At 69.5% G+C, this 55,404-nt stretch carries 62 protein-coding genes and 1 other RNA gene (2 of these 63 only partly in view); 52 read left to right on the forward strand and 11 right to left on the reverse strand.

Features of this window, described 5'->3' with window-relative positions:
* The 5 genes in view from AKH00_RS00590 to AKH00_RS00610 are tightly spaced (at most 32 nt apart) and all read right to left on the reverse strand, a layout consistent with a single transcriptional unit that may run on beyond the window.
* Positions 1-1,107: the 5' portion of a glycosyl hydrolase family 8 gene (locus AKH00_RS00590; protein WP_050720798.1), read on the reverse strand. It extends 51 nt beyond the left edge of the window; the window shows 1,107 of its 1,158 coding nt (coding positions 1-1,107); the start codon lies at positions 1,105-1,107; its stop codon lies beyond the left edge, outside the window.
* Positions 1,107-1,970: a DUF4397 domain-containing protein gene (locus AKH00_RS00595; protein WP_050720799.1), complete on the reverse strand. Its 864-nt coding sequence runs from the start codon at positions 1,968-1,970 to the stop codon at positions 1,107-1,109. Before AKH00_RS00595 ends, AKH00_RS00590 begins: the two co-directional genes overlap by 1 nt.
* 32 nt (positions 1,971-2,002) lie before the next feature.
* On the reverse strand, positions 2,003-4,006 hold the full coding sequence (locus tag AKH00_RS00600; RefSeq protein ID WP_050720800.1) for an ArnT family glycosyltransferase: 2,004 nt from the start codon (positions 4,004-4,006) through the stop codon (positions 2,003-2,005).
* Complete coding sequence (locus AKH00_RS00605) at positions 4,003-5,466, reverse strand: glycosyltransferase (protein ID WP_235556640.1); 1,464 nt, start codon at positions 5,464-5,466, stop codon at positions 4,003-4,005. The genes AKH00_RS00600 and AKH00_RS00605 overlap by 4 nt, the downstream gene beginning before the upstream one ends.
* On the reverse strand, positions 5,463-5,939 hold the full coding sequence (locus AKH00_RS00610; protein ID WP_082297330.1) for a GtrA family protein: 477 nt from the start codon (positions 5,937-5,939) through the stop codon (positions 5,463-5,465). Before AKH00_RS00610 ends, AKH00_RS00605 begins: the two co-directional genes overlap by 4 nt.
* A gap of 192 nt (positions 5,940-6,131) precedes the next feature.
* Between AKH00_RS00610 and AKH00_RS00615 the strand changes: the two genes are divergently transcribed.
* The 37 genes from AKH00_RS00615 (at position 6,132) to AKH00_RS00795 (ending at position 36,496) form a co-directional block, all read left to right on the forward strand.
* Entirely contained in the window at positions 6,132-7,253 is a 1,122-nt protein-coding gene (locus tag AKH00_RS00615; protein WP_050720801.1) for a VanZ family protein, read from the forward strand.
* 122 nt (positions 7,254-7,375) lie between these two features.
* Positions 7,376-8,233 carry a sigma-70 family RNA polymerase sigma factor gene (locus AKH00_RS00620; protein WP_268768097.1) on the forward strand — a complete coding sequence of 286 codons (858 nt, stop codon included), beginning with the start codon at positions 7,376-7,378 and terminating at the stop codon, positions 8,231-8,233.
* A 115-nt stretch (positions 8,234-8,348) separates the two neighbouring features.
* On the forward strand, positions 8,349-9,173 hold the full coding sequence (locus AKH00_RS00625) for a flagellin N-terminal helical domain-containing protein (protein WP_050720803.1): 825 nt from the start codon (positions 8,349-8,351) through the stop codon (positions 9,171-9,173).
* A 115-nt stretch (positions 9,174-9,288) separates the two neighbouring features.
* Positions 9,289-10,650, forward strand: coding sequence for a flagellar filament capping protein FliD (gene fliD, locus AKH00_RS00630; protein ID WP_050720804.1), 1,362 nt, complete (start codon positions 9,289-9,291; stop codon positions 10,648-10,650).
* A gap of 32 nt (positions 10,651-10,682) precedes the next feature.
* On the forward strand, positions 10,683-11,099 hold the full coding sequence (fliS, locus tag AKH00_RS00635; protein ID WP_050720805.1) for a flagellar export chaperone FliS: 417 nt from the start codon (positions 10,683-10,685) through the stop codon (positions 11,097-11,099).
* A gap of 6 nt (positions 11,100-11,105) precedes the next feature.
* Complete coding sequence (locus AKH00_RS00640; protein ID WP_050720806.1) at positions 11,106-11,381, forward strand: hypothetical protein; 276 nt, start codon at positions 11,106-11,108, stop codon at positions 11,379-11,381.
* Between the two features lie 105 nt (positions 11,382-11,486).
* On the forward strand, positions 11,487-11,834 hold the full coding sequence (locus AKH00_RS00645; RefSeq protein WP_050720807.1) for a flagellar basal body rod protein FlgB: 348 nt from the start codon (positions 11,487-11,489) through the stop codon (positions 11,832-11,834).
* Positions 11,831-12,223, forward strand: coding sequence for a flagellar basal body rod protein FlgC (gene flgC / locus AKH00_RS00650; RefSeq protein ID WP_050720808.1), 393 nt, complete (start codon positions 11,831-11,833; stop codon positions 12,221-12,223). The genes AKH00_RS00645 and flgC overlap by 4 nt, the downstream gene beginning before the upstream one ends.
* On the forward strand, positions 12,223-12,543 hold the full coding sequence (fliE, locus tag AKH00_RS00655; protein WP_050720809.1) for a flagellar hook-basal body complex protein FliE: 321 nt from the start codon (positions 12,223-12,225) through the stop codon (positions 12,541-12,543). Before flgC ends, fliE begins: the two co-directional genes overlap by 1 nt.
* A 2-nt stretch (positions 12,544-12,545) precedes the next feature.
* Positions 12,546-14,189: a flagellar basal-body MS-ring/collar protein FliF gene (gene fliF / locus AKH00_RS00660; RefSeq protein ID WP_050720810.1), complete on the forward strand. Its 1,644-nt coding sequence runs from the start codon at positions 12,546-12,548 to the stop codon at positions 14,187-14,189.
* A complete protein-coding gene (gene fliG, locus AKH00_RS00665) occupies positions 14,186-15,265 on the forward strand; it encodes a flagellar motor switch protein FliG (protein WP_235556641.1) in 1,080 nt (359 codons plus the stop codon). The genes fliF and fliG overlap by 4 nt, the downstream gene beginning before the upstream one ends.
* 112 nt (positions 15,266-15,377) lie before the next feature.
* On the forward strand, positions 15,378-16,064 hold the full coding sequence (locus AKH00_RS00670; RefSeq protein WP_161804368.1) for a FliH/SctL family protein: 687 nt from the start codon (positions 15,378-15,380) through the stop codon (positions 16,062-16,064).
* On the forward strand, positions 16,061-17,386 hold the full coding sequence (locus tag AKH00_RS00675) for a FliI/YscN family ATPase (protein WP_050720812.1): 1,326 nt from the start codon (positions 16,061-16,063) through the stop codon (positions 17,384-17,386). Before AKH00_RS00670 ends, AKH00_RS00675 begins: the two co-directional genes overlap by 4 nt.
* Complete coding sequence (locus AKH00_RS00680) at positions 17,383-17,808, forward strand: hypothetical protein (RefSeq protein WP_050720813.1); 426 nt, start codon at positions 17,383-17,385, stop codon at positions 17,806-17,808. Before AKH00_RS00675 ends, AKH00_RS00680 begins: the two co-directional genes overlap by 4 nt.
* Positions 17,805-19,199: a flagellar hook-length control protein FliK gene (locus tag AKH00_RS00685; protein ID WP_050720814.1), complete on the forward strand. Its 1,395-nt coding sequence runs from the start codon at positions 17,805-17,807 to the stop codon at positions 19,197-19,199. Before AKH00_RS00680 ends, AKH00_RS00685 begins: the two co-directional genes overlap by 4 nt.
* A gap of 12 nt (positions 19,200-19,211) precedes the next feature.
* Entirely contained in the window at positions 19,212-19,667 is a 456-nt protein-coding gene (locus AKH00_RS00690; RefSeq protein ID WP_050720815.1) for a flagellar hook capping FlgD N-terminal domain-containing protein, read from the forward strand.
* A gap of 30 nt (positions 19,668-19,697) precedes the next feature.
* The gene (locus AKH00_RS00695; RefSeq protein WP_050720816.1) at positions 19,698-20,864 is read left to right on the forward strand and encodes a flagellar hook protein FlgE; all 1,167 of its coding nucleotides are present in this window, start codon (positions 19,698-19,700) and stop codon (positions 20,862-20,864) included.
* A gap of 106 nt (positions 20,865-20,970) precedes the next feature.
* Positions 20,971-21,201 carry a flagellar FlbD family protein gene (locus tag AKH00_RS00700; RefSeq protein ID WP_050720817.1) on the forward strand — a complete coding sequence of 77 codons (231 nt, stop codon included), beginning with the start codon at positions 20,971-20,973 and terminating at the stop codon, positions 21,199-21,201.
* Between the two features lie 2 nt (positions 21,202-21,203).
* Positions 21,204-21,995 (forward strand): motility protein A, encoded by a 792-nt coding sequence (locus AKH00_RS00705; RefSeq protein WP_050720818.1) that lies wholly within the window; start codon positions 21,204-21,206, stop codon positions 21,993-21,995.
* On the forward strand, positions 21,992-22,825 hold the full coding sequence (locus tag AKH00_RS00710) for an OmpA/MotB family protein (RefSeq protein ID WP_050720819.1): 834 nt from the start codon (positions 21,992-21,994) through the stop codon (positions 22,823-22,825). Before AKH00_RS00705 ends, AKH00_RS00710 begins: the two co-directional genes overlap by 4 nt.
* 7 nt (positions 22,826-22,832) lie before the next feature.
* A complete protein-coding gene (locus tag AKH00_RS00715; protein WP_050720820.1) occupies positions 22,833-23,765 on the forward strand; it encodes a flagellar motor switch protein FliM in 933 nt (310 codons plus the stop codon).
* Positions 23,765-24,418 (forward strand): FliM/FliN family flagellar motor switch protein, encoded by a 654-nt coding sequence (locus AKH00_RS00720; protein ID WP_050720821.1) that lies wholly within the window; start codon positions 23,765-23,767, stop codon positions 24,416-24,418. The genes AKH00_RS00715 and AKH00_RS00720 overlap by 1 nt, the downstream gene beginning before the upstream one ends.
* A gap of 3 nt (positions 24,419-24,421) precedes the next feature.
* A complete protein-coding gene (locus AKH00_RS00725; protein WP_050720822.1) occupies positions 24,422-24,880 on the forward strand; it encodes a flagellar biosynthetic protein FliO in 459 nt (152 codons plus the stop codon).
* Positions 24,881-25,089: 209 nt separating this feature from the next.
* Positions 25,090-25,836, forward strand: coding sequence for a flagellar type III secretion system pore protein FliP (gene fliP / locus AKH00_RS00730; RefSeq protein WP_082297457.1), 747 nt, complete (start codon positions 25,090-25,092; stop codon positions 25,834-25,836).
* Positions 25,833-26,108, forward strand: coding sequence for a flagellar biosynthesis protein FliQ (gene fliQ, locus AKH00_RS00735; protein ID WP_050720824.1), 276 nt, complete (start codon positions 25,833-25,835; stop codon positions 26,106-26,108). The genes fliP and fliQ overlap by 4 nt, the downstream gene beginning before the upstream one ends.
* Positions 26,108-26,869 carry a flagellar biosynthetic protein FliR gene (locus tag AKH00_RS00740; protein WP_050720825.1) on the forward strand — a complete coding sequence of 254 codons (762 nt, stop codon included), beginning with the start codon at positions 26,108-26,110 and terminating at the stop codon, positions 26,867-26,869. The genes fliQ and AKH00_RS00740 overlap by 1 nt, the downstream gene beginning before the upstream one ends.
* Positions 26,866-27,969, forward strand: coding sequence for an EscU/YscU/HrcU family type III secretion system export apparatus switch protein (locus AKH00_RS00745; RefSeq protein ID WP_050720826.1), 1,104 nt, complete (start codon positions 26,866-26,868; stop codon positions 27,967-27,969). Before AKH00_RS00740 ends, AKH00_RS00745 begins: the two co-directional genes overlap by 4 nt.
* Positions 27,970-28,010: 41 nt before the next feature.
* Positions 28,011-30,074, forward strand: coding sequence for a flagellar biosynthesis protein FlhA (locus AKH00_RS00750; RefSeq protein ID WP_050720827.1), 2,064 nt, complete (start codon positions 28,011-28,013; stop codon positions 30,072-30,074).
* Positions 30,075-30,232: 158 nt separating this feature from the next.
* Positions 30,233-31,117 carry a DUF4258 domain-containing protein gene (locus tag AKH00_RS17755; protein WP_152926079.1) on the forward strand — a complete coding sequence of 295 codons (885 nt, stop codon included), beginning with the start codon at positions 30,233-30,235 and terminating at the stop codon, positions 31,115-31,117.
* Positions 31,114-31,338, forward strand: coding sequence for a DUF2283 domain-containing protein (locus tag AKH00_RS00760; protein ID WP_050720829.1), 225 nt, complete (start codon positions 31,114-31,116; stop codon positions 31,336-31,338). Before AKH00_RS17755 ends, AKH00_RS00760 begins: the two co-directional genes overlap by 4 nt.
* 86 nt (positions 31,339-31,424) lie before the next feature.
* Positions 31,425-31,673, forward strand: coding sequence for a carbon storage regulator CsrA (gene csrA, locus AKH00_RS00765; RefSeq protein ID WP_050720830.1), 249 nt, complete (start codon positions 31,425-31,427; stop codon positions 31,671-31,673).
* Positions 31,674-31,794: 121 nt separating this feature from the next.
* Positions 31,795-32,277, forward strand: coding sequence for a flagellar export chaperone FlgN (gene flgN, locus AKH00_RS00770; RefSeq protein ID WP_050720831.1), 483 nt, complete (start codon positions 31,795-31,797; stop codon positions 32,275-32,277).
* 5 nt (positions 32,278-32,282) lie between these two features.
* A complete protein-coding gene (flgK, locus tag AKH00_RS00775; protein ID WP_050720832.1) occupies positions 32,283-33,689 on the forward strand; it encodes a flagellar hook-associated protein FlgK in 1,407 nt (468 codons plus the stop codon).
* A 14-nt stretch (positions 33,690-33,703) separates the two neighbouring features.
* Positions 33,704-34,591, forward strand: a complete 888-nt coding sequence (locus tag AKH00_RS00780) for a flagellin N-terminal helical domain-containing protein (protein WP_235556643.1) — start codon at positions 33,704-33,706, stop codon at positions 34,589-34,591.
* Positions 34,588-34,983, forward strand: a complete 396-nt coding sequence (locus AKH00_RS00785; protein WP_050720833.1) for a flagellar assembly protein FliW — start codon at positions 34,588-34,590, stop codon at positions 34,981-34,983. The genes AKH00_RS00780 and AKH00_RS00785 overlap by 4 nt, the downstream gene beginning before the upstream one ends.
* Positions 34,984-35,202: 219 nt before the next feature.
* On the forward strand, positions 35,203-35,517 hold the full coding sequence (locus tag AKH00_RS00790) for an HU family DNA-binding protein (protein ID WP_161804369.1): 315 nt from the start codon (positions 35,203-35,205) through the stop codon (positions 35,515-35,517).
* 178 nt (positions 35,518-35,695) lie between these two features.
* Positions 35,696-36,496, forward strand: a complete 801-nt coding sequence (locus AKH00_RS00795) for a sigma-70 family RNA polymerase sigma factor (protein ID WP_235556644.1) — start codon at positions 35,696-35,698, stop codon at positions 36,494-36,496.
* Between the two features lie 25 nt (positions 36,497-36,521).
* On the opposite strand, the gene AKH00_RS00800 is transcribed toward AKH00_RS00795, so the two are convergent.
* Complete coding sequence (locus tag AKH00_RS00800; RefSeq protein ID WP_050720836.1) at positions 36,522-37,610, reverse strand: AAA family ATPase; 1,089 nt, start codon at positions 37,608-37,610, stop codon at positions 36,522-36,524.
* 171 nt (positions 37,611-37,781) lie between these two features.
* Between AKH00_RS00800 and AKH00_RS00805 the strand changes: the two genes are divergently transcribed.
* Positions 37,782-38,669: a TIGR01777 family oxidoreductase gene (locus AKH00_RS00805; protein ID WP_050720837.1), complete on the forward strand. Its 888-nt coding sequence runs from the start codon at positions 37,782-37,784 to the stop codon at positions 38,667-38,669.
* Positions 38,670-38,706: 37 nt separating this feature from the next.
* Here the strand turns inward: AKH00_RS00805 and AKH00_RS00810 are convergent, their stop codons facing one another.
* On the reverse strand, positions 38,707-39,471 hold the full coding sequence (locus tag AKH00_RS00810; RefSeq protein ID WP_050720838.1) for an SDR family oxidoreductase: 765 nt from the start codon (positions 39,469-39,471) through the stop codon (positions 38,707-38,709).
* Positions 39,472-39,571: 100 nt separating this feature from the next.
* On the opposite strand from AKH00_RS00810, the gene AKH00_RS00815 reads away from it, so the two are divergent.
* Positions 39,572-40,408, forward strand: a complete 837-nt coding sequence (locus AKH00_RS00815; protein ID WP_050720839.1) for a helix-turn-helix transcriptional regulator — start codon at positions 39,572-39,574, stop codon at positions 40,406-40,408.
* A gap of 19 nt (positions 40,409-40,427) precedes the next feature.
* On the opposite strand, the gene AKH00_RS00820 is transcribed toward AKH00_RS00815, so the two are convergent.
* A complete protein-coding gene (locus tag AKH00_RS00820; protein WP_050721967.1) occupies positions 40,428-41,267 on the reverse strand; it encodes an aldo/keto reductase in 840 nt (279 codons plus the stop codon).
* Positions 41,268-41,307: 40 nt separating this feature from the next.
* Between AKH00_RS00820 and AKH00_RS00825 the strand changes: the two genes are divergently transcribed.
* The 7 genes from AKH00_RS00825 to AKH00_RS00850 all read left to right on the forward strand — a co-directional run bounded on the left by AKH00_RS00825 (position 41,308) and on the right by AKH00_RS00850 (position 46,040).
* Complete coding sequence (locus AKH00_RS00825) at positions 41,308-41,712, forward strand: YchJ family protein (RefSeq protein WP_050721968.1); 405 nt, start codon at positions 41,308-41,310, stop codon at positions 41,710-41,712.
* A 39-nt stretch (positions 41,713-41,751) separates the two neighbouring features.
* Positions 41,752-42,483 (forward strand): zinc ribbon domain-containing protein, encoded by a 732-nt coding sequence (locus tag AKH00_RS18220; RefSeq protein WP_050720840.1) that lies wholly within the window; start codon positions 41,752-41,754, stop codon positions 42,481-42,483.
* Positions 42,484-42,547: 64 nt separating this feature from the next.
* Positions 42,548-44,206, forward strand: coding sequence for a bifunctional 3'-5' exonuclease/DNA polymerase (locus AKH00_RS00835; protein WP_235556645.1), 1,659 nt, complete (start codon positions 42,548-42,550; stop codon positions 44,204-44,206).
* A gap of 24 nt (positions 44,207-44,230) precedes the next feature.
* Positions 44,231-44,587, forward strand: an RNA gene (gene rnpB / locus AKH00_RS07275) — RNase P RNA component class A.
* 346 nt (positions 44,588-44,933) lie between these two features.
* A complete protein-coding gene (locus AKH00_RS00840) occupies positions 44,934-45,125 on the forward strand; it encodes a hypothetical protein (RefSeq protein WP_235556646.1) in 192 nt (63 codons plus the stop codon).
* Positions 45,122-45,568, forward strand: coding sequence for a BLUF domain-containing protein (locus AKH00_RS00845; RefSeq protein ID WP_050720843.1), 447 nt, complete (start codon positions 45,122-45,124; stop codon positions 45,566-45,568). The genes AKH00_RS00840 and AKH00_RS00845 overlap by 4 nt, the downstream gene beginning before the upstream one ends.
* Positions 45,569-45,641: 73 nt before the next feature.
* Entirely contained in the window at positions 45,642-46,040 is a 399-nt protein-coding gene (locus AKH00_RS00850; protein WP_050720844.1) for a hypothetical protein, read from the forward strand.
* A 113-nt stretch (positions 46,041-46,153) separates the two neighbouring features.
* On the opposite strand, the gene ppgK is transcribed toward AKH00_RS00850, so the two are convergent.
* The gene (gene ppgK / locus AKH00_RS00855; RefSeq protein WP_050720845.1) at positions 46,154-46,900 is read right to left on the reverse strand and encodes a polyphosphate--glucose phosphotransferase; all 747 of its coding nucleotides are present in this window, start codon (positions 46,898-46,900) and stop codon (positions 46,154-46,156) included.
* Positions 46,901-46,970: 70 nt separating this feature from the next.
* Between ppgK and AKH00_RS00860 the strand changes: the two genes are divergently transcribed.
* The 4 genes from AKH00_RS00860 (at position 46,971) to AKH00_RS00875 (ending at position 52,508) form a co-directional block, all read left to right on the forward strand.
* Complete coding sequence (locus tag AKH00_RS00860) at positions 46,971-47,186, forward strand: hypothetical protein (protein ID WP_050720846.1); 216 nt, start codon at positions 46,971-46,973, stop codon at positions 47,184-47,186.
* Between the two features lie 2 nt (positions 47,187-47,188).
* The gene (glnA, locus tag AKH00_RS00865) at positions 47,189-48,526 is read left to right on the forward strand and encodes a type I glutamate--ammonia ligase (RefSeq protein ID WP_050720847.1); all 1,338 of its coding nucleotides are present in this window, start codon (positions 47,189-47,191) and stop codon (positions 48,524-48,526) included.
* Between the two features lie 9 nt (positions 48,527-48,535).
* Positions 48,536-51,511: a bifunctional [glutamine synthetase] adenylyltransferase/[glutamine synthetase]-adenylyl-L-tyrosine phosphorylase gene (locus AKH00_RS00870; protein ID WP_050720848.1), complete on the forward strand. Its 2,976-nt coding sequence runs from the start codon at positions 48,536-48,538 to the stop codon at positions 51,509-51,511.
* Between the two features lie 67 nt (positions 51,512-51,578).
* A complete protein-coding gene (locus AKH00_RS00875; protein ID WP_050720849.1) occupies positions 51,579-52,508 on the forward strand; it encodes a diacylglycerol/lipid kinase family protein in 930 nt (309 codons plus the stop codon).
* Here the strand turns inward: AKH00_RS00875 and AKH00_RS00880 are convergent.
* The gene (locus tag AKH00_RS00880; protein ID WP_050720850.1) at positions 52,495-53,640 is read right to left on the reverse strand and encodes an AI-2E family transporter; all 1,146 of its coding nucleotides are present in this window, start codon (positions 53,638-53,640) and stop codon (positions 52,495-52,497) included. The genes AKH00_RS00875 and AKH00_RS00880 overlap by 14 nt on opposite strands.
* Positions 53,641-53,784: 144 nt before the next feature.
* Here AKH00_RS00880 and AKH00_RS00885 point away from each other — a divergent pair, with 144 nt between their 5' ends.
* Both AKH00_RS00885 and glsA read left to right on the forward strand, forming a co-directional pair.
* Complete coding sequence (locus tag AKH00_RS00885; protein WP_050720851.1) at positions 53,785-54,303, forward strand: GNAT family N-acetyltransferase; 519 nt, start codon at positions 53,785-53,787, stop codon at positions 54,301-54,303.
* A 13-nt stretch (positions 54,304-54,316) separates the two neighbouring features.
* Positions 54,317-55,252, forward strand: a complete 936-nt coding sequence (gene glsA / locus AKH00_RS00890) for a glutaminase A (protein ID WP_050720852.1) — start codon at positions 54,317-54,319, stop codon at positions 55,250-55,252.
* Between the two features lie 111 nt (positions 55,253-55,363).
* Here the strand turns inward: glsA and glnA (AKH00_RS00895) are convergent, their stop codons facing one another.
* On the reverse strand, positions 55,364-55,404 hold the 3' portion of the coding sequence (glnA, locus tag AKH00_RS00895; RefSeq protein WP_050720853.1) for a type I glutamate--ammonia ligase. The gene runs 1,384 nt beyond the window's last position; the window shows 41 of its 1,425 coding nt (coding positions 1,385-1,425); its start codon lies off the right edge, out of view; the stop codon is at positions 55,364-55,366.

Genomic DNA, 55,404 nt, shown 5'->3' on the forward strand with positions numbered 1-55,404 from the left:
CGTGGCGAGCACGAGCCAGGCCGAGCCGTAGTACGTCGGATAGTCGACCGTGAGCCGGGCTGCTCGTTCGAGATCGACCGTCGCGGCGAGGCCGTCGCCTGCCGCGTGAGCCGCCGCCGCCCGAGCGGTGTAGCCGAAGGCGGATTGTTCCTGCACGAGCGGGCCACCACCGAGGTCGAGACGGGCCGGGAGCTCGTCCTCGCGCTCGAGCGTCTGCAGCGGCATCGCCGCCAGCGCGACGTCCGTCGGCGTGCAGGACTCCGCGTAGCGCAGCATCAGACGCGGCGCGTCGAACGCGTACTGCACCGGATCGCCCCCTCCGAGCGGACCGGGCATCGGCTCGATGAGCCCGTCGACGTGGATCTGCGCCCAGTCCGGCGGGAGGTCGGTCGCCTCGAGGATGTCGGCGGTGACGGCGCCGCTGCCCTGCTGGAGCTCGGCCCAGCGTGGGTCGCCCGTCGCGGCGCCGAGCACCTCGTAGGCGACGGGGGATGCGTAGCTGGGGTTGTATGCGTACGGTTCGCGGTCCGCCGCCCACAGGCCGGGCAGCAGGATGCGCCCCTGCGCGGTGACGGTCGTCATGCGATCCGCGATCACGGTCGCGAGCTCGACGCCGTCGGCTCGCAGGTCGTCGCGGCCGAACCGGTCGCCCGCGAGGACGAGGGCCCTGGCCGCGTCGAGATCGGCGTCGGACGCCGGTTCGTCGTCGACGACCGCGCCGTCGTCCCACCGCCAGGCCATCAGGCCGTCCGGGCGCACGAGCTCCTCCTGGGTCCAGGTCCAGATCTCGTCGAAGCTCTGCTCGTCGTCGGCGATGAGCGCCGCGAACAGGCCGTACGCCTGTCCTTCGCTCACGGTGTCCCCGCCCTGGTCGTGCCGGACGACCCGTCCGTCCTCGACCCAGTCGTCGAGGAAGTCGGATGCCAATGCGGCGGCGTCGAGGTCGGGAGCATCGGCCCCTCCGACCGGGAGCGGCGTGGATGACGGCTGCGCACCCGACTCGGGCGGGCCGTGGTCGGACGACGTCAGGCCCACGGCGAGCACCGCGGCGCCGGCTGTGACGACCGCGGCGCCCGCAGCGATCCCGATGAGTGCGGCGCGACGCATCAGAGGATCCCTCCCAGGCGCTTCGCCGGCCCCGTAGGCGCGGCGTCATCCGCATCGCCGCCCGCGGAGGCGGAGGCGAGGAAGCCTCCGCCGGTGTCGACGCCGCCGTCGGGAACGTCTCCCACGGATGCGCTGTCGAGGATCGGCAGGATCGTCAGTCCGCCGCTCGAGGTGTCGAGCACGAACAGCGTCGTGACGCTGCCGGCCGCGACCGAGACGTCGGCCGTGTCGGATACGCCCTCGCCGGTCAGATCGAGGGACCAGTCTCCTGCGGGGATCTCGGCGTAGCCCGTGGCGGACCCGGCCTTCGCGTCGCGGGCGATCGCATCGCCCTGCGCGGTCGTGACGTCCACCTCCGGGGTGAGCGTCGACGCCTGGATCAGACGGATGCGGGCGGAACCGGCCGCGGGCTCCGTAAGGTCGTCGTCGAAGGCGCGCACCTGCAGGTCCTTCGTCGGGCCGTACGCGGCGACGGTTGTCGCCGTACCGGAGTCGACCGTGACGGTCTCTGAGATCACCGGCGCGCTGGAGTCGGACGCTCCGGCGGGCACCATGCTGACGGTGTAGGTGCCGGCGGGGAGCTCCTGGTACGTGGAGACGTCACCGTAGCTGACGCCGTCCAGCTCGAACAGGGTGGAGCCGCCGCTCACGGCTGCGACACGCACGTCCACGGACTTGGTGTCGGGGGAGAGGTGGCCGAGGCGCAGCCAGCCGGCGTCGGCGCCCACGGCGGCGGGTGCCGGGTTCGCGGCGGGGGCCGAGTCCGCAGCCGACGCGGACAGCGGGGCCGCGACGGAGACGAGCAACGCGACGGCGCCGGTCGAGAGTGTCGCCTTCAGGTGCGGGAATCGTGAGGTGTTCATGATGTGCTCCTTTCAGTGGGGTTCATGCGGGTTCAGGGCAGGGTGGCCCTCAGGGAGATCGGGAAGCGGAGGACGAGATCGTCGCCGTCGACCGCCACGTCGGATGGCGCGTAGGCGCCGGTGAGCGCATCGACGAACGACTGCGCTGCGGCGCTCGGTGCACCGTCCACGACGGTCGGCGCGCCGTCGATCTCCGACAGGGCGAGCTGGCGGAACGTCTGACCGTCCTCGCCGTCGACGATCGGGAAGCCGGAGACGGTCACGGATCCCGAACCGGCCAGAGTGGCGAGAACGGCGATGATGCGGGCATCGACCTGCCCCGCGATCAAGCGGTCCCGGTCGGCGTCCGAGAGCTCCACCTCGGGATTCGACGCGAGCTCGGTGCCGAGCGCCGCACGGTTCTCCGCCGCATCCTCGGCCGTGATCTCCGCCTGCTCGGCACCGTCGATGGTGACACGACGCACGTCGACCGCCTGCGTCCCCGACCCGAAGGTCGCGACGACGACCGAGTTGTCGATCGCCTCCTGCACCTGCGGGAACGCGCCGGGGAACGTGCGCATGGAGTCGGTCGTGACGACGTAGTCGGCGTCGCGCCAGCCGTTCGGCGACTGCGCCTGCACGGCGGGATCGGTGTCGAGCTTGTAATACCAGATCACGTTGTCGCGGTCCCAGCCCGCCTTCACGAGGTCGACCCACATGGCGTCATCGACGATCACACGCTGGTCGGTGCCGGCATTCTCGATGAGCCACTCCTGCGCGTCGCGCAGCGGCTGGTCGAGATCGGCGAGCACGAAGCCGCGCAGCTGCGTGGTCCACAGCGGGACCGCGACGACCGCGCCGATCGCGGTCACGCCGACCGCCGCGAAGGCGAGTCCGCGGCGCGATGAGCCCTTCCGGCGGATCCGGGCGATCGCGGCATCCGCGACGCCTGCGACGAGGACGGCCCCGAAGGGGATCAGCATGATCACGTACGGCACCGGAAGATAGCCGCCCGGACGGAACATGAACGCGGTCAGGGTCAGCAGCAGCACCGCGTGGGGGCGGAACCGCGGCATGAACACCGCGGCAATCGCGGCGAGCAGGCTCAGCACGATGAACACCGGGTCGAGCTGCCACCACATCCCGAGGGTCCGGTTGATGAGCGAGTCCGGATCGAAGATCGAGCCGCTGCCCTCTCTGGAGCCGAGTTGGAAAGTGATGCCGTCCATGAGGCTCACCCGGCCGGCGCCGCTGAACAGCTCGCCCTTGACGGCGGCGAGGAGCAGGTAGCTGCCTCCGATCAGTACGAGGATGCTGGATGCGACCGAGAGCGTGTAGCGACGCGTCTCCCGGCGGGCGGAGCGCAGCATCACCCAGATGAGGAAGGGCAGCGCGAGCAGGAAGGTCTCCTTCGTCAGCACGGCGATGCCGAACGCGAGGGCAGAGCCCGCGAATGCGGCGAGCTGGCCGCGGCGGTTCATCGCGAGAACGAACGCGAGCAGCAGCCACGGCATCGCGACGTTGTCGAGGTACACGGTGCGGTGGAACTGCACCGCGAGCGGCGAGATCGCGAAGATCAGCGCGGCGATCGCAGACGCCGGGCGGGTCATCCCGAGCCGCCGCGTCAGCATCCACACGAGGACGACCGAGATCAACGAGGCGACGAGCACGGCCTCGCGCCCGGCCAGGACAGCGATGTCCCAGCGCTCGAAGGCGCCGGTCAGCTGCGTGTATCCGGCGATCTGCAGCCAGCCCAGCGGGGGATGGTCGTACCAGTACGTGTAGTGCGCGAGCTCGCCGAGGTGGGTCACGGCCCAGGCCTGCGCGGTGTAGGTCCCCTCGTCGTCGATCCGCTGCGGAGCGCCGCCGACGTTGAGGAAGTTCACGATCGCGCTCACCGCGAGCACGGGGATGAGCCACACCAGCGCATGGCTGCGGTCACGAAGCCAGCTGCCGGCGCGGCGGGCGCGGTCGCTCAGGGACGGACCGGAAGGCGTCGGCGCGTTCGTGGAACCCCCGGACTCGACCGGGAGCGGGCGATCCAGCATCGTGGTCATGCCGCCACCTCCTCGAGGACGCGTGCCGCAGCCGTCGGCGCGGCCTCCTCGCGATGGGCGCCGGTGTGCTCGGTCTTCTCCCATCCGCGCTCACCGCGGAGCTCGCGGAACACCGCACGGATCGCCGCCCCGGCGAGGAGCACCTGGAAGGGGATCGTGCCGAGCACGAGCCGCACGTAGTCGATCACGCGCACCTTCTGCCCGTACAGCCGCCCGAACTCTCCGATCCCGGCGATCTCCACCGCGACGGTCACGAGCGTCGGGGCGAGCGGGATGAACGTCAGGAGCGCGACCGCCGTTGGCACCTTGACCACGAGGATCAGGAAGATCGACAGGGGGATCAGCAGACCCGTCGCCGCCTGCAGGAACGGCATCGCGAGCATGTATCGGGCGAAGAGCCTCTGGCCGCGGGTGGGCAGCGAGCGCCACTCGCCCTTGCGCAGCACCTGCAGGAATCCCTGGTTCCAGCGGGTGCGCTGCTTGTAGAAGGACTTCAGCGTGCCGGGGGTCTCCTCCTTGGTGACGAACTCCGGGCTGTAGGCGACGACGACCTTCTCGCCCTGGCTCGACAGCCGCACACCGAGCTCGCAGTCCTCGGCGAGGCATTCGGCGTCCCAGCCGTCGTTGCGCACCAGCGCGTCGCGCTTCACGAACACCGTGTTGCCGCCGAGCGGGATGAACTTGGCGCCGGCGTGGAAGTGCAGGCGGGAGCGGAACCAGAAGTAGTACTCGAGGACGTTGCGCAGAGACCACCAGGTCGTGCGGAAGTTCATGAGCTGCACTCCGCCCTGCACGACCGTCGCACCGGATTCGGTGAACCGTGAGTCGATGTGGCGGAGGAGTTCGGGGTGCACCTCGTCCTCGGCATCGAAGACGCCGACGATGTCGCCTGCGGCGAGGGGGAGCGCGCGGTTGAGCGCCTTGGGCTTGTTCTTGGGCACGCTGTCGTCGACGACGACCTCGATTCGGTCGGGGTGCCGAGCGGCGGCAGCACGGACCACGGCGGTCGTGCCCGGGTCGTCGTCTCCGACGATCGCGATGATCTGCACGTAGGGATGCGTCTGCGCTGCGAGGGCGTCGAGAGTCTGGCCCATCACCTCCTCCTCGTGCCGGCCGGGGACGAGGAGCGTGAAGGTGTGTCGAGGAGCCTGCGGCTCGACCGAGAACGCCGTGCTGTCGTAGGTGCTCTTCGAGCGCCAGGCGTAGAGCATCCACCACAGGGTCGTGATGGCGATCAGTGTGAGCGCGAGCGCGACGGCGACCAGCCCGGCGTATCCGACGATCGACGCCCAGTCGACGCCTGCGGCGTTCTGCGCCTGGTCGACGAGGTCCGGGTCGAGCACCTCGCGGTTCGGGACGCCGGGCGCGGGTGCCGGTGCCTGGTCGGGGGCGGGAGTGAGAAGGGGGCCGGGAGCCGGGTCGGTCTCGAAGGGGCGGCCGGCGAGAAGGGAGAGGATCACGATGTTGCCTCCTGCGGAGTCCGGAAGACGAGGAACCGGTAGGTGAAGTACCGGAAGAGGGTGCCGAGCACGAGCCCGACGAGGTTGCCCGCGATGTTGTCGGCGAGCGCGGAGGTGAAGCCGAGCACGTAGTGGGACACGAAGAGGCATGCGGAGGCGATGAGCAGTCCGCCGCCGTTCGCCAGGAGGAACAGGAGCAGCTCCTTCGCGACCGTGGGACGACGCGTCGAACGGAACGTCACGTATCGATGCCCGAGCCAGGCGACGCCGGTCGCCGCGACGACCGACACGACCTTCGCCCAGATGACCTGATCGGGCATCACGGTGGCGCGGAGCAGGTTGTATCCGCCGACGTCGACGACGAAGGCGATCAGTCCCACGCCGCCGAAGGTGGCGAGCTGGGGCACGGCCGCCCGCATCGCCGAGGCGATGCGGGACAGCGAAGCGAATGGCGCGGAGGGGGAGAGCGTCATGCAGGGGGTTCGGATGCGTGCCCGCGTTCGGATTGGGTTAATTCGATAGTCGGCGAAATTCGTCCGGGGCATTGACTCCGGCCAGGCGAGCGTCTATTGTGACCGCGAGGAAAAGCGGTCCGACCTGGTCTTTCTCGCTATTTCGAACCCCGTCGAAAACTCGTTTCCGCTCGTCTCTCATAGGATTATGGGGTGGCGGGGTGGACGTGGCAGGCGTGGTTCGGGCTGATTGGCGGCGCGCTGCTGTTCTCGGCGGTCCTGGTCCCCATGCTGCTGGTGCAGACGCGTCGCTACGGTGCGCTGTCGTTCCGCCGTCTGCTGGGTGCGGCGGCGGTCAGCGTGTACGCGGTCGCGCTCGTGGCCTATACGCTGCTGCCGATACCCGAGCTGCGCGCCAATTGCGGCGCCGGCGGCGGCGGACTCGAGCTCGTGCCGGGTCACTCGATCGGCGACATCCTGCGAGAGACCGAGGGACTGTCACTGCTGCGCACTCTCACGAGCCGCGCGACGCTGCAGGTCGTGCTCAACGTCGCGCTCTTCGTGCCGTTCGGGATCATCGCGCGCCGGTATTGGAATCGCGGCCCCGTCCTGTCGATCCTGCTCGGCGCGCTGCTGTCGCTTCTGATCGAGGCGACGCAGCTCACGGGGGTCTGGGGCCTCTTCGAATGCGCCTACCGCGTCGCCGACGTCGACGACCTGATCGCGAACACTGCGGGCGCCGCGATCGGCGTGCTGATCGCCCCGGTCGTCCTGGCATGGATGCCGAGTGCGAAGAAGCTGCGGGCGGAGCGCGGCACGCCGCGCCCGGTCACGGTGTGGCGGCGCTGGTTCGGGATGATCCTCGACGCGATCGCGGTGCAGATCGCCGTCACTGTCGCCTCGCTGGTCCTGCTCGTGCCGAAGCTGATCGTCTCGGGAGGTTCGGGTCCCGGCGTGCCGGAGAATCTTGTTGAGGTCGTGGCGATCGGCGTCGGCGCCCTGCTCCTCGTCGTCGTCATCCCGGCGGTCGTGTCGACGGGGGCCTCGATCGGACAGCGCCTCGTGTGGCTCGCCCCGGAGTGGCCGGACGGCGGCCGGGCGCTCGGACGACGGCTCGCCAGAGCTGCCGTCGTCGGCGTGCCCTACACCGTGGCGACCGTCCTCGGACAGCTGCCGGAACCCGTCGCGGACTCGACCCAGACCGTCGCGGGCGTCATCGGGATCGTCAGCGCTCTCGTGGTGGCGATCGCCGTGATCTCGGTGCCCTTCACCCGCGGCCGCCGGGGGCTCTCACTCGTGCTCGCGGGCGGCGAGCTGCGCGACTCGCGCGCCTGACTCCGGTTCCCGCGCGATCCCGCTCGCGGAGCGGATTGTCTGGCGTGCAAACTTTTTCTTTGATTACGTGATCTTCGTGCTATTTTCACTGATAAACCAGTTGATAGAGCTACGGAGTCACATTGCTGAGTCATTCTGCACTTTCTGCTGATTCCTCCTCCTTCCCCGAACCGCCGACGTCCGCCGAACAGCTCGCGCGCGACAACATGCCGCTGGCGACGTTCCTGGCCGTCGAGAAGGCGAGGACGGCGGCGCACGTCGATCTCGACGACCTCCTCTCCGCCGCCCGCCTGGGGCTCGCCCGCGCAGCCATGACCTACGACGCGTCCCGCGGCATCCCGTTCGGCGCCTTCGCCAGCAGTCAGATCAACTGGGCCATGCTGTCGGAGATGCGCCGCGCCGACCCCGCCGGAGAGCGGGGACGGGACAAGATCGAACGCGTGCGCGCCGCGCGTGAGGTCGTGCTCGCCCGCACCGGACGCGCCGCATCCGTCGCCGAGGTCGCGCGGGAGTCGGGCCTGGATGTCGAGGCCGTCGTCGAGATGATGCAGCTCGACGAGATGGTCCGCGGAGCCACCAGTTTCGAGGAGCACTTCGACGCCGAGACCGGACGCCAGGCGGCCGACCTCACGGACTCGCTGATCCTGCCCGAGCACGCCGTCGAGCAGAACGAGATGCGCGACATGCTCGCGAGGGTCGTGGATGCGCTTCCCGCCGCGATGCGGCAGGTGATCCGCGGGATCTACATGGACGACCGCATGGTCAAGGACATCGCCGAGGAGCTCGCGGTCAGCCACGCCTACGTGTCGAAGCTGCGTACGCGCGGCCTCGCCCTCATGCGCGAGGCCATGGAGGCCTGGGAGAGCGGGACGACCGGCGATCGCTCGACGAAGGCGAAGGCGGACTTCTTCGAGGCGCTGTTCGGTGCCGTGCGCGAGACGGACGACGTCCGAGCGCCCCTTCTCCTCGCCGCGGGCTGACGTTCCGCGAAACTCGTCAGCACCAGTGGTTACGCGAACCGAGCATGTCGCGAATGTGGGGTGTGCGGGTCCACGGACGGACCCGCATTCGATCCCATAACCACGGAGGAACAACATGGGTCTTCAGATCGCAACCAACGTCGGCGCCCTCAACGCCTACCGCAACCTGTCGGTCAACCAGAACGACGTGTCGAAGTCGCTCGAGAAGCTCTCGAGCGGTCTGCGCATCAACCGTGCTGCTGACGACGCCGCAGGCCTCGCCATCTCCGAGGGCCTGCGCTCGCAGGTCAACGGCCTGAATGTCGCTGCCCGCAACGCCCAGGACGGCATCTCGGTCATCCAGACCGCGGAAGGCGCCCTGACCGAGGTCCACTCCATCCTGCAGCGCGTCCGCGACCTCGCGGTGCAGGCCGGTAGCGACTCGAACAACGCCGACTCCCGCACGGCCATCAAGACGGAGATCGACGCCCTCGGCGACGAGCTCACCCGCGTGGCCGCCAGCACGAACTTCAACGGCATCAAGCTGCTGAACAGCGGTAACACGCTGACGTTCCAGGTGGGCGCGGGCTCCACGGCCGCCGAGGACCAGATCGACGTCACCCTCACCGACTTCTCGGGTCTGGGTGCCGCCGTCAAGGCCCTCACCGTCGACACCGCGGCGAACTCGCTCACCACGATCGCCGCGATCGACACGCAGATCACCAACGTCTCGACGGCTCGCGCCGGCTTCGGTGCCGTGCAGAACCGCTTCGAGTCGACGATCAACTCGCTGCAGGTCTCGGCGGAGAACCTCTCCGCCGCGAAGAGCCGCATCGCGGACACCGATATGGCCGCCGAGATGGTCAAGTACACCGCCTCGAACATCCTGCAGCAGGCCGGCACCGCCATGCTCGCGCAGGCGAACCAGTCGGGCCAGGGCGTTCTGCAGCTGCTCCGCTGAGTCGCGGCGCTTCTGGCGCCCGCACGGACAGAGCACTGGCGCCCGGGCGGACTTCCCTCCGCTCGGGCGCCTTCCCAGAGGAACCCGCACCCGCACGCACGGAAGGCGCACGAGGATGAAGCTGGACGGCCTGGTCTCCGGTCTCAAGACCGCAGAGCTCATCGACGCCCTCATGAACGTCTCGGCGATCCCGAAGACGCAGATCACCGCGAAGATCACCGACCGCAACTCGATCATCACGAACCTGCAGTCGCTCAACAAGTCGCTGCAGGACCTCATGGAGAAGGCGAAGACCGCGGGCGGCGCATCCTCGCTCGCGGCGTTCACCGCGACCTCCTCCGCGGAGAGCGTGACGGTCACCGCAGGCCCGAAGGCCAGCGCGTTCTCGACCGGCGTCGTGGTCGACGCGGTCGCCCGCTCCCACTCGATCGTCACCGCCACCGGCGGGGCTACGGCCTGGGGCGGACCCTTCACCCTGGTCGCCGCGGACGGGCAGCAGACCGAGATCACGCCGGTCGGCACCGGCCCCCAGGAACTCGCCAAGGCGATCAACGCCTCCAACGCAGGCGTGTCCGCGACCGTCGTCCCGGCCGGCGTCGACGGCGACGGCAAGCCCCTGTCGCGCATCCAGCTCACCTCGACCGAGACGGGTGAGGATGCCCGCTTCACGCTGCACCGCGGCACGGCCGCGGACGTGGATGCCGGAGTGTCGACGGACCTGTCGACCCAGACCGGGGCGGCGATCATCAGCCAGGGCAGCGACGCCCGCATCCGCCTGTTCGCCGGCACCTCCGCCGAGCAGACCCTCACGAGCGCGAGCAACACGATCGCGGTCGGCGAGGACATCTCCGTCACCGTGTCCCAGGTCAGCGTCGACCCCGTGACGGTGAACGTCGCGCTCGACGCGAAGGCGCAGTCCACCACAGCCGCCGCCTTCATCAAGGAGGTCGCGACGCTCCTCACCCGCATCGACAACGGCTCCAAGGCCACGGTCGGCAAGGTCGGGGAGACCACGACGCTCGGCGTGTTCACGGGCGACAGCGCCGTGCGGACCCTGCGCACCGCACTCGCCAACGCCGTGCAGCATCCCGTCGACGGCGTCTCGCCGTCCACCATCGGCATCTCGATCGACGACAAGGGCGTGCTCGCCTTCGACGCCGACAAGTTCGCCAAGGCCCTGGCCGACGACCCGCAGGCCACGCAGAAGGTGTTCTCAGCCGTCGGCACCCGCCTCGAGGGCGTCACCGACCAGTACTCGGACAAGTACGATGGGCTGCTCACGCAGCGGATCACCGGGCAGGAGACCGAGGTCAAGACGCTCAAGACGCAGGTCGAGCGCTGGGACATCCGCCTCGAGCAGCGCCGTGCGACGCTCGAGCGCACCTACGCGCAGCTCGAGGTGCAGCTCTCCAAGATGCAGTCGCAGTCCTCGTGGCTGGAGTCGCAGCTGGCCGGCCTCACCCCCAAATCCTCCTGATCGCCGCCTCCTGACCCTCGGAGATCCCACGCATGTCCACGACCGCATCCCTCGCTCGCGCCAAGCAGCAGTACCTCGAGCAGCAGGTCGCATCGGCCTCGCCCGAGCGCCTGCTCGTCCTCCTCTACGACCGGCTGCTGGTCGACATCGACCGCGCCGCCGTCGCTCAGGAGGCCGCCGACTGGCCCGCAGCAGGCACGCACCTCACGCACGCGCAGTGGATCGTCGCGGAGCTCAGCGCGACCCTGACCGACGCCTGGGACGGTGCCGAGCAGCTCCGTGCCGTGTACACCTACCTGACGTCGCAGCTCATCACCGCCAACCTCTCGCACGACCGTGACGTGACGGCGGAATGCCGTGAGATCGTCGCTCCGCTCCGCGATGCCTGGCATCAGGCCGCGGCTTCCGTCGCCACGACGCCCGCGGTCGCGGTCTCGGCGATCGCCTGAACGACCGTGAGTGAGAACCTCGGCGAGTGGCTCGCGGTGCTCGACCGGTTCGAGCGGGCGCTCGACGCCGCCGACGAGCAGCTCGACGAGCGCTTCGAGACGCCGGCCGGACCGGTGCCGGAGCACCTCCGAGAGCGCGCGGAGGTGATTCTCGCGCGACAGAAGATGATGCTCGACAGCCTCGCGATGTCGCGAGCGCACGTCGCACGCGAGCTCGCGGCGCTGCGGCGCGTGCCGACATCGGCATCCGACGCACCAGCCTATCTGGACGTCCAGGGCTGAATCGGTTACGCGGCGGTCGGGCTGTCGCGATAGTGGGCATCGAGCACGGATTGCTCGACGATTGGCCAGGGATCGGCCTCTCCCACCACGTCCCGGAGTGCCCCCGTGCTCGAATCCGTCACCTCCTCCGCGCTCATCAGCGCTCTCGACGGTCTGGCGCTGCGCCAGCGATCGATCGCCGAGAACATCGCGAACGTCAACACGCCCGACTACCATGCGAAGCGGGTCCGCTTCGAGGACGAGCTGCGCGCCGCCGTGGCCGACGGGTCCGGCACCGTCTCGCCGACCGTCCAGCGCTCGCTCGAACCCACGCGGCTGAACGGCAACAACGTCAACCTCGACACCGAGACCCTCTCGAACATCGACACCGTGCTGCGTTTCCAGTTCGCGAGCCAGGCGATCGGCGGTCAGGCCGCTTCGATCTCGAAGGCGATCGGCCAGGCCTCGGCATGACCTTCGACGCGATCGGCATCGCCGGCACCGGGCTCACCGCGCACCGCAAGTGGCTGGATGCGCTGAGCGACAACATCGCCAACGTCAACACGGCCACGCCTCCCGGTCAGGAGGCCTTCCGCGAGAAGCTCGTCACGGTGCAGGCCGGCACGCAGAGCCCCGGGGTGTACGTCGCGGGCGTCGTGGAGTCCGAGGCGACGCCCAAGCTCGTCTACGACCCCGAGCACCCCTACGCGAACGAGGACGGCTACGTGCAGTATCCGAACGTCGACCTCGGCGACCAGATGAGCATGCTCATCATCGCGCAGCGCGGCTACGAGGCGAACGCCGCCGTGGTCGACCGTGCCAAGACGACCTACGAGGCCGCACTGCAGATCGGACGCAGCTGATGAGCATGCCGATCGGTCCCGTGTCGGCCGTGGGCGTCAGCCCGCTGCCGGCGTTGAGCTTCGAGACGGGGGGAGCGGATGCCGCGACTCCGGCGTCCTCCGGCTCGTTCGCGACCTCGCTCACGGGCGCAGTCGAGAACCTCCAGCAGTTGCAGTCCACCTCGAACGAACTCGCGGTTCAGGCCGTGACGGGCGACCTGCAGGACATCCACCAGGCGATGATCGCCTCGGCGCGCGCCTCGGTGACTCTCGACCTGGTCGTGGCGGTGCGTGACCGCAGCGTCGCGGCGTTCAACGACATCATGAGGATGCAGGCCTGATCATGCCCACCGTGCTCACCACCTACTACGGCCGCGCCAAGCAGGTCGTGTCGGGCTTCACCGTCGCACAGCGCACGATCGCCGTGATCGGCGTCGCCCTGCTCGTGATGGGAGCAGTCGCGCTGGGCGCGTGGCTCACACGTCCGCAGATGAGCCCGCTGTTCACGGGCCTCAGCGCTGGAGATGCCTCGGCCGTCGTCGAGCAGCTCAAGTCGGCGGGGGTCGGCTACGAGCTCACCGAGGGCGGTGCGACCATCCTCGTGCCGGACGATCAGGTGTACGCGCAGCGTCTCGCCGCGGCATCCGCGGGCCTTCCCGGCGACACGAGCGAGGGCTACACGCTGCTCGACAAGATGGGCGTGACGGCGAGCGAGTTCCAGCAGTCCGTGACGTACAAGCGCGCGATCGAGGGCGAGCTCGCGGGTACGATCGGCGCGATGGACGGCATCTCCACGGCCTCGGTCCAGCTCGCGATCCCCGAGGAGAGCGTGTTCGTCTCGGAGAAGCAGAGCCCGACCGCCTCGGTGTTCGTGAAGACGCGCAACGGATCGACCCTGAGCGACGAGAAGATCGAGGCGATCGTGCACCTCACGAGCGCGGCGGTGCCCGGGATGACGCCGGAGGACGTCGCCGTCACCGATCAGAACGGCCACGTGCTCTCGGCCGTGGGCGCGGGGATCAGCGGCAACTCGTCGAAGCAGGCCACCGAGCACGAGGCCAAGGTCGCGGCATCCGTGAGCAGCATGCTCGACACGATCGTCGGCCCGGGCAACGCGACGGTGACGGTCTCCGCGGATGTCGCGAACTCGACGTCCGAGCGTCTCGACGAGACCTACACCGCGCCGGACGATGCGCTCAGCCCCTCGGAGCAGACGAAGACCGAGACCTACACGGGCGGCGGACCCGGTGGGAACGCCGGTGTCCTGGGTCCCGACAACATCGCAGTGCCGAACGGGACCACCGGCGACGGCGAGTACGAGTTCGAGGAGACCTCGCGCAGCAACGCCGTCAACAAGACGACCGAGAAGACGATCACCCCGGCGGGAGAGGTCACGCGCCAGACCGTGAGCATCGCCGTGAACCGCGGAGAGGTCACGGGTGTGACGGCGAACCAGATCGAGGCTCTCGTGGCCTCCGCCGCCGGCATCGATGTCGACCGCGGCGACGAGATCGCCGTCGAGTTCGTCGACTTCGCGACCTCCGGAGCGACGGCGGCGCAGACCGCCCTGCAGGCGGCCGAGGCCGAGCGTGCGGCGGAGATGCAGCAGGAGCTGATCCGCTCAGCGATCATCGGCGGGTCGATCCTGCTGGCGGTCGTCATCCTCGTGGTGTTCCTCGCGGTACGGCGCCGCATGAAGCGCCGCGTGATGTACACCGACGACGGGCCGATCGAGTACTTCGCCACGGTGACGGAGGACGAGGAGCAGAAGCTGCGCTCGCTGCGCGACCTCAAGGACCCCGACGCGATCCCGCTGCCCGGCCCGACCAGGCTGCTGCCCTCGGCGGCCGTCGACGTCGATGACGAGCCGGAGCCCGACAAGGTGCTCGTGGAGCGACGTCGCCGTGAGATCGACGACCTCGCGAAGCGCGAGCCGCAGGCGACCGCCGGAGCCCTGGCCGATCTGATGGACGAGGCGAGGGTATGAGCGGGCTGACTGAGATCCTCGACGCGCAGGCCGACACGGTCGAGGTGTCGACCGCGGAGACGGCGACCGCGCCCGCGGCGGAGATGACGGGGCTGCGCAAGGCCGCGATCGTGCTGATGAACATGGACAGGGCCGCGAGCGCGGAGGTACTGCGGCACCTCGGCGAAGAGCGTTCGGAGATGCTCGCGGCCGAGCTCACCCAGCTCGGCGGTGTCGATGTCGCGTCGACGGCCCGTGCGCTCGCGGAGTTCCGACGCATCGCGACCGGCGGCTCCGTGCCGTCGCGCGGCGGTCAGGAGCTCGCGACGGGGCTGCTGGAGACGGCCTTCGGGCGCGAGAAGGCCGTGGGCATGGTCGGCCGGGTGATGTCCCAGGGCACCGTGTCGTTCGACTTCCTCAACGCGGCCGACCCCGCGCAGCTCGCGACCGTGATCGAGGGGGAGCTTCCCACGACCGTCGCCGTCGTGCTCGCCAATCTCCGGGCCGATCGGGCCGCCGCGGTGCTCGCCGCCCTGCAGGATCCTCTCCGCACCGACGTCGCCCAGGCGATCGCGACCATGGGCACAGCGACCCAGGAGGCGATCTCGATCGTCGCGGACTCGCTGCGGTCGCGGACCGGGGTCTTCGCGATGCGCGACAACCACGAGGCGATCGGCGGCGTGCAGCCACTTGTCGAGATCATCAACCGCTCGGACACCGCGCTCGAGAAGTCGCTCCTCGCGAGCCTGGAGGGGCGGGACCTCGCGCTCGCGGAGGACATCCGCAGTCGCATGGTGACGTTCGCCGACATCGCTCGTCTCGAGGACCGCGACACGCAGCGGGTGCTGCGAGGCCTCGATCTGCGCATCCTCGCGCTCGCGCTCAAGGGCGCGGACGAGCAGATCGTCGAGAAGGTCAGCACGAACATGACCGAGCGCAACAAGGAGAACCTCGCCGAGGAGACCCGGGTGCTCGGGCCGGTGCGCATGCGTCAGGTCGACGAGGCGCGTGCAGAGATCGTCCGCGTCATCCGCGAGCTGGAGGCGGCCGAGGAGATCACCATCTCCCGTGAGGACGAGGATGAACTCGTCGAGTGAGCGGTCGACGGTTACGGCGTCGTCGGAGCGTCGCGATAGTGGGCAGCGAGCACGGATAGCTCGACCTCCGGACCATGGACTGGCCCCCTCATCGACATCCGAGGTGCGCACCGTGCTCGATCCCGTCTTCACCCCCTTGGTGGTGCCGCGCGTGGGCGAGACGCCGATCGACCTGCGCGGCGAGACGGACCGAGCCCGCACGCGTGGTTACGCCGAGGGGTTCGCAGAGGGACGTCGCATCGCTCTCGACAGGGCGCAGGTCGAGCAGACCGAGCAGGCCCTCAGAATGCAGGAGATGCAGGCGGCGTTCGTCGAGCGGGCGCAGGCGGCCCTGGATGCTGTGCGCAGCGCGCGTGCGGCACTGGAGCAGCGCGTGACGGACGTCGCCGCTGTGGACGCCGATCGCATCGAGCACCTCGCGGTCGAACTCGCGTCCGCGATCGTGGGCGCCGAGCTCTCCGACCCTGCCCGTTCTGCCGCGCACGCGTTGCGCCGAGCCCTCGACGAGATGCCGGTCGGTCGGTGGACGCGTGTGTCGTTCAGCACGCGCGACGCCCGCACGCTGCGCGCGGACAACGCGGCGATGGTGACCATCGGCGAGGTCGAGCTCGTCGCCTCCGATGCGGTCGACGACGGCGGATCGGTCGTGGAGATCGCCGACGGCGCGGTCGACGCACGCATCGAGGCTGCTTTCGCACGCGTGCGCGCCGCTCTGCGCGGTGACGACGAGTCGGGCGGCGACGACGAGCCGGGCGGGGACGAGCTCCGCCGCGACGAGCAGGACGGTGGCTCACGATGACCGTCACGGACTCCTGGGATCGTGCGCTGAGTGCCGCGCGTCCGGAACGCTCGGGCACCGTACGCTCCGTCATGGGTCTCGGAGTCGAGGTGCGCGGCATCGACGCGGCTGTCGGTGACCGCGTGCGCATCGACGTGCTCGACGGCGATCCGGTCGACGCCGAGATCGTCGCGGTCGACGGCGGGACCGCCCGGTGCATGCCTCTCGGACGTCTCGGCGGCATCACCGCACGCGCCCGCGTGCGCCACGCGGGCGCGCCGCTGCAGGTGCCCACAGGGCGCGCCCTGCTCGGACGGGTCCTCGACGGTCTGGGGCGGCCGATCGACGGCAGAGGCCCGATCGTCGCGGGTGCCGGACGCGTCGCGCTCGACCAGGCGCCTCCGAGCATCCTGCATCGTCGGCGGATCGATCGTCAGCTGGGCCTCGGCGTGCGCGTGCTCGACACCATGACCCCGGTCGGCACCGGCCAGCGACTCGGGCTGTTCGCAGGATCGGGCGTCGGCAAGTCCTCGCTCATGTCGATGATCGCCCGCGGGTCGAGCGCCGACGTCACCGTGATCGCCCTGGTCGGCGAGCGCGGCCGCGAGGTCAGGGAGTTCATCGAGGACGACCTGGGTCCGGACGGCCTCGCACGGTCCGTCGTGGTCGTCGCGACCTCGGATCAGCCGGCCATGGCGCGCATGCGATCGGCATTCGTGGCGACGCGCATCGCCGAGCACTTCCGCGACGACGGACTCGACGTCGTGCTCATGATGGACTCGCTCACCCGTGTGGCGATGGCGCAGCGCGAGATCGGGCTGAGCGCGGGGGAGCCCCCAGCCACGCGCGGCTACCCGCCGTCCACCTTCTCCGTCCTCGCCCGCCTTCTCGAGCGGGCCGGTACCGGCATCACCGGCTCGATCACCGGTCTGTACACGGTCCTCGTCGATGGTGACGACCACAACGAGCCGATCGCGGATGCGGCGCGCGGCATCCTCGACGGGCACGTCGTGCTCGACCGTGCGCTCGCGGTGCGGGGGCACTTCCCGGCGGTGGATGTGCTCGGCTCGGTGTCGCGCGTCGTCTCGAAGATCACGACCCCTGAGCAACGCGCCGCCGCTGTGGCGCTGCGCAGTGTGCTCGCCGCTCGGCGCTCCGCGAACGATCTGATCGACATCGGCGCGTATCGGCAGGGTGCGAACCCGCTGGTCGACGCCGCGATCGCGCACGACGGCGAGATCTCCCGGTTCCTGACCCAGCGGATGGACGATCTCACCGCGTCCGACGATTCCTGGCAGCAGCTTGCTGCTCTCACCGACGAGTTCGGAGGACTGACACCATGACCTTCACCCTGTCCGGGCTGCTCCGCGTGCGCGGCGCCCAGGAGCGCGTGGCCGCGGAGGACCTCTCCCGCGCGAGTGCGGAGCGCGCCCGCGCCGAGGCGGCGGAGCAGTCGGCGGTCACGAGCCTCGCGGAGATCAGCGACCGGATCGACGACTCCGCGACCCTGCTCGCGATGGCCGCCGCCCGTGCCGCCGGGCGGAGCACACTCAGCGACCTGCAGGCCCTCGTCGAGATGCGGCGTGTCAGCGAGGGCGAGGCGAAGGCCGCTCATGTCGAGGCCCGCCGCGACCTCAAGGGGCTGGAGCGCCTCGAAGAGGCGCATCGTGTCGACGAGATGCGGCAGGAGCTCGCGACGGAGCAGGCGGCGCTGGACGAGATCGCGACCGTGCGTGGCCGTCGGCCCGAGGGGAGCGCGGCGTGAGCGCGGTCGGCTTGGCGGACGCCCTCGTCGCTGCGCCCCGGGGGCAGGCGACCGCGGCACGACCCGGACGTGAAGCGGGGACGCGCTTCGCGGAGGTGCTGACGGCGGCGGGCGTGGACGTGATCGCGGAGACGGTTCCGAGATCGGATGACGCATCGACGCAGGGAGTCGACGGCCTCAGAGCCGCACATGGCGATGACGCATCCTCCCTGCTCGCTGCGACGTCTCTCGCGCTGATGCCCACGATCGCGGGCTCGGAGTCGGCGGCCGCCGCGGATGCCGTGGCGGCGGAGACGGGAACTGAGGGTGCGTCTGCCGGGGAGACCGGAGGCGCGGAGCCCGGAACCGCGGATCCCGGAACCGCGGAGGCGGGGCCTCTCATCCCATCGACCGCCGGGACGACGCTCCCTGTCCACGGGATGTCGGTTCCGGTCCCGCCCGTCGCCCTGACCGACTCGCCGGCGACGCCCGTGGACGGCGAGGCGGAGCCGTCCGCCGAGCGCGGCCTGCTGCACGAACCGACCGCGCGGGCGACGGTCGCGACGTCGGCGAGCATGGTGTCCCCGACAGGCGCCCCCGCGGTGCTCGTCGCGGGTGGCGCTCCGGGCGTCTCCGTCCAGCCGGATCTCGCGGACGGCGCGACCGTGTCGACCGACGGCGTGCCGGCCCCTGCCGCGACCGCGGGCGCTGCCGCGAGCGCCTCCGCGTCCCGTGCGAGCAGCGCTCCCGTCGTGTCCCTCCCCATGGCATCGGCCGCGGTCGCCTCGCCCGCGCCGACCTCCACCGCCTCCGCAGGGGCGGCGTCGCCTGCAGAGGACGGAGTCCCGGCATCCGCGCCCCCGACGCCCGCGATAGCGGCCGCGGTTCCGGCGACGCCCACGGTCACCGCAGCGCCCGTCGACGCCGCGACGCCCGCGTCGCCGGTCAGCCGCGCCGTGGCGGCGCAGGTGTCTCCGGTGGTGGTCAGCATCGCCCAGCGTCCGAGCGGCGTGCATCAGCTCACGATGACCGTGAACCCGGACTCCCTCGGACCGGTGACGATCCGCGCCCACATCGGACAGGGCGGCGACGTGCGCGTCGAGCTCTTCGGGGCGACGGATGCCGGACGTGACGCGCTGCGCGCCATCGTGACCGACCTGCGCCGCGACCTCGCCGGAGCCATGCCGCACGCCACGCTGAGCATCGCGCAGGGCACGGGTGCCGACGCCGGAGCCGAACGCGGCGGACAGACGTCTGCGGGCGGCGCGGGGGAGCAGGGCTCCACGGGGCGCGACTCCGGCCGTGACGCGCACGGCGCTCCTGTCGCCGCCGACACACGCGACCACGCGCCGCAGAGCCCCGCCACGACCATCGCATCCATCCCCGGCTCCGGCCTGGACATCCTGGCCTGAGAGGACGATCACATGACGATCCCCATCACCGCGAACACGCCGATCGACGCGTCGAGCTCGATGTACACCGGCAGCACGACGGATCCCGCATCCCGCAAGCAGGTGCTCGACGGCGAGGTGTTCCTCAAACTCCTCGTGACCCAGCTCACGCACCAGGATCCGTCGAGTCCGATGGACACCAACGAGATGATCGCGCAGACCACGCAGCTCGCGATGATGGAGCAGCTCACGTCGCTCGCCGACAGCGGCTCCGAGGCGTTCGCGCTCAACATGCGCCAGGCCGCGACCGCGTTGATCGGCCAGGAGGCCGGCTACAAGGACGCCGACGGGAAGACCGTCACCGGGATCGTCACCAAGGTGTCGTTCGACGGCCCCGTCCCGCAGGTCACCATCGGCGACAAGACCGTCGCCCTCGACGTGATCACCGGCGTCACCTCCACGACCACTCCGGCCGCCCCGGCCGCCTGACCCCCGCTCCACACAGGAAGAGAGAACCTCATGCTTCGCTCGCTCTACTCCGGGATCTCCGGGCTCCGCTCGCACCAGACGATGCTCGACGTGACCGGCAACAACATCGCCAACGTGAACACCGCCGGCTTCAAGGGCTCCTCGGTGCTGTTCCAGGACTCGCTGTCGCAGCTCATCGGCAACCCCGGCATCCCCGAAGATCAGGTCGGTGGACGCAACCCCGCCCAGGTCGGCCTCGGCGTGCAGGTGGCCGGCGTCCGCACCAACTTCGCGCAGGGCTCCGCGCAGGCGACGGGTCGCGGGGGAGACCTCATGATCTCCGGCGACGGATTCTTCGCCGTGCGCTCCGGCGGCGAGACTCTCTACACCCGTGCAGGCGGCTTCACATTCGACCCCACGGGAAAGATGGTCACCGCCGACGGCGCGATCGTGCAGGGCTGGTCGGCGCAGAACGGCGCCGTGAACACGGGCCAGGCCGTCGGCAACATCGTGCTCCCGCTGGACGCGGTCTCCCCGGCGCGGGCGACGACCACCGCGGGCGTCACCGGCAACCTCCCCTCGACGGCCGCGGTCGGCGACGAGCTGGTGCGCGACGTGACGGTGTACGACGCGCAGGGGACGCCCTCGACGCTGAGTCTCACGTTCACGAAGACCGCCGCCGGGTGGAACGTCACCGAGCCCGTCAGCGGCGCCGCCGGAGCGCTCGCGTTCACGGACGGGAAGCAGACCGGCGCGGGACTCACGCTCACCGCCGGCGCCGTCTCGGTCGACCTCACGGCCGTGACCGGCTACGCCAGCCTCTCGACCGTCGCCGTCACCGAGCAGAACGGCGCTGCCGCCGGCACGCTGAAGTCCTACAGCATCACGGGCGACGGGTCGATCGTCGGGACCTTCAGCAACGGCGCCACGCAGACCCTCGCCAAGATCGCGATGGCGACCTTCGGCAACCCGGAGGGACTCGAGAAGGCCGGCGGCACCGCGTACCGGGTGTCGGTCAACTCGGGGGCCGTCCGCATGGGCGAGCCCGGACAGGCCGGCTTCGGCAACCTCGTCTCGGGCGCTCTCGAGATGAGCAACGTCGACCTGTCGCAGGAGTTCACGAACCTCATCGTCGCGCAGCGCGGCTTCCAGGCGAACGCCCGCATCATCACGACGAGCGACGAGGTGCTGCAGGAGCTCACGCAGCTCAAGCGCTGATCCTCGTCCACGCCTCCACGCACACGGCCCGTCCTGGTTACCCGGGGCGGGCCGCGTCGCGATAGTCGGGGCAGACTCCCTCCATCCGAACTCCGGAGAACGCCCGATGATCACCGTCACCCGCCTCGACAGCACGAGGTTCGCGGTCAACCCCGACCTGATCGAGCGCATCCAGGAGTCGCCGGACACGACCCTGCACATGGTGGATGGCCACGTCTACGTGGTGCGCGAGGACATGGATGCCGTGATCGCGCTCGTCGTCGACTATCGCGCGCGTGTGCTCGGCGCGGCGCAGGCCCTGACGTCGCACGCACCGGCCGCCCGGACCGAGGTCTGATCGTGGATCCCGCATTCCTCATCGGCGTCGTCCTCGCCTTCGGCGCGCTCGTCGCCATGATCACGATGGAAGGGGCGAGCTTCCAGGCCCTGTTCATCCCGGCGCCCATGATCCTCGTGATCGGCTCGACGATCGGCGTCGGCATCGCGAGCCATACGCTGCGCGACACCAAGCTCGCGGTGCAGAGCCTCGGCCGCATGGTGCGCGGTCCCCGCATGACCCCGGAGGCGGTGATCCCGTTCCTGGTCGGCTACGCCGAGAAGGCCCGCGGCGAGGGTCTGCTGTCGCTCGAGCAGGAGCTCGACGGCGCGCCGGACGACTTCACACGACAGGCGCTGCAGGCGCTGGCGGACGGCACCGACGCGGAGGACCTGCGGACGGTCATGGACGACGAGATCGAGGCGGCTTCGTCCCGCAACCGCGTCGCGGCGAAGTTCTTCGCCTCGCTCGGCGGCTACGCGCCCACGATCGGCATCGTCGGCACCGTCGTATCGCTGACGCACGTGCTCGAGAAGCTGGACGAACCCGACCACCTCGGTCCGATGATCGCCGCGGCGTTCGTTGCGACGCTGTGGGGTCTGCTGTCGGCCAACTTCATCTGGAACCCGATCGCCGGACGGCTGAACCGCATCGGCGCGGTGGAGCTCGAGCGCATGACGCTGGTCGCCGAGGGCATGCTCGCGATCCAGGCCGGAAGCGCCCCGCACCTGCTGCAGGAACGCCTCGAGGCCCTGTCCACCGTCCGGCCCAAGGCCAAGAAGGCCAAGGCGTCCGCGAGCGAGGATGCGGCGTGAGCACCGCGCGGCGGACACGGGGTCGCGGCCACGGCGACGACTCGCACGACGAGCCGGACGAGCGCTGGGCCGTCTCCTACGCCGACATGGTGACGGTGCTGATGTGCCTGTTCATCGTGCTGTTCGCCATCTCGAGCGTCGACGCGACCAAGTTCCAGCTCCTCGCGAACAGCCTCGCCTCGGGGTTCGGGCAGGAGGAGACCCATTCGGGCGGGGCGGACACGGCGGAGGGCGTCGTCGTGCCACCAGAGATGCGGGACGAGGACGGCGTGGTCGACCTGACCACGCCCGCCGACCTGACCGCCCGCGCGACCGCGGAGTACGAGTCGCTCGAGGAGCTCAAGGAGCGGATGCTCGCGGCTCTGACCACCCAGGGACTGCAGAACACGGTCGACTTCGTGATCGACGACCGCGGTCTCAGTGTGGGACTGATCGGCGCCGAGACGTTCTTCGGCGACAACAGCACCGACCTGTCGGCGACGGCCGATGCGGTGCTCGACTCGATCGGCGACGTGCTGGGAACCGTCGACAATCAGGTGAGCATCGAGGGGCACGCGGACCACCGGGTGTCGGCCTACCCGTTCCCGACGAACTGGGAGCTCTCGGGCGGTCGGGCGACGCAGGTCGCACGTTTCCTCGTCGAGCACGAGGGCATCGCGGGGCCGCGGGTCAAGGCCACCGCGTACTCGGATACGCGCCCGATCGTGCAGGGGGACTCGCCGGAGGCGCTCGCCAGTAACCGGCGCGTCGACATCGTCGTCGAGTCGAACGAGGAGGAGCAGGTGCGTGCCCTCATCCCCGCCATCGTCCAGGGAGCCGCAGCGAAATGAGAGACCTGTGACCATCACCGTCGACGAGACCGCCGTGCCCGCCGCGCCGACCGCCGAGTCCGTGCGCGTAGACGGGGCGGACCGGTACCCCGCGTACGACTTCAGCCGCCCCGCACAGCTGGATCGCGAGAGCATCCGCCACCTCGAGGCGGGCTTCGAGGCCTTCGCCCGCCTGTGGTCGGCGCAGCTGACCGCGAAGGTCCGGGTCCGCGCCCACCTCGCACTCGAGCGCGTGGAGCTCGTGTCGTACGAGGAGTACGCCGAGACGCTCCCGCTCACGACGGCCATGGTCGTCGGCTCGCTGGTCGGGCGCGAGGAGCCGTGCGTGGTGCAGTTCGGGCTCGACAGCGCTCTGCTGTGGGTCGTGCAGATGATGGGCGGGCGCAGCACCTCGCTGCCCGAGGCCCGCACGTTCACCCCGATCGAACTCGCACTCGTGCGCCACCTCATGGAGGACACCTTCGAGCACCTGCACGCCGGGCTCGACGGTCTGCTGCCGGGGGAGCCGCGCTTCTCCGCCGTGCACTACAACCCCCAGTACATGCAGGTGATCTCCGCTGCGGCTGCCGTGATCGTCGCCCGGTACTCGATGCGTTTGGGCGACGCCGAGAACACCGCCACCGTCATGATCCCGGCGTCGGCCGTCGCCGATCGGCTCGCCGCCAGCGGATCGGATGCCGCGGCAGCGCACACCCCGGCGCACACCGTGGCGCAGGTGCGCAGCACGCCGCTCGAGCTGACCCTCCGGCTCGCGCCGCTCACGATCGGCGCGGGGGAGGTACTCGACCTCGCGCCGGGAGATCTGCTCCGGCTGCCGCATCCCGAGACCTCCCCCTTCGAACTCGTCGCCGGGAACACGAGGATCGCGCTCGCGACCCCCGGCAGCCGCGGTTCGCGACTGACCTGCCTGATCTCGACCACCTCCGAGGAGACCCACTGATGAGCACCTTCCACGAGACGGCCGTCGCCGCGGCGATCGCCGGCAGGCTGCCGTTCGGCTACCCGGTGATCCCCGCGCCGTCGACGGATCCCGGGGCCGTCGGCTCGGCGATCGTCGCGACGTTCACGGGCACCCCGGGCGCGAGGATCGCGATCCAGGTGCTGGACCCGTCGCAGCTCGAGGACGGATCGCCGACCGCGCCGCTCGCCGACCGGCTGCACCCGATCCTCGAGGCGGCGGTCGCGGTGCTCGGCACCGGCACGCTGGCGGCGGGGGAGGAGGTGCCCGCGGCATCCGTGTTCGCGGAAGCCGGGACGCAGGTCTTCGACATGGTCGACGCCGCAGGAACTGTCGTGGCACGCGCGGCCGTGCGCGTCGAGGGCACCCAGGCGTCCCCCGCCGGCCCTCAGCGGCTGAGCAGGATCGCCGGTGTGGAGATGGAGCTCGTCGTCGAGATCGGACGGACGCGGATGCCGGTGCGCGACGTGCTGTCGCTCGAGCCGGGACGCGTGGTGGAGCTGGACAGGGCCGCCGGCTCGCCCGCAGACATCAAGCTCAACGGCCGATTGATCGGTCACGGCACGGTGGTCGTGGCCGAAGGCGACTTCGCGATCCGCGTCGAGCGGATCCTCGACGGCGCCGAGGTCGTCTGACCCATGGACGACCTGCTCGTCGCTCTGCGCGCGGTGGTCGCCCTGGCCGCGGTGCTCGGCCTGCTGCTGTTCCTCAGCCGACGGCTGCAGAAGAGCCAGGCGCGGGGGGAGAGTCCCCTGTCCGGCCTGCTTCCGAAGGGACTCGGCTCGCTCGCGGCGAGACTGCCATCGCGGCCGACGTCCGCGACGCGTGGCCGCCCGGCATCCCGTCCGCGCGAGCGGGTGAAGCCGCGGCCGGAGAAGATCACGGTCGTCGCACGCACGGGGCTCGGCGGCAAGACGCAGCTCGTCGTCGCCGAGTTCGGCGGCATCCGCTATGTCCTCGGGGTGACCGAGAGCGGAGTGAGCGTCGTCGACACGCAGGAGGCGCCACCCGTCGAGGAGGTCGGCGTCGAGGAGGCGGCGGCCGAGATCGAGCCGCCGAACGACATCGTCGACCGCGCTCTCCGTTCGGTGGCGTGAACCGCCCTCGCCGCGGTTACCGGAGACACGCGATGTCGCGATAGTCGTCCACGAGCACGGATCGCTCGCCCCCTCGGCTACGGATCGGCCACGACACCCTTCTCCGGAGTGCCGCCGTGCCCCCTGCCGCGTCCGTCTCCGCGCCGTCTGCGCGCGAACGACGTCTGCCGCGTGCCGCGATCGTCGTCGCGATCGCGCTGGGCGTCGCGATGCTGTGGGTGCTGTTCACCACAGTCGGGGCGCATGCGGCGACCACGGACCCGACGGACTCGGGTGACGGCACCGGCGGCGGCGTGACGATCAACGGCATCAACGGCACGCCGTCGGACAGCATCATGACGCTGCTGGGCATCACGGTGCTCAGTGTGGCCCCCGCGCTGCTGCTCATGATGTCGAGCTTCACCAAGATCTTCGTGGTGCTCGCGCTGACCCGCAACGCGCTGTCGCTGCCTTCCATCCCGCCCAACCAGGTCCTGGCCGGCCTCAGCCTCTTCCTGACGCTGTTCATCATGTGGCCCGTGCTCACCGACATCAACGCGGTCGCGGTGAGCCCTTTCACCGCGGGTGACATCGACTTCGGGCGCGCGTTCGAACTGGCGCAGGAACCGCTGAGGCAGTGGATGCTCGCCTACACGCGTGAGGAGGACATCGCGCTGATGCACCGCGCGGCACAGATGGACAACCCCGCGGACGTCTCAGCGATCGGTCTGCAGACCCTCGTGCCCGCGTTCATGCTCAGCGAGCTGCGGGCGGCGTTCCTCATCGGCTTCGTGATCTTCGTGCCGTTCCTCGTGATCGATCTCGTGGTCGCGAGCGCGCTGATGTCGATGGGCATGATGATGCTCCCGCCGGTCATGATCTCGCTGCCGTTCAAGATCCTCCTGTTCCTCCTGATCGACGGCTGGGGCATGGTCATCACGGCGCTCGTGCAGTCGTACAGCGGAGGTGGCGGATGAACCCCGAGGCGGTCATGGACATCGGGCAGGCGGCGCTGATCCTCGGCGCGAAGCTCTGCGCGCCGCTGCTCATCACGGCTCTCGTGGTCGGGTTCGCGATCTCCCTGCTGCAGTCGATCACCCAGGTGCAGGAGATGACGATCTCGTTCGTGCCCAAGCTCGTGGCCGTCGGCATCGCGCTGCTCGTGAGCGGGCACTGGATGATCGCCGAGCTCATCGCGTTCTCCAACGAGATGTTCGCGCGCATCCCCGGGCTGCTGAACGGCGGCTGATGGACATCCCGATCGATTTCACCTGGCTCGAGGCCACCTCGCTCGCGTGCGTGCGCATCACGGCGTTCCTCGTGATCGCACCGCCGTTCAGCCACGGCACGATCCCGATGCGCATCAAGGCGATGCTCGGCGTCGGCCTCGCGCTCGCGGTGTCCCCGGTCGTGACCGTCGGCTACGAGCGCCTCGACACCGGGGCGTTCCTCCTGGCGCTCGCGGGCCAGACGCTCACGGGCGCCCTGCTCGGCTTCCTCGTGATGATCCTGTTCAGCGCGATCCAGGGAGCGGGGCACCTGGTCGACACGTTCGGCGGCTTCCAGATGGCGCAGGCCTTCGACCCCGGCATGGCGATCAACGGCGCGCAGTTCACGCGGCTCTTCCAGATGACGGCGATCCTGCTGCTGTTCGCCTCGGACGGGTACCAGCTCGTGCTCGGCGGGTTGTTCCGCTCGTTCGACGCCGTGTCGGTGAGTGGCGCGATCGACCTCGCCTCCCCGGCCGAGGCTCTGGTCGGCGCGGCCGGGCAGATGATGCTCAGTGCGGTGCAGATCGCAGGCCCGCTGCTGATCGTGCTGTTCCTCGCCGACGTGGGCCTCGGTCTCATCACGCGGGTCGCGCCCGCACTGAACGCGTTCGCGATGGGCTTCCCCGTCAAGATCGCCCTGACCCTTGTGCTCGTCGGCTTCGTGTACGCCGCGCTCCCCGGTGTGGTGGGCGCGATCGCCGAGGACGCGGTCCGCACCATCCTGGGGGTGATCCGATGAGCACCGCCGACACCGGGGAACGCACCGAGAAGGCGACCGAGCAGCGGCTCCGCGAGGCACGGCGCAAGGGACAGATCGGTCGGAGCCAGGACTTCACCGCCTGGGTGTGCATCGCGGCCGCCGGGGTCATGATGGTCCCGACCCTGGCTTCGGGCACGCAGGTGGCGACCGAGCTCTTCCTGCGGGTCGCCCAGGTGGCGCAGCACCCGACGGATGCCGCGGCGCTCGACGCCCTGGATGCCGCGATCTCCTCGCTCGGCGGCATCCTGCTCCCTATGCTCGTCGTCGTGCTGCTCGCGACCACCGCGACGGCGGTCGCCCAGGGCGGCATCCACCTGCGCGGCGTGACCCTGCGGGCGGAGCAGTTCAACGTCGTGTCGGGGCTCAAGCGGGTCTTCGGCCAGCAGGCGCTGTGGGAGGGCGTCAAGGCGCTGCTGAAGACCGTCGCGATCGGGCTGGCGCTGTGGATCGTGGTGTCGGGGCTCGTGCCCGTGCTGATGGCCAGCGGCAGCCACAACATCACCTGGCTCCTGGAGCAGGCCGCCGGAGGCGCGGTCGCGCTCCTCCAGGTCGCCGTGGTCGTCGGCATCCTCCTCGCCGCGATCGACGTCGCCGTCGTCATGCGTCGCAACCGCAAGCACACGCACATGACGAAGAAGGAGGCGAAGGACGAGCACAAGAAGACCGAAGGCGACCCGCTCGTGCGCTCCCAGCGGCGCTCGCGTCAGATCGCCCTGAGCCGGAATCGGATGATCGCCGCCGTGGGCGACAGCGACGTCGTGCTCGTGAACCCGACCCACGTCGCGGTCGCACTGCGCTACGAGCCGGGAACGTCCGCACCGCGGGTCGTCGCGAAGGGGGCAGGAGTCGTCGCGCAGAAGATCCGCGAGAAGGCGGAGGAGGCCGGTGTGCCGATGGTGCGCGACGTCCCGCTCGCACGCGCGCTGCATGCTGCGTGCGACATCGGCCGCGAGATTCCTGAGGAGCTCTTCACGGCCGTCGCCCAGGTGCTGGCCTTCATCGAGCACCTGAAGCGCCGCGGTACGGCACGCGGCACCCATACCATGCCTTTCGCGAACACCCGAGAGCGCGGGCTCTGACTCCGGTCGGCACCGCACACGCACGAGAGAACGAGAGAAGAATGATCGGTCAGGTCCTGTCCAAGGCCGCAGTGCCCGTCGGTGTGGTCGGCATCATCCTGCTGCTCATCGTCCCGATCCCCACGCCGCTGCTCGACGTGCTCATCGTCGTGAACATCTCCTTCGCGCTGCTGATCCTGCTCACGGCGATGTTCGTCAAGAAGCCGCTCGAGTTCTCGGTGTTCCCGAGCCTGCTGCTCGTCGCGACGCTGTTCCGCCTCGGCCTCAACGTCGCATCCACGCGACTCGTGCTGAGCGAGGCTCACGCGGGACAGGTGATCCAGGCCTTCGGTCAGATCACGATCGCCGGCTCTCTCGTGATCGGCGCCGTGATCTTCCTCATTCTCACCGTGATCCAGTTCGTCGTGGTCACGAAGGGCGCGGAGCGCGTCGCCGAGGTGGGCGCGCGCTTCACGCTCGACGCCATGCCGGGCAAGCAGATGGCGATCGACGCCGACCTCAACGCCGGCCTCATCACCGAGGCAGAGGCGCGCAGGCGCCGCGCGGAGGTCGCCGCCGAGGCGGACTTCTACGGAGCCATGGACGGTGCATCGAAGTTCGTGAAGGGCGACGCCATCGCCGGCATCGTCATCGTCGTCATCAACTTCGTCGGCGGCATCGTCATCGGCATGGCGCAGCACGGCATGGAGATGGGCGACGCGCTCGAGACGTACAGCATCCTCACGATCGGCGACGGTCTGGTCACCCAGATCCCGGCGCTGCTCATGGCGGTCTCCACCGGCATGATCGTGACCCGTGAGAACGTCGAGGCCGAGATGGGCCAGGCCGCCGGACGCCAGCTCCTGCAGTCGCGGAACGCGCTGCTGATCACAGGACTGGCCGCGTGCGCCATGGGGTTCATCCCCGGGATGCCGCTGCTGGTGTTCCTCGCGATCGGCGCCGTCCTGCTGTTCGCCGCTTCACGAGTGCGCGCCAACGAGGCCCGCGAGGCGGCCCTCGTCACCGACGCGCAGCAGTTGGAGGCCGCGGAGGCCGCGGCCGAAGGCCCCGAGGATCTCATGGACCGGATGCGCGTGCACGCTCTGGAGATATCGCTCTCGCCCGACATCGTCGACCTCGCCTCCGGCGGGCCCGGCGATCTGCTCACGCGCGTGAAGTCGCTGCGGCGCAAGCTGGCGCTCGAGATCGGCATCCTCATGCCGCCGGTGCGCACGCGCGACAACATCGACCTCCCCGCGCAGACCTACGCGCTGCTGATCGCCGGTGTCGAGGTCGGCCGGGGAACCGTTCCGCGCGGGCACGTGCTCGCGATCGGGGCGGGGCTCGAGCAACTGCCGGGAACTGCGGTGACGGATCCGGTGTTCGGGCTGGAGGGCAAGTGGGTCCCGGCAGAGATGTCGCACGCAGCGGACATGGCCGGAGCGACCGTGATCGATCGCGCGAGCGTCATCATCACGCACCTGTCGGACGTGGTGCAGAGCCAGGCCGACCGACTGCTCTCCCTGGAGGACGTGCGCCAGCTCACCGAGCACCTCAAGCAGTCGAGCCCCGCGACCGTCGAGGAGCTCACGCCCGCGATGCTGTCGCTCGCCGCGATCCAGCGGGTGCTGGCCGGATTGCTGGCGGAGCGAGTGGCGATCAACGACCTCGCGCGGATCTATGAGGCGCTCGCGCTGCGCGCCAAGACCGCGACCGACACCCCGGGGCTGATCGAGGCGGCTCGCGCTGCTCTCGGGCCGGCCATCGCGGCGCGGTTCGCGGACGATGGTCGCCTGCGCGTCGTGATGTTCGACCCGATGCTGGAACAGCAGATGCTGGAAGGGATGCGGGTCGTCGACGGACAGCCGCAGATCGTGCTCGCGCCCGAGGCGACCATGCAGCTGATCGAGAGCATCCGCCGCACCGTGACGGAGATCGATCCGTCCGGAGCCGAACCGGTGCTCGTGTGCGCTCCTTCCCTGCGGGCCGCGGTGCGCCGGATGGTCGCCGCCCAGGTGCGCGGTCTGCCGGTGCTGTCGTACGACGAGGCGGGCGCCGGTGGATTCGCGACCGACGTGGTCGGCGTGGTCCGCATCGCGACGTCTGCGCTCCCGATCGCGAACTGAGCAGGCGCCGCCGCCGCCGAATTGACACGCCTCGTGTTCGGCATTCATCGACGTCACGCGTTGCTGTCGAGCACGCATACCGCCATACAGGACCGATCGGGGGACGATTCTCGAGTATTCCTACTACCCGCTGAGGCACCGAATGACAGGACAAGCCAGTGCAACGACATCCATCCATCCACAGCAAACTCAGCGCATGTCTACTCACAGCAACAGTTCTGACATCTTCGGGGGTTGTTGTTCATGGCGTCGATGAATCGGAGCCGATCCATCCTGCCGCCATCGTCGAGGAGGTAGTCCCTGAGGTCGTGGATGCTGCGGCGCTCAGCGGCGCGGCGGGAGAAGGCGTCCAGATTCCGTTGGACCCCGGCGAAGGCATCGGTCTAGTCACGGCCGAAGGTCCCATGACGATCGATGTCCCGGAGGGTGAAGGAGAGCCACAAATAGTCGTGGCCGACGACGGCGTCGTCGGGTACGTGAACGGCGATGGTTCCAGCACCCTGCCGTTGGCCCACGCAGACGGAGGTCTGCAGGTGCTGACCGTCATCGAGACATCGGATGCGCCGTTCTCATACGAGTACGCGTTAACCCTCCCGGAAGGCGCAGCGCTGATCCTCAATGATGACGGCAGTGTGTCTGTGGAGAGTGGCGACGGGAACCTCCTCGCATATGTACCTGCACCATGGGCCAGAGATGCAGCGGGTGCGAGCGTACCGACCTATTACCGTGTGCAGGGAAGTTCTCTAGTGCAGGTGGTGCAACATCAAGGAGCCGCCTACCCCGTAGTCGCAGACCCATTCTGGATTCCTGTGCTCAGGCTTGTGGCACAGTGGTCGAAGCACGCGCTGAAGCAGATCGCGGAGCGAAACATCACTGAGAACCTCGTGAAGATTGCTCTGCAGGAGGGTCGCAGGACGAAGGGTAAGGAAAAGGGCACCTCGGTGTTCGAGGCGAGTGGGATTCGAGTCGTCGTCAACGACAAGACCGGTACCATCATCACCGTCACCCGCTCCGGGGGCGGAGGGAGCAGTGGAGGGCGATGAAGATCCGATACGACCCTGAGGTGGACGCCGCGTACCTCACCATCGGATCGGATATCCGAGACGGTGAAGCCGTGACCCAGATCCCCGAGATCTCCCCACCGACGGGACGAGGGGAGATCATCCTCGATTTCGACGCCGAGGGTCACGTGATCGGTATGGAGATCTTGTCGGCCAGCACGGTCCTTCGGCCGGAGGTGCTCGCTCAGGCCATTCGGCTTTGACGCTGGTCCTCTCATTTACGAGGGGATCGTGCGCTAGTTTGGTGTGCGGGCGCGCGTCGGTGCGCCAGCCATGGAAGGCGGACGGCATGCTGGTACTCACGAGACGCGCGAACGAGAGCATCCTCATCGGCGACGACATCACGGTGACGATCCTCGCGGTCACGCCCGGGGGAGTTCGCGTGGGCATCGACGCCCCTCGGGACAAGCGGATCAACCGAGCCGAGATCGTCCTCGCGATCGGTGACGCCAACCAGGAGGCCGTCCAGGCCTCGTCCGACGAGGCCGCGGAGTCCGCGCTGCTGGGCGCTCTCGCACGCATCAGCACGACTCCCTGAGCCTGTCAATGGGGAGTTCTCCCCATGCTGCCCGAGTTACCCCGCATCCCGTTGTCGCGATAGTCGTGAATGTGACGGGCGGGGACCCGTCACGGACCACTGATCTGACGAGGTGACCACCGTGGCCGCTCATGACCTGAGCATGCAGCTGATGCGAGAGCGCGATCTGCTCGAGGTGCTGCTCTTCAAGCTCGACGAGCAGCAGATGCTGCTGGCGACCGGGCGGAACCGCTGGATTCACCACGCCGCGAACGAGGTCGATCGCGTTCTCGCGGCGATGCCGACCGTCGCCCTCTCGCGAGACACACTGGTCGTCGCGGTGGCGGACGAGTGGGGCGTGCCCGAGGCGACGACGCTGCGGGAGCTGATCGACGCCGCGCCCACCGATGCCTGGCGCGACGTCATGTCCGGCCACCTCGATGCCATGACGACGCTCGCCGATGAGATCGCGGAGATGAAGAAGGTCAACGAGCAGCGCCTGCGCACGGCGATCCGTGTGACGCAGGAGACCATCGCCGGGCTCGGCACACCGACGGGGGAGTACGACCCCTCGGGAGACGTCGTCCGCGACGGCGACGCCCGCCTCCTCGACACGAGGGTGTGACGCGGATGTCCTCCTTCGCCGGACTCCGGCTCGCCGAATCCGCCCTCGCCGCGGCACGCGCCGGCATGACCGTCACGGGTCAGAACATCGCGAACCAGACCACAGCGGGTTATACGCGACAGCGTCTGGAGCAGACGCCGTCGGCTGCCCCGGGGCAGTCGGGGCTGTGGCCGACGAAGTTCGGGGTCGGTTCCGGTGTGGACGTGACGGGCGTCGCGCGTCTCGGCGACAATCTTCTCGATGCGCGGGTGCGGGATGCGCTCGGCGCCTCGGGGTTCTGGGTCGCGCGCGCCACGGCCGCCGGGCAGGCCGAAGCAGCCATGGCCGAACCCACAGCGGACGGACTCGCCGCGAACCTCAACCGCTTCTGGGCCGGCTGGTCCGATCTCGCCAACACGCCGGATGCCGCGGCGGCTCAGGTCGTGCTCACGAACGCACAGGTCCTCATCGGCCAGGTGGCTGCGGGCTACCAGACGGTCGCAGGGCAGTGGACGGATCTGCGCGGCCAGGTCGATCGTCAGATCGCCGACGTCAACGCGGTCGCCGGCCAGGTCGCGACCCTCAACGGACAGATCCGCGACGCGCTCCTCTCGGGGCGCAACGCGAACGAGCTGATCGACCAGCGCGGCGTGCTCGCGCAGCAGCTGGCCTCAGCGGTCGGCGCCACGGGCGTCGTCGAGACGGACGGCACTCTCACGATGCGCGTCGACGGCAACGCCCTCGTCTCCGGCGACACGAGCCGATCGCTCGTGGTGAGCGGCCCGCGCGAGATCGCCGACGGCGGCAGCATCACGGTCGCCTGGGCCGATCGCCCCGGTACGCCGGTCAGCGTCACGGGCGGCACGATCGGCGGCACGATCAGCACGCTGGCTCCGGCCTCCGCCGGTGGCACGCTCGCCGGCGTCGCGGCCGCCTACAACGAGACGGCGACCGCCCTGGCGACCGCCGTGAACGACGTGCACCGCACCGGTGCGACGCCGACGGGCGCGCCAGGCGGCGACTTCTTCGCCCTCGACCCGAGCGGCCCGGCCGCGCTCGGTCTCCGCGTGATCCCGACCGGACTCGCCGACCTCGCCCTCGCCGCGCCGGGTGCCGGTGCGAAGGACACGACGATCGCCGACCGCATCAGCGCGCTCGGCGCTGCGGCGACCGGTCCCAGCAAGGTCTGGTCGAGCTTCGTGACCGGGTTCGCGGTCACGGTCGCCGGCGACAGGCAGCGCGCCGACATCGCCGACATGGGCGCCGTCGCCGCCGTCACCGCGCAGCAGTCGAACGCCTCGGTCGACGGCGACGAGGAGACCATCAACCTGCTGACCTACCAGACCGCGTATCAGGCGGCCGCGCGTGTGCTCACCGCGGTCGACGAGGCGCTGGACCTGCTCATCAACCGCACCGGCCTGGTGGGCCGCTGATCCCCGGAGGACACATGATCGGGCGCATCACGAGCAGCACCATGACGCAGCAGTCGCTGCGCACCCTGCAGACGACCCTCGTCGACCGAGAGCGGCTGCAGAACCAGGCGACCTCGCAGCGGGCTTTCCGCACGCCCAGCGAAGATCCCGCCGCCGCGGCGACGACGCTCGGCGTGCACGGCGAGCAGTCGCGGGCAGCACAGTACGCCCGCAACCTCAGCGACGGGATGGCATGGGTCACGACCGTCGACACCGCGCTGGGCGCCAGCGCGGACCTGCTGAACCGGGCGCGCGACCTCACCGCGCAGGGGGCGAACTCCGGCGCACTGAGCGTGAGCGCCCGCGAGTCCATCGCGCAGGAGCTCGAGACCATCAGCGCCGAGCTGCTCGCCCGCGCGAACACGACGGTCCTCGGACGCAGTGTCTTCGCCGGGACGAGTGACGCCGCCGTCGCCTTCGATTCGGCCACCTTCACGTTCAACGGCACCGCGGGGGACGGCGTGCAGCGACGCATCAGCGACAACGAGACCGTGCGGGTCGACTTCGACGGAGCCCAGGCGTTCGGAACGGGAGCGAACAGTGCGTTCGCGATGCTGAACGACATCGCCGCCGAGCTGCGCAGCGGCGCGAACGTCGGCGCCCGGCTCGGCGACATCGACGACCGGCTCAAGGAGGTCGTGTCCGCGCGGGGGACGACCGGCGCCCGCCAGGTGCAGATCGAGCGCGCCATGTCGCAGAACCTGTCGGTCTCGACCGATCTCGAGGCGCGGCGCGTCGAGGTGGAGAACGTCGACAGTCTCGAGGTGCTCGTGCGGCTGCAGTCCGCCGAACTCGTCTTCCAGTCCGCCCTGCAGGTGACCGCCCGTTCGCTGCAGACCAACCTCTTGGAGTTCCTGCGATGACCACGATCACGGCCGACGCATCCGCTACCGCCGTCGAGTTCGCCTTCCCGATGCCGGGCCTGGCCCCGTACACCGACTTCGCCCTCGAGCCGATCCCGGGTGCCGAGGGACTCTACGCTCTGCGGGCCGTCGGAGCCGAGGTGCGGCTGTTCCTCCTCGACCCGGACTTCAGCGACTACGGATACGAGCCGCGCATCCCGACCGAGATCCGCGCGCAGCTCGGGGCGGACGACGACACTGCTCTGCGGGTGCTGGTGGTCGCGAACCCCGCCGAGGACGGCGTGTACATCAACCTGCGCGCACCGATCGTGCTGCACCCCGTCACCGCGCGAGCCGCGCAGGTGATCCTCGACGACGAGTCCCATCCCATCCGGGTGCGGCTGGACGGCTGAGCACCTAGATCCAATCGCGGGATCTCGGGAGTCAGAGGATTCCGATATTCACCGCATATACCAAGGAAGAACGAGTATCCTCTGAAGTGCACAGGCTGGGGTACTGGCAGATTCCGGCGTAGGCGCAGGAGATTGGGACCTGCGGGCGCGTCGCGAATGCCGCTGGTGGGGTACAGCGCAAGACGCTCGGTGACGAGCACTTTTCCATTGGACGGAAAAATGAGCACATCCAGGACGCTCGATACGAATCGGGTGAGCAAGAGGGAGTTCGTGCAGCGGTTCGCGCGACGCGGCGGGATCTCGGTCGGGGCCGCGCAGACCGCATACAACGCGATGATCGACGAGCTGGTCGATCTCGTGAGTCGCGGAAACACGGTGACCCTCACGAACTTCGGGAAGTTCTACCCGCAGACCCACAAGGGGCACCGGGTGCAGTTCTCGAAGGATGAGGGATCCGGCGAGGTCGACGACTACACGGTGCTGAAGTTCTCTGCGACGCGCGAGGTCAACAAGCGTGTCAAGGTGAACGACTAGCAATCGTGATCTAAACGTAAACGAGAATTTCCGAGGGATTCGCCTCTCGGTGCATCTCCGCCTGACCGGCGGCTCTAGCATGTAGTCGGACGGTTGTCCGCGTCGTCATCTGATGACGTGTGCTGTGGCGCGCTGGGGAGCTTGCACTGACAGTGAGAGAAGGCGGAACCCTATGCCGATGCGTGCGCGGAATCAGCTCGTCGTCGACCACCTCCACATCGTGGGCTCCGCGACGGCGAGCATCGCCGCGCGCCTGACGCAGGTCTCTCGCGAGGATCTCGCCTCCGCCGGCGCGTACGCCCTCGTGCGTGCCGCGGAGAGGTTCGACGCGTCACTCGGCGTGCCGTTCGGAGCCTTCGCCCGTGAACGCATCAACTGGGCGCTGATGGACGAGTTGCGATCGATGGACTGGGCGCCCCGCGACGTCCGCGCGCGGGCGAAGGAGACCACCCGCGTCCGCGACGCCCTCGCCGGCGCCCTGGGGCGAACCCCCACACTGCGCGAGATCGCGGACGCGATGGGACTGGATGCGGGAATCGTGCGCGAGCGTCTGGCGGACGCCGAGCGCACCGTCACGAGCCTCGACGTGTTGGACCCGCACGAGGTCCTCTGGTCGGGCTACCTCCCGGAGGAGATGGCGATCGCGGCAGAGCGTGAGGAACTCCTGCACCATGCGGTGGAGGCGCTCCCGGACCGCAAGAGGCTCATCGTGCGTGCGATCTACTTCGAGGACCGCACGGTGAAGGAGCTGGCGGACGAGCTCGGCGTATCGCACGCCGCGATCTCGCAGCAGCGCGCCGAGGCCGTCCGGATGCTGCGCGACGCTCTCGACCGGCATTACGCCGAGAACGCCGCGACCTCCCCGACGCGAACGTCGAAGTCCTCCGCATCCGCCCTGGACTCGTACTTCGATCGCCTCGCGACGTCGAGCGGGCACCGCTACGCACGGGCGTTCCTGCGCCAGACGATAGGCGTCTGAGCGGCCGGGAGCCGGGCGGGCGGGCTCAGAGGCCGAACCCGTAATTCGCCTGACCCACGAGCGTGAGGATCATGCTGGCCGGGTAGACCTCCGGCTCCTCGTCATCGTCGTCCACCAGGTCGAGCCGGTCGATCGGGACGACGATCGTGCCGTCGGCCTCGAACACGAGGTCGCGCGGCCGGAACGACGCGAAGATCGAGCGCGTCGAGTGACGCAGCTCGTAGGTGCGGAGCGCATCGCCCCGCTCGAACAGGTTCATCTCCGCCTCCTCCGACCAGATCGTGCCGTCTGGGAACCGTGCCTCGATGCGGTAGGTGCTCGGCTCGATCGCCTTGATGTTGAGGTCCTCGACGATCTCCGCGAACAGGGTGTCGGGCTGCGCGAGCTCGAACGCGATCGCACGGAGGTGGTCGTAGTTGAGGCGAGCGCGACGGGAGAAGAGCGCCACGTTCTCGATCTCCACCGGGTCGGCGTACGGAGCCTGGTCGCGCAGGTACTGCCGCACCTCCTCGGGACCGGGGTATTCGAAGCGCATGTGGTAGTGGAAGCGACCGGGACGATTGACGATGTACGCGCTCACGTCGTTGATGTCGTTGACGGTCAGGCAGTAGATGCGCTTGACCGAGGACAGGCCGTCGAACAGGGACAGGAACTGATTCTGACGGTTGGCGCCGTCGCCGCCGCCGCGTCGGGTCATGGGGAACGTCTTCTCGAACTCGTCGAAGACGATGAGGCACTCGTCCAGGCTGTCGAGGAACTCGACGATGCCCTCGTTGTCCTCCGACACGATCACGACCGGCAGCGCCTGATCACGAGCCTCCTCGGCGACCATCCGCAGGAAGAGAGTCTTGCCGATGCCCTTGTCGCCCGACAGCATCACGCCGAGACTGCGATCGGAGAGGGCGTAGGAGCGGAAGACCTTGTCGACCTTGCGCTCGAGCCCGCCGTACACGCGCTCGGAGCCGACGGACAGGTCGTCGACCTTGATCAGGCTGAAGCCCTCCTTCGACGTGAAGTGCACCCGATACGTGCCCAGCGGGAACACCTCGTGCGTGCGAACGGCGTCGTCGTACACCCGTACGTGGCCACCGGTCTCGATGTACGTTGTCGTCACGGATCCTCGTCCTCTTTCTACCCCGACGTATCTATCGACCGGTTTGCGGCAGCCGTAAGGTGCAGGACGCAGGAATCGGCCACAGAGGGCCGTGATCGACCTCGAGGGATGCTGCGCGTGCCAGACTCGCGGGAGGGGACCTCCCCGGACGCACACAGGACGGGAGCGGACATGGCACAGCGGATCGTGATCAGCGGCGCATCGGGACTCGTCGGGACGGCGCTCGTCGAGTCGCTCCGCGCGGACGGCGTGGAGCTGACGCGCCTCGTCCGCCGACCTCCGACGAGCAACGACGAGGTGCAGTGGCGTCCCGGCGAGCGCGAGCTCGATCCGGACGTGCTCTCCGGAGCGGATGCCGTCGTCGCGCTGGGCGGCGCGAGCGTCGGGCGTTTGCCCTGGACGCGCGGCTATCGCCGCACCCTCGTCGAGTCGCGGATCGTGACGACCCGCACGATCGCCACTGCGGTCAGAGCGCTCGGCGCGGACGCGCCGATGTTCGTGTCGGCCTCCGCTGTCGGCTTCTACGGATCCGCGCCCGGAGAGGTGCTGACCGAGGACGCTCCAGCGGGCGACACGTTCCTCGCGCGGCTCTGCGTCCGCTGGGAGGACGAGGCCCGGCGCGCAGGCGATCACGCGCGGGTGGCGCTGCTGCGCACGGCGCCTATCGTTCACCGGCGGGGCGTCCTGAAGCCGCTCATCCAGCTGACGCGGTTCGGTCTCGCAGGTCCCCTCGGGCCGGGGACGCAGATGTGGCCGTGGATCTCGTTGGAGGATGAGGTGCGCGGCATCCGCCATGTGATCGACTCGGGACTCGACGGACCGGTCAACCTCACGGGACCGGCCCCGGCGACGGCGGACGATCTCGGGCGCGCTGTCGCCCGTCGGATGCATCGGCCGTTCTGGCTGCCTGCACCTGCGTGGGCGTTGCGTCTCGCCCTCGGCGACGCCGCGGAGTCGCTGCTCCTATCGGATGCCGACGTGCGCCCGCGGATACTGCTCGACTCGGGCTTCTCGTTCACCCACACCACGGTGCAGCAGGCGGTCGACGCGGCGCTGTGAGACGCGCCGCGCCGACCGGTCGGACGCCGACAGGACCTCAGCGGTTGTGCGGATCTGCGGCGTTGAGCGCTGCGACGACCTGCGGGTAGTCGCCCCGGGCCTCGCCGTAGCGGAGGAACTTCACGCGCTCGACCTGGATCTCGGTCGCGTCGGGCTGCGACTCGATGAGCCCCATGACCTCCGAGACGAAGTCGTCCAGGGGCATGGCGTTCTCGCTCGTCTCGTGGCCGGGCATGAGCTCGGTCCGCACGGCCGGCGGTTCGAGCTCCTGCACCGACACGCTCGTCCCCGCGAGCTGCAGGCGCACGGACTCGCTGAGCATGTGGATCGCGGCCTTCGTGGCGTTGTACGTCGGCGTGGCCCGCAGGGGAGCGAACGCGAGTCCCGAGGAGACCGTCACGATGGTCGCGTCGTCCTGGGCCTGCAGGTGCTCGATGAACGCGGCGATGAGGCGGATCGGGCCAAGGAGGTTCGTCGTGACGGTCGCCTCGGCCGTCTCGAGGAAACCGGACGGGGTCGTCCAGTCCTCGGCGCGCATGATGCCCGCCATCGCCACGACGACGTTGAGGTCGGGATGTGCCGCGATGACGTCGCGTGCGGCATCCCGGATGCTGTCCGCATCCGCGGTGTCGATGCGCACGGCGTGGATGCCGGGGTTCTCGGCGGCGATCCGCTCGAGAAGCGCGGTGCGCCGCCCGCCGACGATCACGGTGTTGCCGCGCTCGGCGAGTCGCTGGGCGAGGGCGAGGCCGATGCCGCTCGTCGCCCCGGGGATGAAGATGGTGTTTCCGCTGATGTTCATGACCCCACTCTCCGGCGCCCGTCGTCGTCCCTCCAGGGACGGCTCATCCAGGGACCCGCGGTCCCTGGATCGTCGTCCGCGCGCGGGGGATACTGCTGAGGTGGACAGAGATGCGCTGGCGGAGTTCCTCGTGAGCCGGAGGGAGCAGCTGCGCCCCGCGGATGTGGGGCTCGGCCAAGGGGTACGGCGGCGGACCCCTGGCCTCCGACGTGAAGAGGTCGCGCAGCTCGCCGCGATGTCGACGGACTACTACGCACGACTCGAGCAGCGGCGAGGGCCTCAGCCGAGCGTGCAGATCCTGGCCTCGCTCGCGCGTGCGCTGCGGCTCACGTCCGACGAGCGGGACTACCTGCACCGGGTCAGCGGGCACAGCGCCCCCGACCGCACGGCGTTCACGGACTACGTGCATCCGGGGATGCTCCGCATCCTGGACCGGCTCGACGACAGCCCCGCGTTCATCGTGTCGGTGCTGGACGAGGTCCTGGTCCAGAACGACGCCGCCAAGGCCCTGCTCGGAGACGCGAGCGGGTTCGAGGGTCTGGAGCGCAGTGGGATCTACCGCTGGTTCGCCGACCCGGCGGGGGAGCGGCATCACTACCCGGACGCGGATCACCCGCAGCGCAGCCGAGTTCTCGTCGCCTCGCTGCGCTCCGCATACGGCGCTCTGGGGGAACGCTCCCGGGCCGGAGAGATCGTGCGGGAGCTGATCGGGCGCTCGGAGGAGTTCGCCGCGCTCTGGCAGGTGCACGAGGTGCGTCGCCGCTTCGACGACCACAAGGTGCTGGTGCATCCCGCGGTGGGGGAGATCGAGGTCGACTGCCAGGCGCTGCTCACCGAGGACGAGTCGCAGGCCCTCGTGGTGCTCACCGCTGCACCCGGGAGCGAGGCTGCGAGCAAGCTCGAACTCGTCCGGGTCCTCGGGACGCAGCGCGTCTGACGGCTGCGCCCCGAGCGGGTCAGGACTCCTCGTGCGTGCGCGGATCCGCGCCGAAGAGTCGTCCGTCCTCGCGACCGAGGGCCGTGATCGCGGCGACCTCGTCGTCGGAGAGGCGCACCGCACCCGCCTCGAGATTCGACACCTGGTGCTCGAGCGACGAGGCCTTGGGGATCGCGACCGTCTCGCGTGCGACATGCCAGGCGAGCACGGTCTGGGCGCGGGAGATGCCATGCGCATCGGCCACCTCGCCGATCACGGCCTCGTCCAGCAACTCCTTGGCGCGTCCGAGGGGACTCCAGGCCTCGGTGAGGATGCCGTGCTCGCGGTGATACGCGAGCTGCTCGCTCTGCGGGAAGAAGGGGTGCACCTCGATCTGGTTGACCACGGGTCGCACACCGGTCTCGCGCTCGATGCGCTCGAGGTGCTCCGGCAGGAAGTTCGACACGCCGATCTGGCCCACGACTCCGCGCTGTTGCGCGTCGACCAGGGCCTCCCAGGCCTGCACGTACTCGTCCTGGCTGGGGTTCGGCCAGTGGATCAGGTGCAGGTCGGTGACGTCGACACCGAGACGGGAACGGCTCTCCTCGATGCTCGTCGTCGCCTTCGCCCGCGGGTGGTGACGGCCGGGCAGCTTGGTCGTCACGATGATCTCCGAGCGGTCGACGTCGGCGGCGCGGACTCCGCGTCCGACGGAACCCTCGTTCTCGTAGTTGAATGCCGAGTCGAGCAGGCGGTAGCCGGCGCCGATCGCTGTGGCCACGGCATCCGCTCCAGCGTCGCCGTTCAAGGCGTAGGTGCCGAGTCCGAGGGCGGGGAGTTCGAAGCCGTTGTGCGCGGTGAAGCGAGGAAGAGCGGTCATGCCGTCAGCGTACGCTGGACCCGTGACGGAGGCGGAGACCATGGCGTCGGATGGCGGGAACGGGCAGGATTCGCACCGGTGCCCGTGCGGCTCGGGCGACGTGTTCGCACGGTGCTGCGGTCCGGTGCTCGACGGAGTGCCCGCCTCGACGGCCGAGCGGCTGATGCGATCGCGGTTCACGGCGTTCTCGCTCGGAGACGCCGACCACCTGCTCGCGACCTGGCACCCGACGACGCGCCCGGACTCTCTCGACCTCGATGCGAGCCTGCGGTGGCGGCGCCTGCTGATCGTCGACCGTGTGGCCGGCGGCCCCTTCGACCGCGAAGGGGTGGTGGAGTTCGCCGCCACCTGGGAGCAGCAGAGTGAGAGAGGGGTGCTCCGGGAGCGCAGCCGATTCGTGCGCGAAGGCCGCTCGTGGTTCTACGTCGACGGCGATGTTGCCTGAGCGAGTAGAGATGTTGCCTGAGCGAGTAGATTTGAACGCGTGAACGCCAGCCCGGAACACCAGCGCATCCTTCTCGACGTCGCCGACCTGGACCGCCGCATCGCGCAGGCGGAGCGCGCGCGCACCAAGCCGACCCAGGCCGCCCGCATCACCGAGCTCGTCGCGATCCGCCAGGAGCAGCTGCGCGAGCTGACGGCGCTCACCGGGACACGCGACGACGTGCGCACCGAGCTGACGCGGCTCGAGTCCGACGTGGCCCTCGTCGAACAGCGCCGTGCGCGCGACGCCGACCGCCTCGCCGCGGCGACCAACCCGAAGGAGGCGCAGGCGCTCGAGCACGAGATCGCCAGCCTGACCCGCCGGCAGAGCGACCTGGAGGACGCGCAGCTCGACGTCATGGGGCGGATGGAGGATGCCGACGCCGCAGTCGCGGCGCAGCAGGCGCTCCTCGACACCACGACCAGCGAGGGCAGTGCGCTCACCGCGCAGGCCAAGGCGGACGTGGCCGCGGCCACCGACCTCGGCGCGCAGCTCGCCCGCGACCGCGAGGCTGTCACCGCGACGATCCCCGCCCCGCTCCTGGCGGAGTACACGCGCCGAGCCGCCAACAGCGCCGGTGCTGCTCTCCTCACACGCGGCACCTGCGAGGGCTGCCGCATCCTGTTGCCCGGTACCGACATCGCCGAGATCCGCCGGGCCGCCGAGGACGCCGTCGTCTCGTGCCCGGAGTGCGGCTGCATCCTCGTCCGCACCGAGGAGTCCGGGCTGTGATCTGCGCGCCGCGAGCGCGCCGGCGGTGAGCTCGCGGCGGACTCCGGAGCGATGGATCGCCCTGGTGGCCGACCGCTCCGGGGACTGGACGGCCGTGGAGCTCGATCCCGCAGGCGAGGAGCGCGGTCGTGAACGGCTGAGCGCTGCCAGACTCCCGGACTGGGTGACGGCGCAGGAGAGCGAGAACGCTCCGCGGTGGATCATCCGCAGCGCTCGCGAGGTGTATCCGCCGCTCCTCGCCGCGGGTGTGCGTCTCGGGCGCACGCACGACCTCCTCCTGTGTCATGCGATCCTCCGCGACACGGACGCGGTCGCTCGTCCGCTCGCTCCCTCCGCCGACTGGGTGCGCACCGAGGTCGTCGACGAGGCGCCGTCGTTGTTCGACGTCTTCGAGCGCGAGGACGACACCGACCCGGTCGAGGACGTGCTCGCGCAGTTCCGGCTCCAGCGCCGCGTGATCGACGACGGCGCGGACGGACGCCTCGCGCTCTTGACCTCGGCGGAATCCGCGGGCGGGCTGGTCGCGGAGGAGATGCGCGCCGCCGGGCTCCCCTGGGACGAGCGGATCCACGACGGCATCCTCACCGAGATCCTCGGAGCGCGTCCGATCGCGGGCGGGATGCCGAGCCGCATGGTCGCCGAGGCGGAGCGTGTGCGGTCGATCCTCGGGGATCCGGGACTCAACCTCGACAGTCAGCCCAAGCTGCTGCGCGCACTGCACCGGGTGGGCGTGCAGGTCGAGTCGACCGGACGCTGGGAGCTCGCGCAGCACGACCACCCCGTGATCGGGCCGCTCACCGCCTACAAGAAGCTCGCCCGTCTGCTGAGCGCAAACGGCTGGGGGTGGCTCTCCGAGTGGGTGCGAGACGGTCGGTTCCGCCCCGTCTACATCCCCGGCGGAGTCGTCACGGGTCGCTGGGCTTCGGCGGGCGGCGGTGCACTGCAGATCCCGAGGAACCTCCGCGCAGCGGTGCGTGCCGACGAGGGCTGGCGGCTCGTCGTCGCCGACGTGGCTCAGCTCGAACCGCGCATGCTCGCTGCGATGGCCGGCGACCGAGCCATGGCTCGCGCCGCGCAGGGAGCCGACCTGTATGCGGGCGTCGTCGAATCGGGAGCCGTCGCGACGCGGGAAGAGGCCAAGTACGCCGTGCTCGGCGCCATGTACGGCGCGACCACAGGCGACAGCGGGCGTCTCGTGCCGCGGCTGCGCAAGGTGTACCCACGCGCCATGGCGCTCGTCGACCGCGCCGCGCGGATCGGCGAGGACGGCGGCGTGGTGTCCACGTGGCTGGGCCGTTCCTCGCCCCGTCCCTCCGCCGAGTGGGAGCGGATGCAGGCGCGCGCGACGGACGCCGACGCGGATCCCGCCGAGGTCGCGGTGGCACGGCGACGGGCGCGCGACTGGGGCCGCTTCACACGGAACTTCGTCGTGCAGGGAACCGCTGCCGAATGGTCGCTGATCTGGCTCGCCGAGATCCGCCATCGCCTGGCGCAGCTGCCGGAGGCGGAGCATCGCGCCCCGGCATCCGGCCCGTTCGCAGCACGCGCGCACCTCGCTTTTTTCCTGCACGACGAGGTCGTGCTGCACGCCCCGGCAGAGCAGGCCGAGGCGGCCGCCGAGGCGGTGCGCGATGCCGCGGCGGTGGCGACCCGACGCCTGTTCGGCGACTTCCCGATCGATGTGCCGCTCGACCTTCGCAACGCGGAGTCCGCCGAGAAGTAGCTCCCCGTAGACTGGACGTGCGAATGGGTCGACTGGACGGTCGCGTGGCGGGAGACCGCACCGAGGAACGTCCGGGCTCCACAGGGCAGGACGGTGGGTAACGCCCACCCGGAGCAATCCGCGAGACAGTGCCACAGAGAGCAGACCGCCCCGCAAGGGGTAAGGGTGAAAGGGTGGTGTAAGAGACCACCGGGGGCCATGGTGACATGGCCCGCCAGGTAAACCTCGTCCGGAGCAAGATCAGACAGAGGATGATGACGCGGCTCGCCGAGTCCTCGGGTAGATCGCTAGAGTGCCACGGCAACGTGTCGCCGAGAGAGATGACCGTCGAAGGGGCGAAGAACCCCGGAACAGAACCCGGCGTACAGGTCGGCCCATTCGCCCCGCCCGCCCTCGAAGCGTCGAACCGCGCCTACCAGCAGGCCGCCTCGTCCGTCAATGGGAGGCGCCGGATGACGACCGGAACCTAGGCTGGGAGCACAACGGGCCGCTCCTGTGCCGCCCTTCGTCAGTCGGCCCGGCGGCGCACGCGGATTCTCTCGGTTCCGTGGACATTGCTCGGCAGCGGCGGAGTCCTCGACGGGCTCCCTCCCGGCTGTCCGGTCCCTCGAAATCGGGTTCGAGGGACCGGAACCCTCTTCTTCCCCCGACCGGAGCCACCGTGCATGACGACGACAGACCCGAGTCACCGCATGTCCTCTGGGCATGCGTCGAGGAAGGCTTCCACGTGGGCAGCCGCGGAGGCGACTTCCTCGGCTACGTCGACCGGCAGCCCAGTGGCGAGTACCGCGCGTTCGACGCGCGATCGAGTGTGATCGGCGATTTCTCGATCCTCGCTGAGGCGACGGCTGCGGTGTCCGCGGCTTCTCCGGATGACGACGCTCCTTCGGCGGAGGACCTGCAGGGGACGGTCCGATGAGCTCATCCGGACGACTGCTCTCGCTCGTCTACACCAGCACCGCGTCCCACGCGTTCCGCGAGACGGCGCTCGAGCAGCTCCTCGAGGAGTGCCGTCGCCGCAATGCGGAACAGGACGTGACCGGGATGCTTCTTCACCGGTCGGGCCGTTTCATCCAGGTGCTCGAGGGTGAGCCCGAGGTCGTCCGCGCGCTCGCGGAGCGAATCCGCAACGACAGCCGCCACCATGACATGAGGGTGCTCGTCGAAGAGCCGATCGGCGAGCGCCGCTTTCCGGACTGGACCATGGGCTACCGGGCGTTCCGCGGCGACCCGGGTCTCGCACCCGCCGGCTACCGCGACTCCTTCGCCGACCTCGACGCCGATGTCGACCCGATGACCACGATGCGTGCGCTGTCCGAGCTCACCTTGTGGTTCCGGGTGCGAGCCGCGCGCTCGGCCTGACAGCCGCAGACACGACGAAGGCCGATCTCGGTCATACGTATGAACCCTGACTCCGATCGATACCTTCGTACTCATGGTCATCGGAATCACCCTGCTTTCGTTAGCGGCGATCCTCATCCTGCCCTTGACTCTGTGCGCGGGTTTGCTTGGCTGGCGATATCCCTCCATGAGGATCGAGGTGAACCTCGTCCTCATGCTCGGGCTGGCGACGGCGGTGATGGGGGCTGTTGTCATCCACGGCGGGAGCAAGACGCCAGAGTGGCCGACAGTGGCGTTGGTGCCTGTAGCGGTGGGAACAGCGCTGCAGCTCTTGCGCGAGGTCGGGCCCCTCAGGCCGGTCGCCGCGGACGGTCGGACCAAACGCAGGACTCGATTGCTCAGCAGGCAGGAGAGGGACGCGACCGCCACGGTGTCGTGGGCCATCATGCTGCTCGGTACGGCTGTCCCCGCTATTGCGGCAATCGTTGGTTGAGCCGACGTCCGTAGCTGTGGTTCCGGGTGCGAGCCGCGCGTTCGGCCTGACCGCCGCAGACACGACGAAGGCCCCGCCGCGATCGGCGGGGCCTTCGTGCAGTGCGGCGGGTGTCAGTCGCCGGCGAGAGATGCGGCGCCGATGATGCCCGAGTTGTTGCGGTGGATCGCCGGGACGATCGGCGTCTTCAGGTCGAGAAGCGGCAGGAAGTCGCCCGCGTTCTTGGACACGCCGCCGCCGACCACGAACAGATCGGGGCTGAACAGGAACTCGATGTGCGTGTAGAAGTCCTGCAGACGCTCGGCCCACTCGGCCCAGCTGAGGTTCTCGCGCTCGCGCGCCGAGGTCGCAGCATAGGTCTCGACGGACTCGTACTCGCGGAAGTTCAGGTGCCCGAGCTCCGTGTTCGGCACGAGGACGCCGTCGTACAGGAAGGCCGACCCGATGCCCGTGCCGAGTGTCGTGAGAAGCGTGAAGCCGACCACGTCGCGGGCCGCACCGTGGCGGGCCTCGGCGACTCCCGCGGCATCCGCGTCGTTCACGAAGACGATGTTGCGGCCGAGTCCGTCGCGGAAGAAGCGCTCGGCGTCGAAGCCGATCCACTCCTTCGACACGTTGGCGGCGGAGAGCGTCTTGCCGCGCTTGACGATCGCGGGGAACGCGACGCCCAGCGGGAGGTTCGACTCGTGCACGTCGAGGGTCTTGAGGACGGTCTTGACGGCCTGCAGCACGTCTTGCGGGGACGCGCCCTCGGGAGTGGGGACGCGGACCCTGTCGGAGGCCATGGTGCCGTGCTCGAGGTCGACGATGCCTGCCTTGATTCCCGTGCCGCCGATGTCGACGCCGATCGCTTTTGCCATGCTCGATAGCTTAGCGACCGAGCTTCGCGCAGATAGGATCGATGACACCACGTGATGAAGGGGGTCGGCCATGTCGAACGGCGACGATAAGTACTGGTACAACGTGAACACCAAGCAGGTCGAGTTCGGCATGATCTCGCCGTCGGCGGATCGTGTCGGGCCCTTCGACACCGAGGCCGAGGCCGCTCACGCACCCGAGAAGCTGCAGGAGCGCGCTCGCGCCTGGGCTGATGAGGACGCCGCCGAGGACGGCTGGGACGCCGGCATCGCGAAGGACTCCGAATAACCGTGGACAAGCAGAGGGATTTCGTCCTCCGGACGATCGAGGAGCGCGGCGTCAAGTTCGTGCGGCTGTGGTTCACCGATGTGATCGGCACGCTCAAGTCGGTCGCGATCGCGCCCGCGGAGGTCGAGGGCGCGTTCGCGGAGGGCATCGGGTTCGACGGCTCCGCGATCGAGGGCCTCACCCGCAGCTATGAGTCGGATCTGCTGGCGCAGCCCGACCCCACGACCTTCCAGACGCTGCCCTGGCGCGGCGAGATCGACCCCACCGCGCGGATGTTCTGCGACATCACGACGCCCGACGGCCGTCCGGCGGTCTCCGATCCGCGACACGTCCTCAAGCGCACGCTCGCGAAGGCGGCCGACGCCGGCTTCACGTTCTACACGCATCCCGAGATCGAGTTCTACCTGCTGAAGTCCTCGTCGTTCGGCCCGGAGGGCCCGGTGCCGGTCGACTCCGCCGGCTACTTCGACAACGTGCCCGGCGGAACGGCGCACGACTTCCGCCGCCGCTCGGTGCGGATGCTGGAGGACCTCGGCATCTCGGTCGAGTTCAGCCACCACGAGGGCGGACCCGGGCAGAACGAGATCGATCTGCGCTACGCGGACGCGCTCACGATGGCCGACAACGTCATGACGTTCCGCACGGTCATCAAAGAGGTCGCGATCGAGCAGGGCGTGTACGCGACGTTCATGCCGAAACCGCTCAGCGGTCACCCCGGAAGCGGCATGCACACGCACATGTCGCTGTTCGAGGGGGAGCGCAACGCGTTCTATGAGGAGGGTGCGAAGTACCAGCTCTCCAAGACCGGTCGGCACTTCATCGCCGGCCTCCTCAAGCACGCGAACGAGATCGCCGCTGTCACGAACCAGTTCGTCAACTCGTACAAGCGGCTGTGGGGCGGTGACGAGGCTCCGAGCTTCGTGACCTGGGGTCACAACAACCGGTCCGCACTCGTGCGGGTGCCGATGTACAAGCCGAACAAGGGCGGCTCCTCCCGGGTCGAGTACCGCGCGCTCGACTCGGCGGCCAACCCGTATCTCGCGTACGCACTCATGCTGGCCGCCGGTCTCAAGGGCATCGAGGAGGAGTACGAGCTCCCGCCCGAGGCCGAGGACAACGTCTGGTCGCTCAGCGACGCCGAGCGCCGTGCACTGGGCTATGCGGCGCTGCCCGCGAGCCTCGACCACGCCCTCGAGTACATGGAGGGCTCGGAGCTCGTCGCCGAGACGCTCGGCGAGTCGGTCTTCAACTACGTGCTGCTGAACAAGCGCAAGGAGTGGGAGGCCTACCGTGGCCAGGTCACGCCGCTGGAGCTGAAGAACAACCTCGAGCTGCTCTGAGCGTCGCGCATGGCCCGTTCGGACGACTCCGTCTCCCTCTCCGCTCTGGCCAGGCTCGGGTTCGCAGAACTCAGTGAGGCCTCGGCGAACCTGACCGAGCTCGCGGGCATCCTCGGCCTCGACCGCGGCGTGCTCGTCGCGGGGGCGACCGCGGCCGATCCCGACGCCGCGGTGGAAGGGATGCTGCGCGTCGCACGGCGCGACGCGGCTCCGCTCGTCGCACTGTTCCGTGAGGAGGAGTCGCGTAGGCGCGCGTGGCGGGTGTTCGGCGCGTCCGAAGGGCTTGCGGACTTCTTCCTGCGGCATCCCGAGGAGCTCTCGGTGCTGGGTGAACCGCACGACGCTCTGCCGACGGCATCCGAGCTCGACGCGCTCCTGTTGGGCGCGGTGGACGCGCGCGACGGTTTCGCCGCCTCCGGTGACGACGACGCGATCGTGGCGTTGCGCGTCGCCTATCGGCGCGGCCTCGCCGCGATCGCCGCGTTCGATCTCAGCGCGCACAACCCCGTGATGATCGTGGCGGATGTCGCCGCCGCTCTCGCCGACATCGCCGGGGCGGCGCTCGAGGCGTCGCTGGCGGTCGCTCGACGGCGGCTCTCGCAGACGATGCGCGAAGAGCAGGTCGCCGCCACCCGGCTCGCGATCATCGGCATGGGCAAGTCGGGTGCGCGGGAACTCAACTACGTGAGCGACGTCGACGTGATCTTCGTCGGCGGGACACTCGACGACGATGTGGTGGACGAGCCGCGGGCGATCGACATCGCCACCCGTCTCGCGCGCGAGACGATGCGCGGTCTCAGCGGGATCGAGGTCGAGCCGCCGCTGTGGGAGGTGGATGCCGCGCTGCGCCCCGAGGGCAAGCAGGGCGCTCTCGTGCGCTCCCTCGCCTCGCACGTCGCCTACTACGACCGGTGGGCGAAGAGCTGGGAGTTCCAGGCGCTGCTCAAAGCCCGACCGCTCGCCGGCGACGCCGAGCTCGGCGCCGAGTACATCGCCGCTCTGCAGCCCAAGGTGTTCTCGAGTGCCGCGCGGGAGAACTTCGTCGACAGCGTGCAGCGCATGCGCGAGCGGGTGATGGAGTACATCGACCCCGAGGACGTGCCGTACCAGATCAAGCTCGGCGCCGGCGGACTGCGCGACATCGAGTTCACGGTGCAGCTGCTGCAGCTCGTGCACGGCCTCACTGACGAGCGGCTGCGCACCCGCGGCACGCTGGAGAGCATCGACGCCCTCGTGGAGGGCGGGTACATCGGGCGTGCCGAGGCCGGCACGTTCGCGGATGACTATCGGATCCTCCGTCTCATGGAGCACCGTCTGCAGCTGCGCGAGCTGAGTCGCACGCACCTCATGCCCCGCACACCGGCCGGGTTGCGGGTGCTCGCACGCAGCACGGGTCTCGCCGACTCCGGAGAGGGCGTCTGGGCGCGATGGGAGGGCGTGCGGCGCGAGGTGCGCGAGATCCACACGCGCCTGTTCTACCGTCCTCTGCTCAGCGCCGTCGCTGCGCTCCCGGAGGGGGAGCGGACGCTGTCGACCGCACAGGCGCACGACCGGCTCATGGCGATCGGATTCCGCGACCCCGCCGGCGCCCTGCGCCACATCGGCGCGCTCACGACCGGGCTCAGCCGCAAGGCGACGATCCAGCGGCACCTCATGCCCGTCATGGTCAAGTGGTTCGCCGACGGCAGCGACCCCGACTATGCGCTGCTCGCGTTCCGGCGCATCAGCGAACGGCTCGGCAACACCCCCTGGTTCCTCCGGATGCTGCGGGACTCGTCGGGCGCGGCGGAGAGTCTCACCCGGCTGCTGTCGTCTTCGCGGTATGTGGGCGAGCTCATGGAGTGGATCCCCGAGTCGGTCGCGTGGCTCGACAGCAGCGACCTCCTCCGTCCGCGCAGCGGCGCCGCGCTCGACGAGGAGGCGCGGGCCATCCAGACGCGGCACGCGAGCATCTCCGACGCGCTCCGGGCCGTGCGTGCGCTGCGCCGTCGGGAGCTGTTGCGCACCGCGATGGGCGGGGTCCTCGACGTGCTCACCATCGAGCAGGTCGCGACCTCCCTCACCGAGATCACGGACGCGGCGATCCAGGCGGCGCTTCGCGCTGTGCGACGCGAGATCGTGCCCGAGGAGGACGACGCGTTCGACTTCGCCGTGATCGGCATGGGTCGCTACGGCGGCGCCGAGCTCGGATTCGGGTCGGATGCCGACATCCTCTACGTGTACGACGCGAACGGCATCGACCCGCAGCGCGCGCAGACACTCGCGACGAGGATGGTCGCAGGGCTCCGCGAGCACCTCACGGACCATCGGGTCCCCCTCGATCTCGACGCGGATCTGCGCCCGGAGGGACGCAACGGGCCGGTCGTGCGGACGTTGCAGGCCTACGCCGAGTACTACCGTCGCTGGTCGCTGTCGTGGGAGGCGCAGGCCCTGCTCCGTGCGCGCGGGGTGGCGGGCAGCGCGAAGCTCATCGCGTCGTTCACGGAACTCGCCGACAGCATCCGCTATCCGGCGTCGATCGATCTGCAGGGCACCCGGGAGATCAAGCGCATCAAGGCCCGGGTCGAGGGGGAGCGTCTGCCGCAGGGGGTCGATCCGCGGCGGCATCTCAAGCTCGGTCCGGGGACGCTCAGCGATGTGGAGTGGCTCGTCCAGCTGATCCAGCTCCAGCACGCGCATCGTGTGCCGGATCTGCGCACAACGTCGACGATCGCCGCGCTCGACGCGGCCGTCGAAGCGGGCCTGGTACCGGCGGATTCCGCCGACCTGCTGCGTGCGGCCTGGCTGCTGTCGAGCCGCCTGCGATCGGCGATCACGCTCTACACGGGGCGGACGAGCGACGTCCTGCCCACCGACCCGCGCGACCTCGATGCGATCGGGCGGCTGCTGGGGTATCCCGACCGCTCGGCGAGCGTGCTGGAGGACGACTACCTCGGCGTCACGCGGCGCGCGCGGCGCGCGTTCGAACAGCTCTTCTACGGCTGAACCGCCGTCGAGACACGCGCTGCCGTGTCGAGTTGCCAAGCGGCCGGGTTTGGAACAGGCTGACCTCATGACGATCTCGAAGCTCGGTGTGATCTGGAACCCGTCCAAGCCCGGAGGGGACGAGCTGAAGTCGGCCGTCGCCGAGGTCTTCGAGACGGATGCCGGTGCGCCCGACGTCCAGTGGTGGGAGACCACGCCGGAGGACCCGGGGCACGGGATGGCCGCGCAGGCTGTTGCGGCGGGGTGCGAGGTGGTGATCGCGGCGGGTGGTGACGGCACGGTGCGCGCGGTCGCCGAAGGCCTCGCCGGGACGGATGTCGCGCTCGGGATCGTCCCGAAGGGCACGGGCAACCTCCTGGCACGCAACCTCGAGGTGCCCTTGAACGACGTCGCGGCGGCGATGCGACGTGTGCGCGATGGCGAACCGCGCACGATCGACATCGGTTGGGTCGAGCGCGACGGCGAAGAGCATGCCTTCGTCGTGATGGTGGGCTTCGGGATCGACGCGCAGATGCTCGTCGAGACCGACGACGACCTCAAGAGCAAGGCCGGCTGGCTGGCGTACGTCGAGGCCATGGGGCGCGCGGTCGCGGGCACCGAGATGACCGATATCTCGATGACGCTCGACGACGGCGAGGCGCAGGAGCTACGCGGTCACACGATGCTGATCGGCAACTGCGGCATGCTGCAGGGCGGCATCCGCCTGCTGCCCGACGCGGTGATCGACGACGGCCAGCTCGACATGCTGCTCGTGAGCGCGGACGGACCATTGCAGTGGCTCGACACGGTCCGGTCGGTGGTGTGGGAGAACGGCATCCGTCGGATCTTCGGCGCGGTCGATCAAGCCGTGAGCACGGACTCCACGACCCATGTCGCAGCAGAGCGCATCGCGGTCACGCTGTCGTCGCCGCAGACGTTCGAGATCGACGGCGAAGAGGTGGGCGAGGTGTCCGAGTTCGCGGTGCGGGTGCAGCCCGCCGCGCTCATCGTGCGCTGAGCGTTCCCGGCGGGACGATCTTGCTGTCCTGCGACGGGAAGACGACCTTCTGCACGATGATGATGATGCTCGCCGCGACCGGGATCGCGACCAGGGCGCCGAGGATCCCGCCCAGCGCGCCGCCCGCGACAGCCGCGATCACGACCAGTGCACCCGGCACTGCCACGGCCTTGTTCATGATCCGGGGCGAGAGCACGTATGCCTCGATCTGCATGTACACGAGGTAGTAGATGAAGGCGATCAGCGCCGTGATCGGGCTGACGATCAGGCAGATCAGGGAGTTGATGATCGAGGCCGTCAGCGTGCCGACGAGTGGGATCATCGAGCCGATGAAGGCGATGAGCGCGAGCAGCGCGGGAACGGGAGCCCCGATGATGCTCAGCATGATGAGGCTGAGGATGCCGTTGATGGCGGCGAGGCTGGCCTGCCCCATGACATAGCGGCCCACAGCACCCGACACGTCCTCCAGAAGACCGCTGAACGTGTCGCGCTGGTAGGCGGGGACGAAGCGCGTGGCGACCTTCTTCATGCCGCGCAGCGAAGCCATGAAGTACAGCGTGAGGATCAGCACGATCGTGACGCCCGTGAACCCGCCGGCGATACCCGCGCCGACCGCGAAGACTCCGCCGCTGATGTTGAGGATGTTGCCGGGGTCCTGGATGAAGCTCAGCACGCCCTGCGCCGCGTCCTCGAAGGTCGAGCCGAACTGATCGCTCACGTCCTTGAACCAGGAGCTGTTCATGAAGTCCTGGACCATCTTGGGTCCGTCCTTCACGAGATTGGTGATCTGCTCGACGAGGATCGGGACGATCGCGAGCAGGATGCCGGCGAAGGCGAGCACCACGACGGCGACGACGATCGCCACGGCGGCCCCGCGGGGAAGCTTCTTCTCGATCCAGGTGACGATCGGGTCGAGCCCGAGCGCCAGGAAGATCGCGACCCCGATGTACACGAGCACGGTGGCGAGCTGATCGACGATCCCACCGATCACGAGCGCCACGAGCACGCCGAGAGCTCCGAGGAGGCCGAACATGAACGGGTTGATGCGGGCGATCGCCGCTGCCGCGGTCTTCGGCTGGTTCTGCTGCGTCTCCGCCGCCGCCACCCGCGCCTTGATCGTCTTCCGACGCATGATGCCCCCTCTGGATCTTTCCGACCTCTCAGTTGACCACCGGCGTAGGCCACGGTCAAGCAGGGCACGCCGGGGTGGCGGCGACAGGTCTGCGGGTGCTAGACCGTGTGCGGCGATGTCGGTGGTGTGTGCCAGGCTCGGCGCATGGAGACGCTGACTCTGCGCGCATGGACCGACGACGATCTGCCGATGCTGCGTGCAGCGAACAGCGCCGCGATGACGGCGCACCTGAACGGTCCGGAGAGCGCGCACCGGGTCGATGAGCGCCACGCACGCTATCTGGGCCTCACCGACCCGTCCCAGGCGCGGATGCTGGTGATCGACGACGGACAGAGGCGGGCGCTCGGCGCGATCGGCTATTGGACGGTGGACTGGCGCGGCGAGCCGGCGTTCGAGACGGGCTGGTTCGTGCTGCCGGAGGCACAGGGCAGGGGAGTGGCGTCTGCGGCCCTGGCGCTGCTGATCGGCATCGCGCGGGAGCATCGCGGCGACCGTCGGCACCTGGTGGCGTTCCCCGGTGTCGACAACGCCGCGTCGAACGGGGTCTGCCGCCGCAACGGCTTCGCGCTCGTCGGCTCGTTCGAAGAGCAGTTCCGTGGTGCGGAGCTCGCGGTCAACGAGTGGGCCCTCGACCTGAGCGCCCCAGCGCGATCGCGTCCGTGAAAGGCTTGGCGGTATGGACTCCGTCGCCGATCCACGCACATACGACCTGGACGCGCTGCGCGCCCGGATCCTGCCCGAAGCGGAGGGCACGGTCGATCGCAGCATCCCTCAGCTCGCGCGCGCCGATCCTGATCTCGTCGCTCTCGCGCTCGTCACGGTCGACGGAGTCGTGAACTCCAGCGCGTGCGCGGACGTCGAACTCAGCATCCAGTCCGCCGTGAAGCCGTTCCTGTTCGCGCTCGCACTCGAGGACACGCGTGGCGAGGCGCTGGACCAGGTCGGAATCGAGCCGACAGGCGAGGCCTTCGACGCGATCAAGCTCGAGAGCGGCACGGGGCGACCGCCCAATCCGATGGTCAACGCCGGCGCGCTCCTGACGGCGTCGCTCGTCTACGGGGAGGATGTGGCTGCTCGCAATGAACGCATCCATGCAGGCTTGTCGGCCTTCGCGGGGCGAGAGCTCGACGTCGACGAGGAGATCGCACGGAACGAGCACCTCCTCGGCGACCGCAACCACGCCCTCGCGCACCTCATGCGGTCCGAGGGGACGCTGGCGCTGGGCGTCGACGACACCGTGGCGGTCTACGCCCGCGCATGCGCGACGATGGTCGACGCGCGGGACCTGGCTCTGATGGGAGCGACGCTCGCGGCCGGCGGGCGCAATCCGGTGACCGGCGTAAACGTGGTGAGCGCGCAGGTCGCCCGCGACGTCATCTCGGTCATGGCGACCTGCGGCGTGTACGACGGCTCGGGTCGGTGGATGCGTCAGGTCGGCGTGCCGGCGAAGTCAGGCGTCTCGGGAACCATCGTCCTGTCCGCGCCGGGGTCGCTTGGTGCGGCCGTGGTCAGTCCTCCGCTCGACGACCAGGGGACGAGTGTCCGCGGTCACCGTGCGAGCGAGATCCTCAGCGAGGATCTCGCCCTGCACTCATTCGCGACCTCCCGCTGATCGCGACGTCTCCGCGCGGACTCGTCGAGCGCACTCCCCGCGGTCAGCCCCGGGTACGCAGAACGCCCTCCCGACCGAGGTCGAGAGGGCGTTCTGCGGGATTCGCTCAGATCAGACGCCGAAGTACAGCTCGTACTCGAACGGGTGCGGGC

The organism is Microbacterium sp. GCS4 (assembly GCF_001262495.1).
In the GTDB taxonomy this organism is placed as follows: domain Bacteria; phylum Actinomycetota; class Actinomycetes; order Actinomycetales; family Microbacteriaceae; genus Microbacterium.

What these genes read in the sequence shown, in the direction of transcription:
- ppgK (WP_050720845.1), bottom strand. Translation starts at nt 46,900, where the DNA reads ATGGCAAAAGCGATCGGCGTCGACATCGGCGGCACGGGAATCAAGGCA.
- AKH00_RS00750 (WP_050720827.1), top strand. Translation starts at nt 28,011, where the DNA reads ATGATCGGTCAGGTCCTGTCCAAGGCCGCAGTGCCCGTCGGTGTGGTC.
- AKH00_RS00720 (WP_050720821.1), top strand. Translation starts at nt 23,765, where the DNA reads ATGAGCACCTTCCACGAGACGGCCGTCGCCGCGGCGATCGCCGGCAGG.
- fliP (WP_082297457.1), top strand. Translation starts at nt 25,090, where the DNA reads ATGCTGTGGGTGCTGTTCACCACAGTCGGGGCGCATGCGGCGACCACG.
- AKH00_RS00600 (WP_050720800.1), bottom strand. Translation starts at nt 4,006, where the DNA reads ATGACCACGATGCTGGATCGCCCGCTCCCGGTCGAGTCCGGGGGTTCC.
- AKH00_RS00790 (WP_161804369.1), top strand. Translation starts at nt 35,203, where the DNA reads ATGAGCACATCCAGGACGCTCGATACGAATCGGGTGAGCAAGAGGGAG.
- AKH00_RS00785 (WP_050720833.1), top strand. Translation starts at nt 34,588, where the DNA reads ATGACCACGATCACGGCCGACGCATCCGCTACCGCCGTCGAGTTCGCC.
- flgK (WP_050720832.1), top strand. Translation starts at nt 32,283, where the DNA reads ATGTCCTCCTTCGCCGGACTCCGGCTCGCCGAATCCGCCCTCGCCGCG.
- fliE (WP_050720809.1), top strand. Translation starts at nt 12,223, where the DNA reads ATGAGCATGCCGATCGGTCCCGTGTCGGCCGTGGGCGTCAGCCCGCTG.
- AKH00_RS00625 (WP_050720803.1), top strand. Translation starts at nt 8,349, where the DNA reads ATGGGTCTTCAGATCGCAACCAACGTCGGCGCCCTCAACGCCTACCGC.
- AKH00_RS00825 (WP_050721968.1), top strand. Translation starts at nt 41,308, where the DNA reads ATGGCGTCGGATGGCGGGAACGGGCAGGATTCGCACCGGTGCCCGTGC.
- AKH00_RS00610 (WP_082297330.1), bottom strand. Translation starts at nt 5,939, where the DNA reads ATGACGCTCTCCCCCTCCGCGCCATTCGCTTCGCTGTCCCGCATCGCC.
- AKH00_RS00805 (WP_050720837.1), top strand. Translation starts at nt 37,782, where the DNA reads ATGGCACAGCGGATCGTGATCAGCGGCGCATCGGGACTCGTCGGGACG.
- AKH00_RS00675 (WP_050720812.1), top strand. Translation starts at nt 16,061, where the DNA reads ATGACCGTCACGGACTCCTGGGATCGTGCGCTGAGTGCCGCGCGTCCG.
- AKH00_RS00820 (WP_050721967.1), bottom strand. Translation starts at nt 41,267, where the DNA reads ATGACCGCTCTTCCTCGCTTCACCGCGCACAACGGCTTCGAACTCCCC.
- AKH00_RS00725 (WP_050720822.1), top strand. Translation starts at nt 24,422, where the DNA reads ATGGACGACCTGCTCGTCGCTCTGCGCGCGGTGGTCGCCCTGGCCGCG.
- flgC (WP_050720808.1), top strand. Translation starts at nt 11,831, where the DNA reads ATGACCTTCGACGCGATCGGCATCGCCGGCACCGGGCTCACCGCGCAC.
- AKH00_RS00680 (WP_050720813.1), top strand. Translation starts at nt 17,383, where the DNA reads ATGACCTTCACCCTGTCCGGGCTGCTCCGCGTGCGCGGCGCCCAGGAG.
- fliD (WP_050720804.1), top strand. Translation starts at nt 9,289, where the DNA reads ATGAAGCTGGACGGCCTGGTCTCCGGTCTCAAGACCGCAGAGCTCATC.
- AKH00_RS00745 (WP_050720826.1), top strand. Translation starts at nt 26,866, where the DNA reads ATGAGCACCGCCGACACCGGGGAACGCACCGAGAAGGCGACCGAGCAG.
- AKH00_RS00880 (WP_050720850.1), bottom strand. Translation starts at nt 53,640, where the DNA reads ATGCGTCGGAAGACGATCAAGGCGCGGGTGGCGGCGGCGGAGACGCAG.
- fliF (WP_050720810.1), top strand. Translation starts at nt 12,546, where the DNA reads ATGCCCACCGTGCTCACCACCTACTACGGCCGCGCCAAGCAGGTCGTG.
- AKH00_RS00760 (WP_050720829.1), top strand. Translation starts at nt 31,114, where the DNA reads ATGAAGATCCGATACGACCCTGAGGTGGACGCCGCGTACCTCACCATC.
- csrA (WP_050720830.1), top strand. Translation starts at nt 31,425, where the DNA reads ATGCTGGTACTCACGAGACGCGCGAACGAGAGCATCCTCATCGGCGAC.
- AKH00_RS00740 (WP_050720825.1), top strand. Translation starts at nt 26,108, where the DNA reads ATGGACATCCCGATCGATTTCACCTGGCTCGAGGCCACCTCGCTCGCG.
- AKH00_RS00885 (WP_050720851.1), top strand. Translation starts at nt 53,785, where the DNA reads ATGGAGACGCTGACTCTGCGCGCATGGACCGACGACGATCTGCCGATG.
- fliQ (WP_050720824.1), top strand. Translation starts at nt 25,833, where the DNA reads ATGAACCCCGAGGCGGTCATGGACATCGGGCAGGCGGCGCTGATCCTC.
- AKH00_RS00595 (WP_050720799.1), bottom strand. Translation starts at nt 1,970, where the DNA reads ATGAACACCTCACGATTCCCGCACCTGAAGGCGACACTCTCGACCGGC.
- AKH00_RS00695 (WP_050720816.1), top strand. Translation starts at nt 19,698, where the DNA reads ATGCTTCGCTCGCTCTACTCCGGGATCTCCGGGCTCCGCTCGCACCAG.
- AKH00_RS00860 (WP_050720846.1), top strand. Translation starts at nt 46,971, where the DNA reads ATGTCGAACGGCGACGATAAGTACTGGTACAACGTGAACACCAAGCAG.
- glsA (WP_050720852.1), top strand. Translation starts at nt 54,317, where the DNA reads ATGGACTCCGTCGCCGATCCACGCACATACGACCTGGACGCGCTGCGC.
- AKH00_RS00690 (WP_050720815.1), top strand. Translation starts at nt 19,212, where the DNA reads ATGACGATCCCCATCACCGCGAACACGCCGATCGACGCGTCGAGCTCG.
- AKH00_RS00850 (WP_050720844.1), top strand. Translation starts at nt 45,642, where the DNA reads ATGGTCATCGGAATCACCCTGCTTTCGTTAGCGGCGATCCTCATCCTG.
- AKH00_RS00700 (WP_050720817.1), top strand. Translation starts at nt 20,971, where the DNA reads ATGATCACCGTCACCCGCCTCGACAGCACGAGGTTCGCGGTCAACCCC.
- AKH00_RS00810 (WP_050720838.1), bottom strand. Translation starts at nt 39,471, where the DNA reads ATGAACATCAGCGGAAACACCATCTTCATCCCCGGGGCGACGAGCGGC.
- AKH00_RS00870 (WP_050720848.1), top strand. Translation starts at nt 48,536, where the DNA reads ATGGCCCGTTCGGACGACTCCGTCTCCCTCTCCGCTCTGGCCAGGCTC.
- AKH00_RS00795 (WP_235556644.1), top strand. Translation starts at nt 35,696, where the DNA reads ATGCGTGCGCGGAATCAGCTCGTCGTCGACCACCTCCACATCGTGGGC.
- AKH00_RS00845 (WP_050720843.1), top strand. Translation starts at nt 45,122, where the DNA reads ATGAGCTCATCCGGACGACTGCTCTCGCTCGTCTACACCAGCACCGCG.
- AKH00_RS00875 (WP_050720849.1), top strand. Translation starts at nt 51,579, where the DNA reads ATGACGATCTCGAAGCTCGGTGTGATCTGGAACCCGTCCAAGCCCGGA.
- AKH00_RS00780 (WP_235556643.1), top strand. Translation starts at nt 33,704, where the DNA reads ATGATCGGGCGCATCACGAGCAGCACCATGACGCAGCAGTCGCTGCGC.
- fliG (WP_235556641.1), top strand. Translation starts at nt 14,186, where the DNA reads ATGAGCGGGCTGACTGAGATCCTCGACGCGCAGGCCGACACGGTCGAG.
- fliS (WP_050720805.1), top strand. Translation starts at nt 10,683, where the DNA reads ATGTCCACGACCGCATCCCTCGCTCGCGCCAAGCAGCAGTACCTCGAG.